56 protein-coding genes (1 of these 56 only partly in view) are annotated in these 54,447 nt (G+C 73.5%); 31 read left to right on the forward strand and 25 right to left on the reverse strand.

All coding sequences use genetic code 11. The features are described 5' to 3' along the window. Positions 1-356: 356 nt before the first annotated feature. The gene (locus tag MKK68_RS29430) at positions 357-479 is read right to left on the reverse strand and encodes a hypothetical protein (RefSeq protein ID WP_279605257.1); all 123 of its coding nucleotides are present in this window, start codon (positions 477-479) and stop codon (positions 357-359) included. A gap of 44 nt (positions 480-523) precedes the next feature. After that, the gene (locus MKK68_RS07865; RefSeq protein WP_244029690.1) at positions 524-844 is read right to left on the reverse strand and encodes a hypothetical protein; all 321 of its coding nucleotides are present in this window, start codon (positions 842-844) and stop codon (positions 524-526) included. 154 nt (positions 845-998) lie between these two features. Between MKK68_RS07865 and MKK68_RS07870 the strand changes: the two genes are divergently transcribed. The 5 genes from MKK68_RS07870 (at position 999) to MKK68_RS07890 (ending at position 7,061) form a co-directional block, all read left to right on the forward strand. Beyond that, positions 999-1,871 (forward strand): DUF6502 family protein, encoded by an 873-nt coding sequence (locus tag MKK68_RS07870; protein WP_147729867.1) that lies wholly within the window; start codon positions 999-1,001, stop codon positions 1,869-1,871. A gap of 160 nt (positions 1,872-2,031) precedes the next feature. Continuing rightward, positions 2,032-3,318: a DUF5666 domain-containing protein gene (locus MKK68_RS07875; RefSeq protein WP_244029692.1), complete on the forward strand. Its 1,287-nt coding sequence runs from the start codon at positions 2,032-2,034 to the stop codon at positions 3,316-3,318. A gap of 112 nt (positions 3,319-3,430) precedes the next feature. After that, positions 3,431-5,473 carry a putative bifunctional diguanylate cyclase/phosphodiesterase gene (locus MKK68_RS07880; RefSeq protein ID WP_409567199.1) on the forward strand — a complete coding sequence of 681 codons (2,043 nt, stop codon included), beginning with the start codon at positions 3,431-3,433 and terminating at the stop codon, positions 5,471-5,473. A gap of 94 nt (positions 5,474-5,567) precedes the next feature. Then, positions 5,568-6,428, forward strand: a complete 861-nt coding sequence (locus MKK68_RS07885) for a class I SAM-dependent methyltransferase (RefSeq protein ID WP_244029694.1) — start codon at positions 5,568-5,570, stop codon at positions 6,426-6,428. A gap of 366 nt (positions 6,429-6,794) precedes the next feature. Beyond that, positions 6,795-7,061 carry a hypothetical protein gene (locus MKK68_RS07890; protein ID WP_147844124.1) on the forward strand — a complete coding sequence of 89 codons (267 nt, stop codon included), beginning with the start codon at positions 6,795-6,797 and terminating at the stop codon, positions 7,059-7,061. Positions 7,062-7,138: 77 nt separating this feature from the next. Here the strand turns inward: MKK68_RS07890 and MKK68_RS07895 are convergent, their stop codons facing one another. Then, the gene (locus MKK68_RS07895) at positions 7,139-7,648 is read right to left on the reverse strand and encodes an OsmC family protein (RefSeq protein ID WP_147729800.1); all 510 of its coding nucleotides are present in this window, start codon (positions 7,646-7,648) and stop codon (positions 7,139-7,141) included. Between the two features lie 76 nt (positions 7,649-7,724). After that, positions 7,725-8,501: an ABC transporter ATP-binding protein gene (locus MKK68_RS07900; RefSeq protein WP_147844123.1), complete on the reverse strand. Its 777-nt coding sequence runs from the start codon at positions 8,499-8,501 to the stop codon at positions 7,725-7,727. Positions 8,502-8,612: 111 nt separating this feature from the next. Here MKK68_RS07900 and MKK68_RS07905 point away from each other — a divergent pair, with 111 nt between their 5' ends. Continuing rightward, the gene (locus MKK68_RS07905; protein ID WP_147860352.1) at positions 8,613-8,870 is read left to right on the forward strand and encodes a hypothetical protein; all 258 of its coding nucleotides are present in this window, start codon (positions 8,613-8,615) and stop codon (positions 8,868-8,870) included. A 121-nt stretch (positions 8,871-8,991) separates the two neighbouring features. Then, positions 8,992-10,524 (forward strand): glucose-6-phosphate dehydrogenase, encoded by a 1,533-nt coding sequence (gene zwf, locus MKK68_RS07910; protein ID WP_147729397.1) that lies wholly within the window; start codon positions 8,992-8,994, stop codon positions 10,522-10,524. A gap of 106 nt (positions 10,525-10,630) precedes the next feature. Here zwf and MKK68_RS07915 read toward each other — a convergent pair whose 3' ends face one another. Then, positions 10,631-10,822 carry a hypothetical protein gene (locus MKK68_RS07915; protein ID WP_244029696.1) on the reverse strand — a complete coding sequence of 64 codons (192 nt, stop codon included), beginning with the start codon at positions 10,820-10,822 and terminating at the stop codon, positions 10,631-10,633. A 152-nt stretch (positions 10,823-10,974) separates the two neighbouring features. Here MKK68_RS07915 and MKK68_RS07920 point away from each other — a divergent pair, with 152 nt between their 5' ends. After that, a complete protein-coding gene (locus tag MKK68_RS07920; RefSeq protein ID WP_147729395.1) occupies positions 10,975-11,229 on the forward strand; it encodes a hypothetical protein in 255 nt (84 codons plus the stop codon). Between the two features lie 34 nt (positions 11,230-11,263). Here the strand turns inward: MKK68_RS07920 and MKK68_RS07925 are convergent, their stop codons facing one another. After that, complete coding sequence (locus MKK68_RS07925; protein ID WP_147860353.1) at positions 11,264-11,914, reverse strand: TetR/AcrR family transcriptional regulator; 651 nt, start codon at positions 11,912-11,914, stop codon at positions 11,264-11,266. 111 nt (positions 11,915-12,025) lie between these two features. Here MKK68_RS07925 and MKK68_RS07930 point away from each other — a divergent pair, with 111 nt between their 5' ends. The 3 genes from MKK68_RS07930 (at position 12,026) to MKK68_RS07940 (ending at position 13,845) form a co-directional block, all read left to right on the forward strand. After that, positions 12,026-12,706: a PspA/IM30 family protein gene (locus MKK68_RS07930; RefSeq protein WP_147862963.1), complete on the forward strand. Its 681-nt coding sequence runs from the start codon at positions 12,026-12,028 to the stop codon at positions 12,704-12,706. Between the two features lie 47 nt (positions 12,707-12,753). Continuing rightward, complete coding sequence (locus MKK68_RS07935; protein WP_147729665.1) at positions 12,754-13,026, forward strand: YiaA/YiaB family inner membrane protein; 273 nt, start codon at positions 12,754-12,756, stop codon at positions 13,024-13,026. Between the two features lie 150 nt (positions 13,027-13,176). Next, complete coding sequence (locus MKK68_RS07940; RefSeq protein ID WP_147860385.1) at positions 13,177-13,845, forward strand: hypothetical protein; 669 nt, start codon at positions 13,177-13,179, stop codon at positions 13,843-13,845. Between the two features lie 133 nt (positions 13,846-13,978). Here the strand turns inward: MKK68_RS07940 and MKK68_RS07945 are convergent, their stop codons facing one another. Continuing rightward, on the reverse strand, positions 13,979-16,336 hold the full coding sequence (locus MKK68_RS07945) for a penicillin acylase family protein (RefSeq protein WP_147860386.1): 2,358 nt from the start codon (positions 16,334-16,336) through the stop codon (positions 13,979-13,981). A 343-nt stretch (positions 16,337-16,679) separates the two neighbouring features. Then, complete coding sequence (locus MKK68_RS07950; protein ID WP_244029729.1) at positions 16,680-18,224, reverse strand: acetolactate synthase large subunit; 1,545 nt, start codon at positions 18,222-18,224, stop codon at positions 16,680-16,682. Positions 18,225-18,488: 264 nt separating this feature from the next. On the opposite strand from MKK68_RS07950, the gene MKK68_RS07955 reads away from it, so the two are divergent. The 5 genes from MKK68_RS07955 (at position 18,489) to holA (ending at position 24,728) form a co-directional block, all read left to right on the forward strand. Beyond that, the gene (locus tag MKK68_RS07955) at positions 18,489-20,087 is read left to right on the forward strand and encodes an ABC transporter substrate-binding protein (RefSeq protein WP_244029698.1); all 1,599 of its coding nucleotides are present in this window, start codon (positions 18,489-18,491) and stop codon (positions 20,085-20,087) included. 108 nt (positions 20,088-20,195) lie between these two features. Next, positions 20,196-21,596, forward strand: a complete 1,401-nt coding sequence (locus MKK68_RS07960; RefSeq protein WP_244029700.1) for an amidase — start codon at positions 20,196-20,198, stop codon at positions 21,594-21,596. Positions 21,597-21,735: 139 nt separating this feature from the next. After that, complete coding sequence (locus MKK68_RS07965) at positions 21,736-22,587, forward strand: acid phosphatase (protein ID WP_147729549.1); 852 nt, start codon at positions 21,736-21,738, stop codon at positions 22,585-22,587. A 526-nt stretch (positions 22,588-23,113) separates the two neighbouring features. Further along, complete coding sequence (gene lptE, locus MKK68_RS07970; protein ID WP_147728217.1) at positions 23,114-23,674, forward strand: LPS assembly lipoprotein LptE; 561 nt, start codon at positions 23,114-23,116, stop codon at positions 23,672-23,674. 22 nt (positions 23,675-23,696) lie between these two features. Continuing rightward, a complete protein-coding gene (gene holA, locus MKK68_RS07975) occupies positions 23,697-24,728 on the forward strand; it encodes a DNA polymerase III subunit delta (protein WP_147844017.1) in 1,032 nt (343 codons plus the stop codon). 110 nt (positions 24,729-24,838) lie between these two features. Here the strand turns inward: holA and arsH are convergent, their stop codons facing one another. Then, positions 24,839-25,576, reverse strand: a complete 738-nt coding sequence (gene arsH / locus MKK68_RS07980) for an arsenical resistance protein ArsH (RefSeq protein WP_313899219.1) — start codon at positions 25,574-25,576, stop codon at positions 24,839-24,841. Between the two features lie 50 nt (positions 25,577-25,626). Between arsH and MKK68_RS07985 the strand changes: the two genes are divergently transcribed. Beyond that, on the forward strand, positions 25,627-25,986 hold the full coding sequence (locus tag MKK68_RS07985; RefSeq protein WP_147728220.1) for an ArsR/SmtB family transcription factor: 360 nt from the start codon (positions 25,627-25,629) through the stop codon (positions 25,984-25,986). A 119-nt stretch (positions 25,987-26,105) separates the two neighbouring features. Here MKK68_RS07985 and MKK68_RS07990 read toward each other — a convergent pair whose 3' ends face one another. The 5 genes from MKK68_RS07990 to mnmG all read right to left on the reverse strand — a co-directional run bounded on the left by MKK68_RS07990 (position 26,106) and on the right by mnmG (position 31,222). After that, positions 26,106-26,372 carry a hypothetical protein gene (locus MKK68_RS07990; RefSeq protein WP_147728221.1) on the reverse strand — a complete coding sequence of 89 codons (267 nt, stop codon included), beginning with the start codon at positions 26,370-26,372 and terminating at the stop codon, positions 26,106-26,108. A 254-nt stretch (positions 26,373-26,626) separates the two neighbouring features. Next, positions 26,627-27,523, reverse strand: coding sequence for a ParB/RepB/Spo0J family partition protein (locus tag MKK68_RS07995; RefSeq protein ID WP_147728224.1), 897 nt, complete (start codon positions 27,521-27,523; stop codon positions 26,627-26,629). Between the two features lie 96 nt (positions 27,524-27,619). Then, positions 27,620-28,468 (reverse strand): ParA family protein, encoded by an 849-nt coding sequence (locus MKK68_RS08000; protein ID WP_147728222.1) that lies wholly within the window; start codon positions 28,466-28,468, stop codon positions 27,620-27,622. Positions 28,469-28,518: 50 nt separating this feature from the next. Then, positions 28,519-29,145: a 16S rRNA (guanine(527)-N(7))-methyltransferase RsmG gene (rsmG, locus tag MKK68_RS08005; RefSeq protein WP_147728223.1), complete on the reverse strand. Its 627-nt coding sequence runs from the start codon at positions 29,143-29,145 to the stop codon at positions 28,519-28,521. 202 nt (positions 29,146-29,347) lie between these two features. Then, complete coding sequence (gene mnmG / locus MKK68_RS08010) at positions 29,348-31,222, reverse strand: tRNA uridine-5-carboxymethylaminomethyl(34) synthesis enzyme MnmG (protein WP_244029702.1); 1,875 nt, start codon at positions 31,220-31,222, stop codon at positions 29,348-29,350. 358 nt (positions 31,223-31,580) lie between these two features. Between mnmG and MKK68_RS08015 the strand changes: the two genes are divergently transcribed. Continuing rightward, positions 31,581-31,733 (forward strand): hypothetical protein, encoded by a 153-nt coding sequence (locus MKK68_RS08015; protein WP_244029704.1) that lies wholly within the window; start codon positions 31,581-31,583, stop codon positions 31,731-31,733. Between the two features lie 188 nt (positions 31,734-31,921). Here MKK68_RS08015 and mnmE read toward each other — a convergent pair whose 3' ends face one another. Further along, positions 31,922-33,226, reverse strand: coding sequence for a tRNA uridine-5-carboxymethylaminomethyl(34) synthesis GTPase MnmE (gene mnmE, locus MKK68_RS08020; RefSeq protein ID WP_244029707.1), 1,305 nt, complete (start codon positions 33,224-33,226; stop codon positions 31,922-31,924). 174 nt (positions 33,227-33,400) lie between these two features. On the opposite strand from mnmE, the gene bla reads away from it, so the two are divergent. The 4 genes from bla (at position 33,401) to panC (ending at position 36,271) form a co-directional block, all read left to right on the forward strand. Further along, positions 33,401-34,282: a class A beta-lactamase gene (gene bla / locus MKK68_RS08025; protein ID WP_244029709.1), complete on the forward strand. Its 882-nt coding sequence runs from the start codon at positions 33,401-33,403 to the stop codon at positions 34,280-34,282. Further along, positions 34,282-34,773 (forward strand): aminoacyl-tRNA deacylase, encoded by a 492-nt coding sequence (locus MKK68_RS08030; protein ID WP_147729711.1) that lies wholly within the window; start codon positions 34,282-34,284, stop codon positions 34,771-34,773. Before bla ends, MKK68_RS08030 begins: the two co-directional genes overlap by 1 nt. A 72-nt stretch (positions 34,774-34,845) precedes the next feature. Then, positions 34,846-35,202, forward strand: coding sequence for a hypothetical protein (locus MKK68_RS08035; RefSeq protein WP_409567197.1), 357 nt, complete (start codon positions 34,846-34,848; stop codon positions 35,200-35,202). 211 nt (positions 35,203-35,413) lie between these two features. After that, positions 35,414-36,271, forward strand: a complete 858-nt coding sequence (gene panC, locus MKK68_RS08040; protein ID WP_147844367.1) for a pantoate--beta-alanine ligase — start codon at positions 35,414-35,416, stop codon at positions 36,269-36,271. A 19-nt stretch (positions 36,272-36,290) separates the two neighbouring features. Here the strand turns inward: panC and MKK68_RS08045 are convergent, their stop codons facing one another. From MKK68_RS08045 to MKK68_RS08075, 7 genes are all read right to left on the reverse strand, one after another. After that, on the reverse strand, positions 36,291-37,169 hold the full coding sequence (locus MKK68_RS08045) for a transporter (RefSeq protein WP_409567198.1): 879 nt from the start codon (positions 37,167-37,169) through the stop codon (positions 36,291-36,293). A 196-nt stretch (positions 37,170-37,365) separates the two neighbouring features. After that, the gene (locus MKK68_RS08050) at positions 37,366-38,682 is read right to left on the reverse strand and encodes an alpha/beta hydrolase family esterase (RefSeq protein WP_409567200.1); all 1,317 of its coding nucleotides are present in this window, start codon (positions 38,680-38,682) and stop codon (positions 37,366-37,368) included. A 106-nt stretch (positions 38,683-38,788) separates the two neighbouring features. Next, on the reverse strand, positions 38,789-39,223 hold the full coding sequence (locus MKK68_RS08055) for a CopG family transcriptional regulator (protein ID WP_244029734.1): 435 nt from the start codon (positions 39,221-39,223) through the stop codon (positions 38,789-38,791). A gap of 105 nt (positions 39,224-39,328) precedes the next feature. Continuing rightward, the gene (dnaQ, locus tag MKK68_RS08060) at positions 39,329-40,057 is read right to left on the reverse strand and encodes a DNA polymerase III subunit epsilon (RefSeq protein ID WP_244029713.1); all 729 of its coding nucleotides are present in this window, start codon (positions 40,055-40,057) and stop codon (positions 39,329-39,331) included. Between the two features lie 67 nt (positions 40,058-40,124). Further along, on the reverse strand, positions 40,125-40,826 hold the full coding sequence (locus MKK68_RS08065; RefSeq protein WP_244029715.1) for a Smr/MutS family protein: 702 nt from the start codon (positions 40,824-40,826) through the stop codon (positions 40,125-40,127). 190 nt (positions 40,827-41,016) lie between these two features. After that, positions 41,017-42,225, reverse strand: a complete 1,209-nt coding sequence (locus MKK68_RS08070) for a murein transglycosylase A (protein WP_243947993.1) — start codon at positions 42,223-42,225, stop codon at positions 41,017-41,019. A gap of 31 nt (positions 42,226-42,256) precedes the next feature. Continuing rightward, positions 42,257-42,973 (reverse strand): Tim44/TimA family putative adaptor protein, encoded by a 717-nt coding sequence (locus MKK68_RS08075; protein WP_244029717.1) that lies wholly within the window; start codon positions 42,971-42,973, stop codon positions 42,257-42,259. A 465-nt stretch (positions 42,974-43,438) separates the two neighbouring features. On the opposite strand from MKK68_RS08075, the gene secB reads away from it, so the two are divergent. Next, positions 43,439-43,939 carry a protein-export chaperone SecB gene (gene secB, locus MKK68_RS08080; protein ID WP_147729755.1) on the forward strand — a complete coding sequence of 167 codons (501 nt, stop codon included), beginning with the start codon at positions 43,439-43,441 and terminating at the stop codon, positions 43,937-43,939. Positions 43,940-44,083: 144 nt separating this feature from the next. Here secB and MKK68_RS08085 read toward each other — a convergent pair whose 3' ends face one another. The 3 genes from MKK68_RS08085 to MKK68_RS08095 form a co-directional block, all read right to left on the reverse strand. Further along, positions 44,084-44,410, reverse strand: a complete 327-nt coding sequence (locus MKK68_RS08085) for a helix-turn-helix domain-containing protein (RefSeq protein WP_147844690.1) — start codon at positions 44,408-44,410, stop codon at positions 44,084-44,086. Then, positions 44,385-44,747: a type II toxin-antitoxin system RelE/ParE family toxin gene (locus MKK68_RS08090; RefSeq protein WP_187275658.1), complete on the reverse strand. Its 363-nt coding sequence runs from the start codon at positions 44,745-44,747 to the stop codon at positions 44,385-44,387. The genes MKK68_RS08085 and MKK68_RS08090 overlap by 26 nt, the downstream gene beginning before the upstream one ends. Positions 44,748-44,918: 171 nt before the next feature. Continuing rightward, positions 44,919-45,776: a LysR family transcriptional regulator gene (locus tag MKK68_RS08095; RefSeq protein ID WP_244029719.1), complete on the reverse strand. Its 858-nt coding sequence runs from the start codon at positions 45,774-45,776 to the stop codon at positions 44,919-44,921. A gap of 100 nt (positions 45,777-45,876) precedes the next feature. Between MKK68_RS08095 and MKK68_RS08100 the strand changes: the two genes are divergently transcribed. The 8 genes from MKK68_RS08100 to MKK68_RS08140 all read left to right on the forward strand — a co-directional run. Beyond that, entirely contained in the window at positions 45,877-46,266 is a 390-nt protein-coding gene (locus MKK68_RS08100) for a tautomerase family protein (protein WP_244029720.1), read from the forward strand. Positions 46,267-46,359: 93 nt separating this feature from the next. Continuing rightward, positions 46,360-47,229: an SDR family oxidoreductase gene (locus tag MKK68_RS08105; RefSeq protein WP_244029722.1), complete on the forward strand. Its 870-nt coding sequence runs from the start codon at positions 46,360-46,362 to the stop codon at positions 47,227-47,229. 177 nt (positions 47,230-47,406) lie between these two features. Then, on the forward strand, positions 47,407-48,264 hold the full coding sequence (gene motA, locus MKK68_RS08110; RefSeq protein ID WP_147727230.1) for a flagellar motor stator protein MotA: 858 nt from the start codon (positions 47,407-47,409) through the stop codon (positions 48,262-48,264). Between the two features lie 34 nt (positions 48,265-48,298). Further along, a complete protein-coding gene (locus MKK68_RS08115) occupies positions 48,299-49,165 on the forward strand; it encodes a flagellar motor protein MotB (protein WP_147727231.1) in 867 nt (288 codons plus the stop codon). Between the two features lie 177 nt (positions 49,166-49,342). Next, positions 49,343-50,587 (forward strand): MFS transporter, encoded by a 1,245-nt coding sequence (locus MKK68_RS08120; protein WP_244029723.1) that lies wholly within the window; start codon positions 49,343-49,345, stop codon positions 50,585-50,587. A gap of 185 nt (positions 50,588-50,772) precedes the next feature. Then, positions 50,773-51,276 (forward strand): DUF3429 domain-containing protein, encoded by a 504-nt coding sequence (locus MKK68_RS08125; protein WP_243932974.1) that lies wholly within the window; start codon positions 50,773-50,775, stop codon positions 51,274-51,276. Between the two features lie 385 nt (positions 51,277-51,661). Beyond that, on the forward strand, positions 51,662-53,188 hold the full coding sequence (hisS, locus tag MKK68_RS08130; protein WP_244029725.1) for a histidine--tRNA ligase: 1,527 nt from the start codon (positions 51,662-51,664) through the stop codon (positions 53,186-53,188). Between the two features lie 744 nt (positions 53,189-53,932). Continuing rightward, a protein-coding gene (locus tag MKK68_RS08140) for an ATP phosphoribosyltransferase regulatory subunit (RefSeq protein WP_243932809.1) crosses the window boundary here: on the forward strand, positions 53,933-54,447 show its start. Its footprint extends 670 nt past the window's final position; the window shows 515 of its 1,185 coding nt (coding positions 1-515); the start codon lies at positions 53,933-53,935; its stop codon lies beyond the right edge, outside the window.

Raw genomic sequence — 54,447 nt, forward strand, 5'->3', positions numbered from 1 at the left:
GGGGGTTCACCCGGGGGTGAAACCCGGCCCAGGGGAGGGGGGGGGGAACGGGGGGGGGGGGGGGGCCCGCCGCGGCAGGGCCGCGGGCTTGGGGGGGGGGGGCCCCGGCCTCCAGGCGGGGGGCGGGCAGAGGGGGGGAAACGGGCCCGGAAAGGGATTCGGCCAGGGGGGTTCTCGTTTTGGGTGGGGGGGTTTGGCGGGGGGGGTCCCGGGGGCCCCCCCGGGCCCCCCCCTAGGGGGGGGGGGGGGGGGGCTGCGAAGCGGGCCGGGAGCGGGGAGCGCGTTGTCCGGAAAGGTCGCGCCCCTCCGCAGCGGGGGGAAGGCGCGGCTGCGGAAGACGCCCTCCGACGGGCCGGTCAGAGCGCCAGCAGCAGCAGGCCGACGATGGTGACGGCCAGGATCATGCAGATCGCGAGGTCGAGGACGCGGGCGCCGCCGCACGGGGGTCTCGGGTCGGTCCGCATCGGGTCGGTCCGCATCGGGTCGGTCCCTATGGCGGGCGGCCTTCGGGCGGCGGCGGCGATCATCGGCGCGGATCCCGGTCGGGGGTGAGGAGGAGCGCCTCCCGGACCGGGCTGCCGACCCGGGAGGCGCCGTCGATCACCGCAGCATCCCGGGAGGGGGATCCTGGTGCTGCGGCCTGCAGCGCCCCTGGGGTCGCGACGCGGTGGACCGTGTCCGCGGCGGCGATCCCGAGAGCGGGCAGCGCGAGGGCGACGAGGCAGGCGGCGAGCCGGCCCAGTCGCGAAAGGGTGGTCCCGCCCGGCGGCCTGCGATCGCGGCGCAGGGTCGCGTTCAGGGGCGGCATCGGGCGGCAGACGAGGGCGGGTTTCGGTTCGGGCATCGGTCTCGTCCGGATCGCGTTGATGTGGGAAATTTGACCACGCCCAAACCGTATGTGTGCAGATTTCCCACGTCAACGCGAAATCGGTGGGCCGAGGTGCGCCGGCGCACGATGTGGGATTGTGTCCCACGTCGCCCGCCTCCATGCTGCGCCGATGTCCGAGACCGTCAACGACACCGCCGAGGGGGCTGCCCTGCACGCGCCGGTGGCGCGCCTGCTGCGCCCGCTGGTCCGGCTGTTCGTGGCCCGCGGCATCACCTTCCCGGCGCTGACGAACCTGCTGCGCGAGCTCTACGTCAACGTCGCCGAGCACGACTTCGCGCTGCAGGGCAAGGAGCAGACCGACAGCCGGGTCTCGCTGCTCACCGGCATCCACCGCAAGGAGGTGCGGCGCCTGCGCGGGGCCGGGGCGCCGGTGAGCGCGGTGCCGGCGGTGGTTTCGCGCACCAGCCGGATCATCGCCCGGTGGCTCGCGGACCCCGCCTTCACCGACCCGGACGGGCGCCCGCTGGCGCTGCGGCGCGCGGGCGAGGACGGCCCCTCCTTCGAGGCCCTGGTCGCCGGCGTGACCCGCGACCTGCGGCCCCGCGCCGTGCTCGACGAATGGCTCGACCGCGGGCTCGCCACCCTCGACGGCCAGGACCGGATCGTCCTGGCCGAGGCCGCCTACGTGCCGCGCGGCGGCGGCGAGCCGCAGCTCTACTATTTCGGGCGCAACCTCCACGACCACATCGCGGCCTCGGTCGCCAACATCCTCGGCGAGGCGCCGCGCTTCCTCGAGCGCGCGGTGCATTACGACGGGCTGTCGGAGGATCTGGCGCGGCGGCTGGAGGCGCGCGCCAAGGAGATCGCGATGGAGGCGCTGACCCAGGCCAACCGCGAGGCCCACGCCGCCTGCGCCACCGATCCCGGCGGCCCCCACCGCTGGAACTTCGGCCTCTACGTCTACGCCGAAGCCGTGCCGCCGCGCGCGGGCGTCCCCCCTGCCGAGGAGGCGTCGCCGGCCACGCCGGAGGCCGGGGCGTGAACCTGTCGGTCGGAAACCTGTCGGTCGCACGATCGCGCGCGGATCGGGGCGGTGTTCGGTCGTCGAGCGACCGGCTCGGACGAGGTGCCCTTCCTCCCCCCTCTGCGGGGGAGCGTGGCCCGCGAGGTTCTTCGCATTCAGACGCCCCGGGACCGCGCGCATGAGCGCTCCGACCCGCCGCCTCGTCCTGCGCCTGCTCGCCGGCGCCGCCCTGGTTCCGGGGCGCGCGCTGCCGCAGGAGGCGCCGCGCGACCAGGGCATCGGCGGCACCGGGGCGCGGCCGACGGACACGCCGGGGGACGGCGACCGCGGCATCGGCGGCACGGGGGTGATCGGCACGATCCGCCGCTTCGGCTCGATCGTCGTCAACGACCTGCGCATCGCCTATCCCGAGGACGTGAGCGTGCGCATCGACGGGGTTGCGGCGCGCGCCGCCGACATGCGGATCGGCCACGTGGTCCACGTCGTCGCCCATGCCGAGGCGGGCGGCCTCGCGACCCGGCGGATCGACGTGACGAGCGAGGTGGTCGGGCCGGTGGAGAGGGTGGCCGAGGGCGCCCTCGTCGTCCTCGGCCAGAGCGTCGCCACGGTCGGCGTCGCCGGGCGCTGGGCGGTCGGCGACCGGGTCGCGGTGTCGGGCCTGCGCCGGCCGGACGGCGTCGTCGTCGCCAGCCTGATCGAGCCCCGGGCCGAGGGCCCCGCCCGCGTCGCGGGCCCGGTCCGGCACGACCGCGACGGCCGCCCGGTGATCGGGCGCCTGCGGCTGGAGGGCGCCGACGCGCTGCCCGCCGGCCGGCGCGCCGCGGTCGCCGGCGAGGCAGCGGGCGGCGTGCTCAAGGTGGCCCGCGCGAGCGAGGCGCTGCCATTCCCGCCGGGGCTGAGCCGGGTCTCGGTGGAGGCCTATATCGGCCGCAGCGGCGGCCGGATGAACCTCGGCTCCGGCCTCGACGTCGCCGGGCCGGCCGGTGCGGCGATCCCGCGCCGCGGCAGCGTCCGCGCCGTGCTGACGACGCGGCCGGCCGCCGACGGGCGCCTCACCGTCGAGGCCCTGCGCCTCGACGAACGCGGCACCGCGCCGGACCGCAACCCGCTGTTCGAGCGCGCGCCGGACCGGATCGACGGCCGCGGCCTGCCCGGAGGCGGCCCGGACGGACGCTTCGAGCGCGGCGGCCGTGGGTCCGGCGGCGGCGGGCCGGGGGGCGGTGGACCGGGCGGCGGATCTGCGGGCGGCGGGCTCGGCGGCAGCGCCCCAGGCGGCAACGGACCGGGCGGCGGGTTCGGCATCGACACCCGCACGGCCCCGAACGGGTTCGGCGGCGGGCACGGCGGCCCCGGCGGGTTCGGTGGCGCGGGCGGGCTCGGCGGCCCGGGCGGTCCCGGCGGCTTCGGCGGGCCGGGGGCCGGCCCCGGCGGGTTCGGCGGGCCGGGCGGCGGCCCCCGGCGCTGATGTCGCACGCGCGCCGTCCGGCGCTCGCCGGGCCGCGTGCTTAAGCGATCCTTCACCGCTCCGGCGTCAGTCGAAGAAACGCCTGCAGGTTGGATGCGACGTGCCTGACCCCTTGAACGACCGGCCCCGTTCGGTTCCGAGCCCGTCGGACCTCGACCGCCTGATCCGGCGGGATCAGCTCGCGGCCCTGCGCCTGAGCATGTCGACCGCCATCCCGATCAACATGGCCCTCGGCCTGGTCGGCATGATCGTGGCGATCCATGCCGGGCAGGGCGCCGTCGGCGCGACCTGGTTCGCGGCCTCGACGGCGGCCAACCTGCTGCGCCTCGCCCTGTGCCGCGTACCCTGCGCCGCGCTGTCGCCGCGGACGGCGCTGTCGGCGGAGGCCGCCGCCCGCTCGGTCGACCGGCACCTGCGCCTGGTCTGGATGGCGGCCTGGCTGTCGGGCCTGGTCTGGGCGTTCCTTCCGGCGCTGTGCGCCGGCTGCACCGCGGCGCAGACGGTGTTCTACCTGACGTTGACATGCGGCACGACCGCCGGCGCGGTCACCTACGGCACCGCCTTCGCCCGCATGCCGATCGGCTTCTTCACCCCGCCGCTGCTCTCGTTTGCCGGATGCCTGCTCGTGGCCGGCGGCTTCGACCGGATCTGCCTCGCCGCGACGGTGCTGCTCTACCTCGCCGCGATGATCCGCGGCGCGTTCCTGTGCGAGTCGGGTTTTCGCGAGGCGAGCCGGCTGAAGAACGAGGCCAGCGCCCTCGCGCAGTCGCGCATGGAGGCCCATGCCAGCGCCAGCGCGCTCGCCCTCGAGATGGCGCGGCGGGCGACCCACGACGACCTCACCGGCCTCCTGAACCGCGCCGGCTTCCAGCAGGATGCCGACGCCGCCTTGCGCGGTGATGGAGCCTTGCGCGGTGAGGCGGCCTTGCGCGACGACGCGGCGGTCGAGCCCGTCGCGCATTGCCTGATGCTGCTCGACCTCGACGGCTTCAAATCCGTCAACGACGTCCACGGCCACACCATGGGCGACCGGGTCCTGGCCGAGGTGGCGCGAAGGATGGCCGCCGCCCTGCCGCCGGGCAGCCTCGCCGCCCGGCTCGGCGGCGACGAGTTCGCCGTGCTCTACGCGCCGGCGCCGGCGGGGATCGCGCAGGACGTGCTCGCCGCCCGCCTGATCGGCGCGGTCGCCGAGCCGTTCGAATCCCTCGACGCCGGCCGGCTCGGCATCAGCATCGGCATCCACCAGGGCGACGCCGGCAGCCTGACGCATCGCCTGAGCTGCGCCGACGAGGCGCTCTACGCGGCCAAGGGCGCCGGCCGGAACCGCGCCCGCCTGTTCGACGAATGCCTGCGCGACCGGATGGAGACGCGGCGCGACAGCGAGCGCGACCTGTCGCAGGCGCTCGCCGAGGGCGTGGTGACGGTGTGCTTCCAGCCGATCTTCGGGCGGGACGGGCGCAACCTGGTGAGCCTGGAGGCGCTGGTGCGCTGGAACCACCCGCGCCACGGCTGGATCCCGCCGGCCGACGTCGTGGCGGCGGCGGCGACGGCCGGCCTCACCGAGTCGCTGCTGCGCGCCATCCTCGAGCAGGCCTGCGCGATGGTGGCGACACTGTGCCGGCACGGGCTGGAGACGGTCCAGGTCGCGCTCAACGTCTCGCCCCGCGAGATGGCGCAGATCGCCGTCGACGAGATCGTGCTCGGCCGTCTGGCCGCCCTCGGCCTGCCGCCGCGGATGCTGGAGATCGAGATCACCGAGGAGACCGCCCTCGACATCGGCGCGGTGCAGGCCAAGCTCACGGCGCTGGCCGAGGCCGGCATCCGCGTGACGCTGGACGATTTCGGGATCGGCTACTCCTCCCTCGCCTCCCTGCGCCAGCTCCAGGCCCACCGCATCAAGATCGACCGCAGCTTCGTCACCGGGCTGACCGGCTCGGACGACAAGTGCGGGCTGGTCCAGGCCGTGCTCGCGCTCGGGCGCTGGCTCGACATCGAGGTGGTCGCCGAGGGCGTCGAGACCGCCGACGACCTCGCCACGCTGCAGGCGTTCGGCTGCACCCTGTTCCAGGGCTACCATCTCGGCCGGCCGATGTCGGCCGAGGCCGTGGCGGACCTGCTGGCGTCGCAGGCGGGGGCGCGGATGGCCGCGGCCTGAAACCGGCCAAACGCGCCGGCGTCGCCGCGCCCCGCTGACGGCGGCCGCCCGGCATGCAAGATGCCGCCCGGATCGCCGAGCGACGGAGCAGGCCATGACAGCGACGATGACCCAGGCCGAATACTGGAACGGCGCGGTCGGCCAGCGCTGGGCGCGCAGCCAGGGCGTGCTCGACGCGGTGTTCGCGCCGCTGACCGAGGCGCTGCTCGCCGCCGCCGACCTGCGGCCGGGCGACGGGGTGCTCGACGTCGGCTGCGGCTCCGGCGCGACGGCGCTGAGCGCGGCCGAGGCGGTGGGCGCGGCCGGCCGGGTCGTCGCCGCCGACCTGTCGGAGCCGCTGCTCGCGGTGGCGCGGGCGCGGCCGGTGGCGGCCGGCGCCGCGCCGATCGACTGGATCGTCGCCGACGCCGAGACGCAGGCGTTCGCGGGGCCGCCCTTCGCGCGGGCGATCTCGCGCTTCGGCGTGATGTTCTTCTCGGATTCGCGCGCCGCCTTCGCCAACCTCCGCCGGGCGCTGGCGCCGCACGGGCGCCTGACCTTCCTGTGCTGGCAGGCGATGGCCGACAACCCGTGGGTCACCGTGCCCCGCGCGGCCGTGCTGCCGCTGGTGCCCGATGCGGGGCCGCCGGACTTCGCCGGCCCCGGGCCGTTCCGCTTCGCCGACGCGGACGCCCTGCGCCGCCTGCTGGCGGAGGCCGGCTTCGGCGCCGTCTCGGTCGCGCCGGTGGTGCGCGACCTCGTGCTCGGGCGCGCCGCGGACGGCTCGGCCCGCGCCGCCGCGGAGGCGGCCGCCGCCGTCGCGGTCGAGCTCGGCCCGGTCTCGCGCCTGCTGCGCGACGCCGAGCCGCCCCTGCGCCGGGCGGCCCTCGCCGCCGTCGCCGAGGCGGTGCTGCCCCATGCGGACGACGGCGCCGTGCGGCTCGCGGCCGGGTGCTGGCTCGTCTCGGCCGGGTGAGGCGCTTTTTCCCATCGGCGAAAGCGCGACGCGCCCCTTCCCTCCCCCCGACGGATCTTGGGCTTGCCCGAGATCCGCACCCCGTGTGCCCAAGTCGGGCAGGCCCGACTTGGGTGCGGGGGAGGGAGCGCGCGGGGCTTCGAATGGACTGTCGAGCAACGGCACCGGGAGATATCCCTGGCGGCGCGCGCGGTAGAATAGTTCTACTATCTCATTGAAATAGAACTATAATTTTACTTTCTCGCACGTGCGAAAGCGCACGTGGTACCGTTCCGCAGCGCACCATCTCCTGGTCATGGCAGTGACGGCCACGGGGTGCGCGCAGCGACGCGAGACCGGGTCGTCCATCACGACAAGGAACCGACCATGACCAAGCGTCTCGCCTCCCTCGCCTTCGTCCTCGCGCTCGCCGCCCCGGCCTCCGCCTTCGCCCAGGGCTTCGGTTCGCAGGGCTTCGACGCCCCCCGCGTCGACCGCACCGACTCGCGCAGCTTCTTCGGCATGCCGGCCTGGGTCGACTCCGCCCGCGAGGGCGATGCCCTGACCACCGGCTCGATCGGCCCGCGCCTTGGCGACGAGGCCCCGGTGCGCACCGGCCGCGCCCTGTCGCGGACCGGCAGCCTGGCCCGGTAAGCCGCGCTCCGATCGCAGGATCGAACGAACGGGCGGCGGAGCCTCGGCTCCGCCGCCCTTTTTCGTGGGCGCTCCCCTCAGCTGCGGGCGGCGGTGACGGCGAGCTCCGGCTTGTGGTTCAGGGTCTGGAACACGACGCAGTAGCGCTCGGTCAGCTTGAGCAGCTGGTCGAGCTTGTCCTGCGGCGCGTCGGTGTCCAGCGCGAAGGCGAGCCGGATCGCACGGAAGCCCACCGGTGCCGCCTTGTCGACGCCGAGCGTCCCACGGAAGTCGAGGTCGCCCTCCGCGCTCACCGTGCCGGCGCGCAGCGGGATCTCGAGGGCGGTGGCCACCGCCTTCAGCGTCACGCCGGCGCAGGCGACCAGCGCCTCGAGCAGCATGTCGCCCGAGCACAGCTCGGCGCCCGAGCCGCCGGTCGCCGGGTGCAGGCCGGCCACCGCCAGCGCGCGGCCGGTCTCGACCTTGCAGGCGATCGCCGTGTCGTCGAGCGAGCCCTTGGCCCGCAGGGTGATCACCGCGTCGTCGGGGGTGTTGCGGTACTGGTCCTTCAGCGGGGCCTGAAGCGCGCGAAGCGTGGTGGCGTCCATCGTCGTCTCCTCCATCGTGGGTCTTGATCGGTCGCCGTTAGCGGGAACCGCACCGCGGCTCAACCGGCGCCGCCCGCTACCACCAGTTCCCGGCGGGCGCCGCGGCGGCCTGGGCCTCGGCCGGGCGCAGCGAGCGGTCCAGGGCCGCCAGGATCGCGCGGGTCGAGGCCTCGCTCTGCGGCGAGGCGGGATCGCGCGGGCGGGCGATGCCGAGCCGCACCGTCTCGTCGAGGCGGCCGGGCTTCGGCCGCATCACCACGGCGCGGTCGGCGAGCGCCACCGCCTCGCCGACGTCGTGGGTGACGATGAGGATCGTCGGGCGGGTCTCGGCCCAGAGCGCGAGCAGGTGCCCGTGCAGGTCCTTGCGAGTGAAGGCGTCGAGCGCCGAGAACGGCTCGTCGAGGAGCAGCACCCGCGGGCGCGCCACGAAGGCGCGGGCGATCGAGACCCGCTGCTGCTGCCCGCCCGACAGGTCGCGCGGCCAGCGCGCGGCGTGCTCGGACAGCCCGACCCGCTCCAGCGCGTGGGCGACGCGGGCGCGGCGCTCGGGCCTGCGGACGCCGTCGAGGCCGAAGCCGACATTGTCGGCCACCGTGAGCCAGGGCAGCAGGCGCGGCTCCTGGAACACCAGGCCCACGCCGGGATGCGGCGCGGCGATGGCCTCGCCGTCGAGCGTGATCGTGCCGGCGCTGCCGCGGTCGAGGCCGGCGATCAGCCGGAGCAGGGTGGTCTTGCCGCAGCCCGAGCCGCCGATCAGCGCGACGATCTCGCCGGCCGCCACCGACAGGTCGATGCCCGCGAGCGCCTGCGTGCCGTCGGCATAGGTCTTGGAGAGGCCTTGGATGTCGAGCACGGTGTCCGCCGAGGTCCTCTTGTCGCCTGTCGTGTGCATGCCATAGGGCGCGAGGCGCCGCCATGCTACGTCGGCGCCTCGCGCGGCCGCGCGAGGCGATGGGGTGGACCCGTGATCAGGCTCGTTCTTCCGGTGCTCCTCGCCCTCGCGGCCCCGGCCGCCGCCGCCGACCTGCGCGAGCGGCCGGACGCCGGCCGCTTCCGCGCGACCTGCGAGGATCTCGGGCGGTTCTGCACCGCGACGGCCTGCGGCCGCGACCAGATCGAGGCGGCGCAGGGCTGCCGCGCCCTGTGCCCGGGCGCGGCGGTGCTCACCGTCGCCCCCGCCGCCTGCCCGCTGCCGGGCGTGGTGCTGCGCCGGAGGGGGTGAGGAGCCGGCCCTTCCCGCCCTCACACGATCGCGTCACGCCGGGAACGGCCGTGGCGGTCGCCGGTTGACGTGCGATCGAATGCCGCGACGCACCATCGCGTCGCAGAACCGGACGACGCCGATGCCCGAATCGAGCCATGACGCGCCCCTCAAGGACGAGGCCGCCTGCGGCACCAAGCCGGCGCCGCCCTGCACGCTGGTGATCTTCGGCGCCGCCGGCGACCTGACCAAGCGCCTGCTGATGCCCTCGCTCTACAACCTCGCCGGCGCCGGCCTGCTCGATCCCGGCTTCGCCATCCTCGGCGTCGACCACAACGACGGCAGCGACGAGGGCCTGCGCACCGAGCTCACCACCTCGATGGAGACCCTGAGCAAGGACCCCGGCTCCGAGTTCCACGCCGACCGGATCGACCCGAAGAGCTGGGGCTTCATCCGCGACCGCATCCACTTCCTCAAGGGGGACTTCGAGGATGCCAAGACCTTCGAGGCCCTGAAGGGCAAGGTCTCGGGCAACGTGGTGTTCTACCTCGCGGTGGCGCCGCGCTTCTTCGGCACCCTGGTCGACGGGCTGGGCCAGGCCGGGCTGCTGAAGCAGGCGGACGACGCCTTCCGCCGGGTGGTGATCGAGAAGCCGTTCGGCTCCGACCTCGCCTCGGCGCAGGCGCTCAACGCGCGGATCCTGAAGCAGGGCGACGAGAGCCAGTTCTACCGGATCGACCACTTCCTGGGGAAGGAGACGGTGCAGTCGATCATGGCTCTGCGCTTCGCCAACGGCATGCTGGAGCCGGTCTGGCGGCGCGAATACGTCGACAGCATCCAGATCACCGCCGGCGAGACCGTCGGCGTCGAGGAGCGCGGCGGGTTCTACGAGCCCACCGGCGCGCTGCGGGACATGGTGCCCAACCACATGTTCCAGCTGCTCTGCATGGTGGCGATGGAGCCGCCGAACTCGTTCAAGGCCGAGGACGTGCGCGGCGAGAAGGCCAAGCTCGCGCAGGCCGTGAAGCCGATCCAGCCCGACCACGCCGTGCGCGGCCAGTACACGGCCGGCACGCTCGAAGGGAAGCCGGTCGTCGGCTACCGGGAAGAGCCGCACGTGGCCGAGGATTCGACCACCGAGACCTACGTCGCCCTGAAGCTCGAGATCGACAACTGGCGCTGGGCCGGGGTGCCGTTCTACGTCCGCACCGGCAAGCGCATGACCGGGCGCCGCACCGAGATCGCGATCCTGTTCAAGCCGGCGCCGTTTCAGCTGTTCTCCGACACGCCGGTGGCCGAGCTCAGCCCCAACGTGATGCGGATCACCATCGACCCCGACCACGGCGCCGGGACCGAGCTGAACGTCAAGGTGCCCGGGCCGCAGATGCAGATCGGCCGGGTGACGATGGGGTTCAAGTACGCCGACTTCTTCCAGAACCAGCCCAACGTCGGCTACGAGACCCTGCTCTACGATTGCATGACCGGCGACGCGACGCTGTTCCAGCGCGCCGACAACATCGAGGCCGGCTGGGCCGCGGTCGAGCCGCTGCTGCAGGCCTGGAAGACCGCCCCGGTGGAGGACTACGCCGCCGGCACCCCCGGCCCGAAGGCCGCCGACGACCTCCTGGCCCGCGACGGCCGCCACTGGCTCGGCCTCGACGGCAAGACCGACTGAGGCAAGACCGACTGAGGCAAGACCGACCGAGCCTCGAGACAGGCCCGTCGGGCCGGACGCATCGCGGGAACGGAGCGGGGACCGGGCCCCGGCCTTTCCCACGCCGTCAATGTTCGTCGCGTCTTGCGCCGTCCTTCTCGGCCTTGACCTCGTCCGCAATCTGCAATCCGAATTGATAGAGCAGCAGACGGCACGTCATGACCATCTCGGGTGTTCCGACCTCGCGGACGATTTCGTAGAGCCGCAGGCAAGCGTCGACCATGGCCCCGGCGGAGAACCTTTCGTCTGTCGCCATCATGCTGTCTTCAAAGCGATGTTCTCATCTGCCAACTCAGACTTAAGCCGACAACGCCGCCTTACGACCAGAGGTTGCGTATTGCCGTAAAAGCGTTCTGAATGCAGAATACGAGGACGCGTGCGGTCGCATGGCTATTTAAGAGGCGACCGTCGATGTGTGTTGAGCCCGGCCCGGATCGCGGAAAGACCCCCGGTCGCGACGATGTCGGGGAGGGGAACGACAGTCTTCGCCGTCTCGCCGAAGCGCTCGGGGGCACGGTCGCGTCGCGGTTCGGCGAGGCCGCCACGCCGAGCGATCTGGCCGGGTTGCGGGAGCTTCTCGGCCTGTGGAGCGGGCTTGCGAGCGACGCGAGCCGGGCGGACGCGCTGAGGGCGGTCCGCGCCATCGCGAAGGCCGAGGCGCCCTGAGCGTCGGTTCGCAGCGTCGGCGCGGCCGAGCGCGTCACGCGGCGCCCGCCCCGTCCGCGTTCGCCAATCCCGTCGCCATGGCGCGGATCAGCAGATCGAGCTGGTCCCGCACCACCGCGACCGGCAGCACCATCAGGCGCGCGTCGAGGCCGAGCATGACGATGCCGTGCGTCGCCGAGAACAGGCTGCGGGCGAGCAGGACACGCTCGAGGGCCGGGAGGTCCGGGCGCAGCGCCTGCAACGGCGCCTCGATCCGGCGGAACAGGCGGGCCTGCTCGGCGACGTACCCGTCCGGCGGGCGCCGCCCGTCGGCGAGCTGGTGCTGGAACAGGGCGCGCCAGCGCCTGGCGTGGCCTTGCGCGAAGGCGAGATAGGCCTGGCCCAGCCGGACGAGCTCGTCGGCCGCGCCCGCCGCGTCGAACCCGTCGGCCTCCGGCCCGAGCGCCGCCTCGAACAGGCCGAGCGTGCGCAGGTTCACCGCGAGGATCAGCGCGTCGAGATCCGGGAACGCGGTGTAGATCGCGCCGAGCGCGCAGCCGGCATCCGCGGCGAGGTCGCGGGCGCGCAGGGCGCCGAGCCCGTCCGCCGCGATCCGGCGCTCCGCCGCGGCAACGAGCGCGGTGCGAAGCGCTTCCCGGCGTGCCTCCGCCTTCGTCGGCTTGCCGCCGTCTGCCGGCCCGGTCACGCGTCGCCTCGCGGCCCCATTTTGCACGACGTGCAATCGCGCACTTGAACGCTGTTCATGCCCGTGAGAGGTTTCGGTTGTGAACGATGTTCATAACGCGGGAGCCCCACCATGCTCAAGTTGCTCAACCTCCTCGCCCGGGGGAAAGTCGCCCGGGCCACCGAAGACCTCCACGACCGCAACGCCCTGCTGATCCTCGACCAGCAGATCCGCGAGACCCGCGCCGCGCTGGAGCGCAGCCGCCGGGCGCTGGCCGTGGCGATCGCCGGCGACCAGGCCGAGGCCCGCCGCGGCGCCGAGATCGACGCCCGGGCGGCCGACCTCGAAGGCCGCGCCGTCGCGGCGCTCGCCGCCGGGCGCGACGACCTCGCGGCGGAGGCGGCGGACGCGATCGCCGAGCTCGAGGCCGAGCGCCGGGCGATCGACGAGGCCCGCACGCGGTTCGCCGCCGAGGTCGCCCGCATCCGCGCCACCGTCGCCGACGCCACCCGCCGGCAGGCGGAGCTGGAACGCGGCCGGCGGGTCGCCGGCGCGACGGAAGCCGTGCGGCGGCTCTCGGCCCAGACCGGCCGCGGCGACACGGCCACCCTGCGCGAGGCCGAGGCGACCCTGGCGCGCCTGCGCGCGCTCCAGGCCGAGGCGACCGACACCGAGGCGGCGCTTGCCGAGGCCGACGGCGCCGACATCGCCGAGCGCCTGGCGCGCGAGGGCTTCGGCCCGCGCACCCGCCCGACCGGCGGCGACGTGCTGGAGGGCCTGCGCCGCAAGGCCGGGCTCGCCCCGGCCGCCTGACTCACCGAGCATCCCATCCCTTTCCCGTCCCACATCAGGAGCGTGTCATGAACAACGAGACCACCCAGCATTCCGGCGCCTGGGTCACCTTCACCTACGCCGCCTTCCTCGGCTCGGCCGCGATGGTGGCCTGCGGGATCCTGTTCCTGCCGGTGGACATCTGGATCAAGGGCTACCTCGCCATGGGCGTGGTGATGCTGGTCCAATCCTGCATCACCGCGACCAAGACGGTGCGCGACGTGCATGAGGGCCGCCGCATGGTGAACCGCATCGAGGACGCCAAGACCGAGCGCCTGCTGATGTCGGTCGGCAAGGACTGATCCGGGCAGGGTCCGATCCGGGCAAGGACCGATCCGGGCAAAAATTGACCCGAGACAGGACCGACGCCCCCTCGCGAGGCCCTGCCGAAATCCCGGCCGGGCCTCGCCGGACCCGAATTTCCCCGTCCCTTCGCCAGCCGAGACGATCCGATGCCCGAATTCCCGGCGCTCGCCCCCGCTTCGCGCGGGCGCATCCCGATGCCCGTCAAGCTCGCCTACACCGCCTTCGTCGCGGTCCTGGTCCCGACCTACCTGTCCGCTTACGGCCCGACGAACTTCCTGTACTTCTGCGACCAGTCGCTGCTGCTGACCCTGGTCGGGATCTGGCTGGAGAGCCCGCTGCTCGTCGCGATGTGCGCGGTCGGCCTCGTCGCGCCGCAACTGCTGTGGGTGCTCGACTTCCTCGGCACCGCCCTCGGCTGCCCGATCACCGGGATGACCGCCTACATGTTCGATCGGAGCACCGCGCCGTTCCTGCGCGGCCTGTCGGGCTTCCACGGCTGGCTGCCGTTCCTGCTGATCTACCTGGTCGGCCGCCTCGGCTACGATTGCCGCGCCCTGCCGACCTGGACCGCGCTCGCGATCGTCACCCTGCTGGCGTGCTTCTTCCTGATGCCGCCGCCGACGCCGGAGCCGGGCCTGACCCCGGTCAACATCAACTACGTCTGGGGCATGAGCGACCGGGCGGCGCAGACCTGGGTTCCGGCCTGGGCCTGGCTCGCGGGCCTGATCGTCGGCCTGCCGACCCTGCTGTTCCTCCCGACCCACCTCGCCCTGCGCCGCTGGGCGCCGGCGCGATCGCGACCCGCTGCGGGATGACGGAACGCGCGGAGCCTCTTCCCTCCCCCGCAGAGGGGGGAGGGACGGTGGGGGGCCTGTCTTCGTTCGAGGCCCGGGAACGAGGTCGGCGTCCGCTCGGTCGAAGGCGGGGCCTTCGTCCAGAGCGATCCCGTCAGGCGCCGTCGCCGCCCGGCACCAGCGTGATCACCGTCTCCGTCGCGGCGTCGACCGCCGCGCGGGAGTACAGCAGCGGACGGTAGGCGCGCCGGGCCCAGGGCTCGGCATGGTCGGCGTAGTGCGGGCTCGCCGGGTGGCCGGATTGGCCCGGGGCGTTGACGAAGACGCCGGCATCCCAGTCGCCGACGTCGAGCACCATCCGGAACGAGGCGCCGTGCGTCATCCGGAACGTCGCGGGGTCGTACTCGGCGTGCATCACGCAGGGCCCCGCCCCCGGCATCGGCAGGGGGCCGACATCGTGGCCGGTGAAGCCGCGCGGGCCGAGCGGGTGCGCGAACAGCGCGTGGTGCAGGCGGCCCCAGGCCCAGGCCGCGGGATCGGGGCCGAGGCGGGCCGCGCAGTCCCGCCAGGCCGCCGCCAGGGTGCGTTCGACCAGCGCGTCGCGGGCGGCGCGGTCGAGCGGCGGGCGCGGCGTCTCCAGGCGGTCGAGCAGGGCCTGCAGGTCGCCCGGCGGCAGCAGGCGCCGGGTCTCTAAATCGGGCACGAGGGCGTGCAGCAGGGCCGGGCGCAGGTGGTGCACCCAGAACACCTCCACCAGCGCGGCCGAGGCCGAGCCCTCGTGCAGGTGCCCGTCGAAGGTCTCGAGCAGGGCGATCGCCCGGCGGGCCTCCGCGTCGGCGGGCGCGGCCAGCGTCGCGGCGAGGTGCGCCAGCCGCAGCGCCGGCTCGGAGACGTCGTCGCCCTGGAGCCGCTGCGAGTCGGCCGGCGCGTGCTGCGGCTGGTGCGCCAGCACCGTGCGGATGCGCCGGGCGCGCCACGGCTCGTGCCACTCGAAGCCGAGCTTCCGCGCCTCAGCCGGGTACTCCTCCGGCAGGTTCATCTCGTTGGCCGAGTAGACGAAGCCGGCGCCCGGATCGATCCGGCTCGGCAGGTCTCCCCCGTCGTGGAACCCGGCCCAGGCGTATCGGCCGTCGCCCGGCACCGGCAGCAGGCCGTCCCAGTTCGGGCGGATCGGCGCCTTGCCCGCCGTGAACCACGCGACCCGCCCGGTCACGTCGGCGTAGACCTGGTTGACGGAGGGCGCCGACCAGTGCCGCAGCGCCGCGCCGAAGGCCTCCGGCGTCGCGGCGTCGAGATAGGCCAGGCTGCCGAGATAGGCGCCGGCGCCGGGCTCGGACCACACCGTGCGGACGGCGAAGGCCTTGGCGGTGGCGCGGTCCTCGCAGATCACCGGGCCGTGGCGGGTGAAGCCGAGCGTGACCGGCTCGTCGGCCTCGCCGCGGACGGGGATGCGCTCGTGCACCCGCTCGATCGGCGCCCAGCCGCCGTCGAACCGGAACCGGTCCGGGTCGCCGGGGTCGACGTCGAGGACGAACAGGTCCTCCTGGTCGAAGGGGGCGATGGTCAGGCCGAAGGCGGCCTTGCCGTTGTGGCCGATGCTGATGCCGGGGAGCGCCGGCTCGCCGGCGCCGATCACGTCGAGCCCGGGCGCGGTGAGGTGGACGACGTAGCGCAGCGCCGGCAGGGCGTAGGCGCGGTGCGGGTCGCTCGCCAGGATCGGCCGCCCGGTGGCGCTGCGCGACGGCGCGACCGCCCAGGCGTTCGAGCCGTCGCCGGCCGGCTCGGGGTTTTCGGCGATCGTCTCGCGCCCGACGTTCCCGTGCGCGTCGACCCGGGTCCAGGCCCAGGCCGCGTCGCGGGTGGCGGCGAGCCGCGCCGGATCGAACCCGACCGGCGCGGTGGCGAGGCGGACCACGTCGAGCAGGTCGTCCGGCCAGTGCGCCGGCTCGAGATCGCCGAGCGGCATCGTCGCGTGCGGCGGGCTCAGGCCCTTGCGCAGGGCGTCGGTCTCGGCGTCGGCGCGCGCCAGCACTTGCGCGCGGGCGACCTCGGAGGCCACGTTGCGCACCAGCGCATGGCTGCGGATGCGGACCACGTCCTCGGGCGCCCACGCCGCCGGGCGCGTCCCGAGGGCGGCGAATTCCGGCGGCAGCAGGTCGGGACGCTCGAGGGTCAGGGCGACGTAGACGTTCAGCCCGGCGACGAAGGCCTCGACGATGTTCCGAGTGCGCGGATGCCCGTAGGCCGCCCACTCGGCCTCCATGTCGCCACGGTACAGGAACAGCCGCGCCGCCCGGTCCTGCGCGAGGTAGCCCGGCCCGAAATCGGCGGCGAGCAGCCCGAGGCCGCGCTTGCGCCACAGGTCGAGCTGCCACAGCCGGTCGCGGGCGGCGTTGAACCCCTGCACGCGAAAGACGTCGTCCTGCGACGCGGCGCGGAGATGCGGCACGCCGTGGCGGTCGACGCGGATCTCGGCGGGCGCGGACAGGCCCGGGAGGGTGAAGGTGGTCACGCCCGCGTCCCCTGCCCTGATGCCGCAAGCCGGGACGTCGACGGCAAGGCATCACGCCGAGATCCGCGCGCATCCCCTCGCCCCGCCTGCGGGGAGAGGGCCGCGACGACCTCGTCGTCGTCGCGGCGAGGCGGCAGCCGACGGTGAGGGGGTCTCGACGAAGGAGCCTCGTCCGTCCGCGCCCCCTCACCGCCGCTTCGGCTTCGCCGCCGCTTCCCACAGGCACGACGAGGTGCCTGCGGGCCTCTCCCCGCGTGCGGGGAGAGGGGAAGGGAGGGCCTTTCGGGCATCGGCACGCCGGCTGAAGGAGACGAAACGGACGCGGCGGCTGTCTGTCCGGTCCTCACAGAGCCACCTCGATCAGGAACGGCCCGCGCCGGGCCAGCGCCCCGCGGAACACGTCGATGAAGCTGGCTAAATTCTCCACGCGGCGCGCCTCGACGCCGAAGCCTTTGGCGAGGCTGACCCAGTCGATCGCCGGGTCGTCCAGCGTCAGCATGCCGATCGCCTTCGGGCCGGGATTGGCGGCGCCGACGTTGGCGAGCTCGTGGCGCAGGATGGCGTAGGAGCGGTTCGACCAGATCAGCGTCACCACGTCGAGGCGCTCGCGGGCCTGGGTCCACAGCGCCTGGGCGGTGTAGAGCGCGCTGCCGTCGGCCTGCAGCGCGATCACCTTGCGGCCGGGGCAGGCGATGGCGGCGCCCGTCGCCATCGGGATGCCGAGGCCGATCGCGCCGCCGCCGAGCTGGAGCCAGCTGTGGGGCGCGGCCGCATGGGTCTGCCCGAAGAAGTTGCGGCCGGTGGTGATCGACTCGTCGCAGACGATCGCGCCCTCGGGGATCAGCGCGCCGAGCACCCGGCCGATGGCGGCGTCGGCGAGCGCGCCGGCGGTCGGCAGCTCCGGGCGCGCGCCGGCGGCCGACGACTCGTCCGCCGGCGCGCCGACGGCCTCGGCCAGCCGCTCCAGCGCCTCGATCTGGTCCTCCTCCGGCGTCGCCAGCACGATCGTCTCGGCATCCGGCGCGCTGAGCACGCTCGGCTTGCCGGGATAGGCGAAGAACCCGACCGGCGGCGTCGCGCCGACGAGGATGACGTGGCGGAAGGGCGCCAGGGTCTCGATCGCGGCGTCGATCGGGTAGGGCAGGCGCTCGATCGGCACCGTGCCGGCGCCGCGGTCGATCCGCGCGTTGGCGGCCATGGCCAGCAGCTTGGCGCCGGTCTTCCGCGCGATGCGGGCGGCGATGCGGCGGCCCTCGCCGCGCACCGCCCGGTCGGACAGGTGCAGCACCGCCGGCTCGCCCGAGGCCAGGGCCGCGACGGCGCGCCCCAGCGCATCCGCGCCCGCCCGCGCGCGCTCGGGGATCGCGGGGACGGGCGCGATGCCGGTGCCCGGGTTCCAGGCGGTGTCGGCGGGCAGGATCAGGGTCGCGATCCGCCCCGGGGCGGTCCGCGCCGCGGCGATCGCGTCGGCGCCGTCCGCGGCGATGGCCTCGGCGGTGGTGCCCATGCGCAGCCAGGCCGAGACCGGCCGGGCGAAGCCGGCGATGTCCGAGGTCAGCGGCGCGTCGTGGATGCGGTGGTAGGTGGCGTGCTCGCCGACGATGTTGACGATCGGCGAGCGGGCGCGGCGCGCGTTGTGGAGGTTGGCCAGGCCGTTGGCGAGGCCGGGGCCGAGATGGAGCAGGGTCGAGGCCGGCTTGTCGGCCATGCGGGCGTAGCCGTCGGCGGCCCCCGTCGCGCCGCCCTCGAACAGGAACAGCACGCAGGCCATGCCCTCGACCCGGTCGAGCGCCGCCACGAAATGCATCTCGGAGGTGCCGGGATTGGTGAAGCACACCTCGACGCCGCCCGCGACCAGGGTGCGGACCAGGCTCTCGGCGCCGTTCATCGTCTCTGCCAACGCGCTCATCCCTCATCTGGCGGTCCGGAACCGCAGGCCCCGCCGGGAGCGAAACCTCCGAAGGCGCCATCGTGGTGCCGCGGGATAGGGCGGCGCAAGGCCCGGGCGCAACGCCCAAGACGCCATTGTCCTGCGGCACAACCCAAGATCGTTGGCGCAGGTCTTGCCCGGAGGGACTGTCCCCCTCGCCCGCAGGGGCCTCCCCCCTCGCCCGCAGGGGCTTTCCCGGACCCACGCATGAGAAGCCGCACGATGCTCGGCCGTACTCTGGCTGCCCTCGCCGTCACCACCGCGCTGGCCGCGCCGCCGGCGCTCGCCGAGAGCGTCCTGCGCATCGCGATGACCGCGACCGACATTCCCACCGCCACCGGCATGCCCAACAACGGCTTCGAGGGCATGCGCTTCCTCGGCTACCCGATCTTCGAGGGGCTGGTGCAGTGGGACCTCACCCGCACCGACCGGCCGGCCGGGCTGATGCCGGCGCTCGCCACCGCCTGGGAGCAGTCGGCCGAGGACAAGCGGGTCTGGACCTTCCACCTGCGCGACGGCGTGCGCTTCCACGACGGCGAAGCGTTCGATGCCGACGCGGTGATCTGGAACCTCGACCGCTACTTCAAGAACGACAGCCCGCAATTCGAGGCGCAGGGCGCCGGCATCTCCCGCGCCCGGGTGCCAATCATGGGCAGCTACAAGAAGCTCGACGACAGGACGGTGCAGATCACCACCACGCAGGTGGCCTCGTACTTCCCCTACATGGCGGTGTACCTGCTGTTCACCTCCCCGAAATCGTTCGAGAAGGCCGGGCGCGACTGGGCCAAGGTGCAGGCGGTGCCGGCCGCCGGCACCGGGCCGTTCAAGCTGACCAAGGTGACGCCGCGGGAATCGGCGGATCTCGCCCGCAACGACGGCTACTGGGACAGGTCCCGCCTCGCCAAGGTCGACCGGGTCCGCCTGATGCCGATCCCCGAGGCCAACGCCCGGATCGCCGCGTTGCGGGCCGGCCAGGTCGACTGGATCGAGGTGCCGGCGCCCGACGCGATCCCGTCGCTGAAGGCCGCGGGCTTCGCCGTCACCACCGGCACCTACCCCCATGTCTGGCCGTGGATCTTCAACATCGGCGCGACCAACAGCCCGGTGAAGGACGTGCGCGTGCGCCAGGCCCTGAACTACTGCGTCGACCGCGCGGCGGTGGTCAGCTTCCTCAACGGCACCGCGGAGGCCGCCAGCGGCTGGTTCAACGACGGCAACCCGGATTTCGGCACCCCCAAGAACCGCTACGGCTTCGATCCGAAGCGGGGCAAGGCGCTGCTGGCCGAGGCCGGCTTCACCGCCAGGAACCCGCTCGCGCTGAAGATCATGATCTCGGCCTCGGGCTCGGGGCAGATGTCGCCGATGCCGATGAACGAGTTCCTGCAGGAGAACCTCAAGCAGGCCTGCGACGTCGACGTATCGTTCAACGTCGTCGAGTGGCAGATCCTGCTGAACTCGAGCCGGGCGCTGCCCGACGCGGCCAGCCTGCAGGGCTCGAACGCCCTCAACGTCTCCTCGCCCACATCCGATGCGGGCGTGATGGTGCGCTACTTCGCGGCCGACCGGTTTCCGCCCAACGGCTTCAACTTCCCGAACTGGACCGACGCGCCCTTCGACAAGGCCCTGAAAACGCTCGCCGAATCGAGCGATCCGGCCGAGATCTCGGCCGCCACCAAGGCCGCGCACGAGCGCCTCGTCGACGACCCGCCCTGGCTCTACGTCGTCCACGACCTCAACCCCCGCGGCATGAGCCCGAGGGTGAAGGGGTTCGTCTCGCCGCAGAGCTGGTTCGTCGACCTGACGCTGGTGAGCCTGCCGTAGCCGCGTCCGACGCTCGACGCCCCGTCGTTCCGGGGCCGCGTGAGCGGCGCCCCGGGACGACGGGATGGCCCCCGACCACGACGACCGGACATTAAAGGGTCCTTCCGGATGACCGACACGACGAACGCCATCGCCGACCTCTCCGCGACCGAGCTCGCAAACAGAATTGCCGGCAAAACGCTGTCGCCGGTCGAGGCCGTGGCGGCGATGCTCGACCGCATCGCCGCCCGCGAGCCGAAGCTCCAGGCCTTCACCGAGGTGTTCGCCGACGATGCGCGGCTGGCGGCCGAGGGCGCGGACCGGGCGATCCGCTCCGGCCACGCGGTCGGGCCGCTGCACGGGGTGCCGATCGCGCTGAAGGACCTGATCGACCTCGAGGGCCGCATCACCCTGGGCGGCTCGGCCGCCCACCGGGCGCGGCGCGCCGCCCGCACCGCCACCATCGCCCGGCGCCTGATCGCGCAGGGGATGATCGTGCTCGGCAAGACCCACACGGTGGAGTTCGCCTATGGCGGCTGGGGCACCAACCCGCATCTCGGCACCCCGTGGAACCCGTGGGACCTCGCGGTCGCCCGCACGCCCGGCGGATCGAGCAGCGGCACCGGCGTCGCGGTGGCGGCGCGGATGGCGCCCTGGGGCATCGGCACCGATACCGGCGGCTCGGTGCGCCTGCCCGCGGCCTTCTGCGGGCTGACCGGGCTGAAGGTCACCGTCGGCCGGGTCTCGACCCACGGCATCGTCCCGCTCAGCGCGACCCTCGACACCCCCGGCCCGCTCGCCCGCAGCGTCGCCGACGCCGCGCTGCTCTACGCGGCGATCTCCGGCCCCGATCCGCTCGACCCGGCGACCCGCGGCATCCTGCCCGTCGACCCGTTCCCGACCCTGAACCGCGGCGTGCGCGGCCTGCGGCTCGCGCGGATGCCGGAGGCCGAGCGGGACGGCTGCTCGGCCGAGATACTGGCCGCCTACGACGCCTCCCTCGACGTGCTGTCCGGGCTCGGCGCGGAGATCGTCGACGTCGCGCTGCCGTTCCGCTTCGCCGACCTCGTGGCGATGAGCGGGATCACCAACGCCGAGGCCTACTTCGTCAATGGCGCGCTCGCCGAGGACGCGGCCGCGCCGCTCGGCGACGCGGTGCGCGCGCGCATCCTCGGCGGGCGCACCCTGTCGGCGCAGGAGTACCTCGCGACGCTCGAGCGCCGCGACGCGCTCAAGCGCGACCTCGCGCGCGCCTGGGACGGGATCGACGCGATCCTGACGCCCACCACCGAGACCGCGGCCGTGCCCCTGGCGGAGGTCGACGAGCTGCACCTGCCCTCCCGCTTCACGCGCTTCGCCAACCTGCTCGACCTGTGCGGCCTCAGCCTGCCGAACGGCGTCTCGCGCGGCGGCCTGCCGCTCTCGCTGCAGATCGTCGGCCGCGGCTACGACGAGGCGCTGGCCCTGCGCATCGGGCAGGCGTTCCAGGGCGCGACCGACTGGCACCTGCGGGCGCCGTCCGGGTTCTGAGGGGGCGGCTCTTCCCTCCCCCCTCAAGCGGGAGAGGGAAGAGGTGAGGTCGCGATCGGAAAAGTCGCGGTGCCGTCGTATCCCGTTCAACGTCCGGGCGTTATGGCTTGGGCCTCGCCCGCCCCGGAGGACGGACCCGATGCCGCGTTTCCCGATCGCCCTGGCGCTCCTCGCGCTCCTCGCTCCCGCCGTGCATGCCGAGACCCCGGCCACGGCCGAGCCGTCGGCGCCCTCCGTCGCCGCCGACCCGGTCCGCCCGGACAAGCCGGCGCACAAGCCGTACCTGACCGGCACGGGCGTGCCCGACACCGTCCAGATCCTGCCGGCGCCGCCGGCGAGCCACTCGACCCTGGAGGCGGCCGACCGCGCCGCCTTCAACGCCACGCGGGCGATGAAGGGCACGCCGCGCTGGGAGATGGCCGCCACCGACGTGGCCGAGGGCGCGGCCGCGATCCTCGAGACCTTCGCCTGCGTGCTCGGCACCCGCATCGACCAGGCCCGCGTGCCGGCGGTGATCACCCTGTTCGAGCGCGCGCGCCTCGACATCGCCGCCGGCACCCGCGGTCCGAAGGTGCATTACCGGCGCCTGCGCCCCTTCGTCGGCAACGAGGCGCCGATCTGCGTGCAACGGACCCAGGCGCTCGCCGACAGCTTCAGCTATCCGTCGGGCCACGCCACCCAGGGCTGGGCCTACGCCCTGATCATGGCCGCGCTGGTGCCCGAGAAGGCCACCGCCATCCTCGCCCGCGGCCGGGCCTACGGCGAGAGCCGCGTGGTCTGCGGCGTGCACTGGCTGAGCGACGTCGCCGCCGGGCGCACCAACGGCTCGGTGATCTTCGCGGCGCTCGTCGGCGACGCCGCGTTCCGGGCCGATCTCGACCGGGCGCGGGCCGAGCTCGCCAAGGTGCTGGCGGGCGAGCGCAAGCCCCCGGATCAGGCCTTCTGCAGCCGCGAGGCCGACGCCCTGAAAAGCCCCGGCCTCGAGTTCTAGACGGCCGCGATCCGTGGGAAATCCCGGATCCGTACCCGTCTCGGCACGCGATTGCGACGATGCCGTCGTGACGATCGCGCGTGCGTGACCGGGAAGCATGCCCGCGCGCGCCGCGACCACCCGTCGTCAGGTTTCGCGCGTGCTGCCCGGTCAGCGTCACCCCACGCGTCAACGCTCCGGCGGCGGCTGCACCGCCTGCGTCGGCCCGGCACGGCCCGAGACCGGCACGATCCTGGTTCGAGACGCCGCAGGCGGTCTCGATGGCGGCTCGCGCGCAGCAGGACGGCCGCGCCCGCAGGCGCCGAAGCGGCCGGTCGACGCCCCCCGGGGAGCGTTCCCGCCGACGTCTTCGGCTTCGCCGCGGCGCGACGCGTCCGGCCTCCGCGGCCCGCGGTCACCGACCTCGGCGACCCAACTCCCGCCGCAGACGAATCGTAAGGGATCGCGCGTAGGGTCGTGGCGCCGGGCCGTTCGCTCGCGCTAAAGAACCCTGGACGAGACGGATTGCGGCGGGCGGATGAGGCGGATGGCGGACACAACGATCGGGACCGCGACGGCTCGCGCCGCGGCGCGGGCGGCCCGTCTCGCCTGCGTCGCAGGCCTCGCGCTCAACCTCTCGGCCTGCTTCCGCCCGCTCTACGGGCCGACGGCGTCCGGCGAGTCGCTGCCCGCGCTGCTCGCCGGCATCCAGGTCGACGACATCGCGATGGCACGCGACCAGGAGCGCATCGGGCACTACCTGCGCAGCGAGCTGATCTTCGCCCTCGACGGCTCCGGCCAGCCCGGGCCGAAGCGCTACCGGCTGAAGCTGCAGGGCAGCGAGTCGGTGCAGACGCCGATCGTCTCGACCACCACGGGCCGCGCCGAGGCCGGCACCATCGTCGGCGTGGTCAAGTACAGCCTGGAAAACCTCGACGGCACCAAGATCGTCACCGAGGGCGTGGCGACCTCGACCGCGACCTACGACCGCTCGGTGCAGCGCTTCGCATCCCTGCGCGCCGCCCGCGACGCCGAGATCCGCCTCGCCTCGGTGCTGGCCGACCAGATCAAGACCCGCCTCGCCTCGGTGCTCTCGGCCAAGCCTTGAGGATCGGGCGGGGAGCCCGGGCGTGACCGCGGTCAAGGCCGGCGAGATCGAGGGGTTGCTGCGGCGCGGGCCGGACCCGCGCATGCCGGTGATCCTGCTGTTCGGCCCCGATACCGGGCTGGTGGCCGAGCGCGCCAAGCAGCTCGCCGAGGGCTTCGTCACCGATCCGGGCGACCCGTTCGCCCTGGTGCGGATCGACGGCGACGCGCTCGCCGGCGATCCCGGCCGGCTCGTCGACGAGGCCGGCACCGTCGGGCTGTTCGGCGACAAGCGCGCGATCTGGGTGCGCCCGACGAGCCGGCCGATCGCGCCCGCCGTCGAGGCGCTGCTCAAGGGCGAGATCCAGGGCACGCGCATCGTGATCGAGGCCGGCGATCTGGCCAAGACCGCGCCGCTGCGCACGCTGTGCGAGAAGTCGGCCAAGGCGCTGGCGATCCCGTGCTACGCCGACGACGCCCGCGCGATCGCCGACCTGATCGACCGGACGCTGGAGGCGCGCGGCCTGCGCATCGACCGCGACGCCCGCACCCTGCTGGCCGAGAGCCTGGGCGGCGACCGCCGGGCGAGCCTCGCCGAGATCGAGAAGCTCGCGCTCTACGCGGCCGGCACCGGAACCGTCGGGCTCGACGACGTCGAGGCGGTGGTGAGCGACGTCGCCGGCAGCCAGCTCAACACCCTGATCGACGCCGCCTTCGCGGGCCAAGGCGACGTGGTGGAGCGCGACATCCGCCGCTTCCGCCACGAGGGCCTCGACCCCTCGGCGATGCTGGGCTCCGGCCTGCGCCATGCGCTGCAGCTGCTCGCCGTGCGGATCGAGGGCGGCGACAAGGCGCCGAGCCTGATGGTCGCGAGCTGGCGCGGCCTGCACTTCAAGCGCAAGGGCAGCATCGAGACGCAGCTCGCCCGCTGGAGCCCCAACACCCTGCGCCAGGCGGTGCAGATCCTCCAGGACGCGATCCTGGCCTGCCGCCGCTCCGATCCGGTCCTGGCCCACGCCCACGCCTCCTCCGCCCTGCTGCGGATCGCGACGCAGGCGGCGCGGCGACGGGGCTGAGGCCCGGATCGCGCAACCAAAGCCCGCCGATCGGCGCCGATCCGGCTTGACGAGCGACCGCCGCGCCGGATCACGCTGCGTGATCCGGCCGAAGCCGGCCGGGCCGCCGCCTACGGCTTGGCGAACCCGATGTCGGCGGCCACCGCATCGAGGCGCGCGGGCGCCCGCTCCTTCCGCTCGGAATAGCGGTCGACCAGAAGGTCGGCCCGCTCGCGGGTGAGCAGCGTGAACTTGTAGAGCTCCTCGCAGACGTCGACGACGCGGTCGTAGAGCGGCCCCGGCTTCATCCGGCCGGCCTCGTCGAACTGCGTGTAGGCGGCGGGCACCGAGGACTGGTTGGGGATGGTGATCATCCGCATCCAGCGCCCGAGCACGCGCAGGGCGTTGACGGCGTTGAACGATTGCGAGCCGCCCGAGACCTGCATCACCGCGAGCGTGCGCCCCTGCGTCGGGCGCACCGAGCCCTCCGAGAGCGGCAGCCAGTCGATCTGGCTCTTCATCACGCCGGTGAGCGTGCCGTGGCGCTCCGGGCTGACCCAGACCTGCCCCTCCGACCACAGCGAGGCGGCGCGCAGCTCCCGGACCTTCGGATGGTCGGCGGTGGCGTCGTCCGGCAGCGGCAGGCCGTCAGCGTGATAGATCCGCACCTCGCCACCCATCGCCGCGAGCAGGCGGGCCGCCTCCTCGGCCAGGAACCGGCTGAAGGCGCGCGCGCGCAGCGATCCGTACAGGATGAGGAATCGCGGCGGGTGGGCGAAGCCGGTCTTCGGCGCGAGGGTGCCCGGCGTCGGCACGGCGAAGTGCTCGGCGGCGATGTTGGGCAGATCGGCGAAGGGCAGCTTGTCCACGCGTCGGGCGTCCGTTATGTTTCAAGATTCATTGAAATATTGGACCGACGATGGACGAAGCGCAAGCTCTAGCCGCCTTCGGCGCGCTCGCCCAGGCGCACCGCCTGCGGATCGTGCGCCATCTCGTGACCGCGGGGCCGGACGGCGTCGCGGCCGGTGCCCTCGCCGGCGCGGTCGGCGTCTCGACCTCGAACCTGTCGTTCCACGTGAAGGAGCTCGAGCATGCCGGGCTGATCGCGTCTCGGCGCGAGGGCCGCTCGATCCTCTACAGCGCGGCCTACCCGGCGCTCGGCGGGTTGATCCAGTTCCTGATGCGCGATTGCTGCCAGGGCCACCCGGACGTCTGCGCGCCGGCCCTGTCCGCCCTCGACGCCTGCCGAATCCTCACCGATGACGAACGCCATCGCTGACGCGACGGCCGCCGGAGCCCCGCCGATCGACGTCGCCTCGGGGGGCGTCCGTCCGTGCCGCCCGCCCGAGGCGGTGCGCGATCTGCTCCCGATCGGCGCGGCTGGCGGCCGGGGCCGGCTCACCGCCCCTCGGAGATCCGCCGGCCCTTGGTCTCGCGCTTGTAGAGGGCGATCGCCGCGGCGCATTCGGGCGACAGCTTGCTCAGGTTGGCCCGGAAGCAGGCCTCCACCGCCGGGCCGCCGGGCGGGTGCTCGCTGCAATGCTCGAGGTAATCGCCGGTGCAGTTCTGCTTCAGCGCCTCGCGGATGGAGCTGGTCTGGGCAAGGCCGAGACCGGGGATCGCGAGAAGGCCTGCGGCCAGGATCATCGTGCGGAGGCGGGGCATGGAGGTGTCCGTGCGAAGGATGGAACGGGCCGCGCGAACGGCCGGAGGCCGGCACCGAGGCCCGAATGCGAGCCTGCAGGCCCCGCCGCGACGCCACGGCGTGGACCGATGGAACGCGCGCCCGGACGGTGGACGCAGCCCGCTTCTAGGCGCGCGCACGCCGCCGCCACAAGGCTCGGCCCCGCATCCGTCCCGGGATCGGACGCGGGGGCAAGAGATCGAGACGCCGCGATGAGGCGTCCGGCGTCGACCGGTCAGCCGGCGTCGGGCACCTGGAAGCGGCGGCAGAGATCCTCGAATTCCTGGGCCGTGCCGTAGCGGATCCGGATCTCGCCGGCCTCGGACGACTTCGCCTTCAGGGTCACGCCGAGGCCGAGCGCCAGGGCGAGGCGGCTTTCCAGCGAGCGCACCTCGGCGGTCTTCTCGGTCAGCCCACGCGGCCGGCCGGGCCGCGGCACGTCGTCGGGTTGCTGCTCGGACGCGGCGATCGCCTCGACGTCGCGCACCGTCAGCCCCTCCTCGACGATGCGCTTGGCCACCAGCTCGGGCGCGCGCACGCCGAGCAGCGCGCGGGCATGGCCGGCGGTGATCTCGGCCGCGACCAGCCGCTCCTGCACCTTCGCCGGCAGGTTGAGCAGGCGCAGGGTGTTGGCGAGGTGGCTGCGGCTCTTGCCCAGGATCTCGGCAAGCTCGCGCTGTGTATAGGAGAACTCGCTCATCAGCCGCTCGTAGCCGGAGGCCTCCTCGATGGCGTTGAGGTCGGCGCGCTGGATGTTCTCCAGGATCGCGAACTCGAGCGAGGCGCGGTCGTCGATCTCGACCACCACCACCGGCACCTCGTCGTGCCCGGCGCGCTGAGCCGCGCGCCAGCGGCGCTCGCCCGCCACGATCTCGAACGTGCCCGGCACCTCGCCGAGCGCCCGCACCACGATCGGCTGGATGATGCCGCGCATGCGGATCGAGGCGGCGAGCTCGTCGAGGTCGGTCTCGCTGAAGCTGCGGCGCGGGTTGCGCGGGTTCGGCCGCAGGAACTCGACCGCGACCTTGCGCTGCGCCTGCACCTTGCCCGCCTCGTTGCCCGCATCCCCGAAATCGCCGATCAGGGCCGCGAGCCCGCGCCCCAGCCGGGGCCGTGCCACCTCGTCCGCCATCCCGCTCACCCACTCACTCCGTTACGCATCGTTACGCCGTACACCCGAACCGTCCCGGGCCGCATCCGCCCGCCGAAACGGGCGGGTCGCGACCGCTCACGCCGCCGCCGGCACCCGGCCCTCGCGCTGGATCACTTCCGAGGCGAGCCGCAGGTAGGCCTGCGAGCCCGCGCATTTCAGGTCGTAGAGCAGCACCGGCTTGCCGTGCGAGGGCGCTTCCGACACGCGGACGTTCCTCGGGATCATGGTCTCGTAGACCTTCTCGCCCATGAAGCCGCGCACGTCCGCCACCACCTGCGTCGACAGGTTGTTGCGCGGATCGAACATCGTCAGCACGATCCCCTGGATCGTCAGCTTCGGGTTCAAGGCGCCGCGCACCTGCTCGACGGTGCGCAGCAGCTGGCTCAGGCCCTCGAGCGCGAAAAACTCGCATTGCAGCGGCACCAGCACCGCATCGGCGGCGGCGAGCGCGTTGATGGTCAGCAGGTTCAGCGAGGGCGGGCAGTCGATCAGCACGTAGCTGACGTCGCGCGTCGCGTTCGCGTCGCGCAGGCCCCGCAGCACGTTGCGCAGGCGGTGCGCCCGGTCGGGCAGCGAGGCCAGCTCCAGCTCCAGGCCGAGCAGGTCCATGGTCGAGGGCGCCACCGACAGGCGCGGAACCGCGGTGGGCACCACGGCCTGGGCCAGCGACGCCTCGCCCGCCATCACCTCGTAGGTCGAGACCCGGCGGGCGCGCCGGTCGATGCCGAGCCCGGTCGATGCGTTGCCCTGCGGGTCGAGGTCGATCACCAGAACCTGCTCGCCGATCGCCGCGAGCGCGGTGCCGAGGTTGATCGCCGTCGTGGTCTTGCCGACGCCGCCCTTCTGGTTGGCCAGCGCCAGCACCCGGAGCGGCCGCGCGGGCGCGGCATCGGCAGCGGGATGGGGAGTCGCGTCGCTTGTCATGGGCGCCTGGGAGACGGGAACGCTTGGGGGGAGTGGCAGGCTCTCGAGAGCTAGGGGCTCTTGGGAGCGAGGGCGGTGACGCGGACGATCCGGGCGGCCGACTCGGTTCGGCTCGGAATGAGATCGTGGCCGACTGTCCACCGCTCCGCGGCATCGGTCAATTCCGCAACCGCTTCCCGTCCCTTCGGAAACAGCCCGGTGGTGCCCGTTTTCAACAGTGGCTCGGTCCAGGCGAGAAGCTGGTCGAGCGGCGCGAGCGCCCGGGCGCAGACCACGTCGACCCCGTGGTGATCGCCGATCACCGCCTCGATCCGCGCGTTGTGGACCGTTACCGGCGCCCCGGTGACCCGGGCCGCCTCGGTCAGGAAGGCGCACTTGCGGGCGTTGCTCTCGACGAGGTCGACGCGGATGCCGGGCGGCCCGGCGATCGCCAGGATCAGCCCGGGGATGCCGGCGCCCGAGCCGAGGTCAAGCCAGCGGCGCGCCTCCGGCATCAGATCGAGCAGCTGCAGCGCATCGGCCACGTGCCGCGTCCAGACCTCAGCCAGGGTCGCCGGCCCGACCAGGTTCTTGATCGTCTGCCAGCGCGCCAGCTGCGCCACGTAGAGATCGAGCCGTTGCGCTGTTTCACGTGAAACATTCGCGGCGGCGAGCACGCGGTCGCGATCGGCGCTCATCGCGAGGCCCCCGGAAGGCTTCGGACGACATCCGCGGGTTCCCCTCCCCCCCGTGCGGGGGAGGGTGGGCCTCGCGTCAGCGAGGGTCGGGAGAGGGGAGCACCTTTTCCGGAAACGGAGCTCCCCTCTCCCCCCCTGCTCCGCAGGGTACCCTCCCCCGCAGAGGGGGGAGGGAAGACGCGTGTTGCGGCTAGGACCATCCTTACGATGCCACTGCCTCGCGACGCCGCGCATGGGCGGCGAGCAGCGTCAGCGCGGCCGGGGTGACGCCCTCGATCCGCGCCGCCTGCCCCAGGGTTCCCGGCCGCACGGTCTCAAGCTTGATCCGCATCTCGTTGGAGAGCCCGGCGATGCGCCCGTAATCCAGCCGAACCGGCAGGCTCACCGCCTCGTCGCGGCGGAAGGCGGCGATGTCGGCATTCTGCCGGTCGAGATAGACCGCGTAAGTCGCATCCGTCCGCAGGCGCTCGGCGATCCGCGGCGAGACCGCGCTCAGCTCGGGCCAGACCGAGGCCAAGCGGCCCCAGTCCAGATCGGGATAGGAGAGAATTTGGAAGGCGGTGCGGCGGATGCCGTCCTGGTTGAGCGCGAGGCCGTGGGCCTGCGCCTGGGTCGGCGTCAGGGTCAGCGCGTCGAGGCGGGCGCGCACCGCCGACAGCTCGGCCTGCGACGCGGCGAAGTGCGCCGCCCGCCGGGTCCCGACGCAGCCGAGCGCGGCCCCGCGCGGGGTCAGGCGCTCGTCGGCGTTGTCGACGCGCAGGCTCAGGCGATACTCCGAGCGCGAGGTGAACATGCGGTAGGGCTCGCTCACCCCATGGGTGACGAGGTCGTCGATCATCACGCCGAGGTAGGATTCCGCCCGGTCGAAGGTCGCCACCGCCGCGCCGCCGGCGATCCGTGCGGCGTTGATGCCGGCGACCAGCCCCTGCCCCGCCGCCTCCTCGTAGCCGGTGGTACCGTTGATCTGCCCGGCGAGCAGCAGGCCCGGCAGGCGCTCGGCCTGGAGCCCGGCATCGAGCTCGCGCGGGTCGACGTAATCGTACTCGATGGCGTAGCCCGGCCGCAGGATCCGCGTCGCCTCCAGGCCCGGGATCAGGGCGACGAGCCGGTGCTGCACCGTCTGCGGCAGCGCGGTGGAGATGCCGTTCGGGTAGATCGTCGGGTCGTCGAGGCCTTCGGGCTCGAGGAAGATCTGGTGGCCCTCGCGGTCGCCGAAGCGCACCACCTTGTCCTCGATCGACGGGCAGTAGCGCGGGCCGCGGCTGCTGATGCCGCCGGAATACATCGGCGACAGGTGCAGGGTCTCGCGAATCAGGTCGTGGACCGCTTGCGTCGTCCGGGTGATGCCGCAGCGGATCTGCGGCGTGGTGATCCGCTCGGTCAGGGTCGAGAACGGCACCGGCTCGGCGTCGGCCTCCTGCATCTCCAATCCCGACCAGTCGATGGTGCGGCCGTCGAGGCGCGGCGGGGTGCCGGTCTTCAGGCGCCCGAGCCGGAAGCCGAGCCGGTCGAGGGTCCGGGCCAGCCCGACCGCCGGCGCCTCGCCGACGCGGCCGGCCGGGATCTGAACCGGGCCGATATGAATCAACCCGCGCAGGAAGGTGCCGGTGGTGAGCACCACCGCGCCGCCGCTGAGCGTACGCCCGTCGCCGAGCACGATCCCGGCGACCCGCCCGTCCCGCACCACCAGATCCTCGCAGGCGCCTGCGACCACGGTCAGGTTCCGGGTCTCGGCCACCGCCGCCTGCATCGCCGCCGCGTAGAGCTTGCGGTCGGCCTGGGTGCGCGGCCCGCGCACCGCCGGGCCCTTGCGCCGGTTGAGCAGCCGGAACTGGATGCCGGCCGCGTCGGCGACCCGGCCCATCAAGCCGTCGAGGGCGTCGACCTCGCGCACGAGATGGCCCTTGCCGAGGCCGCCGATCGCCGGATTGCACGACATCGCGCCGATGGTCGCCGGATCGTGCGTGACGAGGGCGGTGCGTGCGCCGCACCGGGCGGCGGCCGCCGCCGCCTCGACGCCGGCATGGCCGCCGCCGACGACGAGGACTTCGAAGGCCTGTGGAGACGTCTCACGCATCCGCGGGATGTGCCGCCGCGCTGCGGAAAGGTCAATCGCCCGGGATCCGCCGAGCGGGATGGCATCGATCGTGCCCCATCCAGAGGCACGGTGCCGTCGCCTTCGGCAACGAATACTGCATTCGATCAGTCGATCCATCCGGCCCGAGCCTTGCCGCACGATGGTCGACTGCGTTCGGCAGTCGATCATGGCGAATTTCGATGCCGACTCGCGATGAAACCCCTTGCGGGACTCACGATCGCGTGTCATCGACGATCTGTGAACGACTTATGAACGGACAACGGCGTCCGTCCCGGCCACCCGGGATTTCGTGACATCGCAGACCTCGCACGTGCGAGGGCGACCAACGAGGATCAAGATGATGCACATCATCACCATCGGCCTGGGTGCGCTCTGTTGCGCCGGCGGGGCCGTCGCCCACTTCATCGATCCGAGCCAGCGCAAGGAAGGCGTCTTCGGCCTCGCCGGCTTCGGCTTCCTGCTCACCGGCATGTTCCTGACCCGCTCGTGACACGCGATCGGGTTTTCACGTGAAACATCGGGCGTGTTTCGCGTAAGCCGGTGACAGGGTCGACATCGTCGGCGTCGTCTGTCGACATCGCCTTGGGCGACCAGCCCGCGCGACGCACGCGCTGAGTCGGTGCCGCGCGACAGCATCGAGCCGCCACTCTCTCCGCGCACGGAAGGGGGAAAGCCGGGCTACTTGCCGATGCAGAAGCCGGAAAACAGGCGATCGAGCACCGCCTCGATCCCGACATGGCCGCCGACCTCGCCGAGCGCGCGGACGGCCAGGCGCAGATCCTCGGCCACCAGTTCCGGCATCGCGGCGACGGCGGGCAGCCGGTCGAGATGGGCGACGCAGCGCTCCAGGGCGTCGCGGTGGCGCTCGCGGGTGATGAGCGCATCGCCGCCGCCGAGCGCGGCCTCGGCCTCTGCGGCGATGGCATCGAGCAGCGCCGGCATCCCCTGCCCCGTCAGCGCCGACACGGCGAGGCCGCCGCCGGACCCGTCGGCGAGGTCCGCCTTCGTCCGCACGCGCAGCACCCGGCCGGTCGCCGCGGGCTCGGTCGCCTCCGGGCCCGGCGGCACCAGCATCAGGACGAGGTCGGCTTCCGCCATCCGGCGGCGGGTGCGCCGGATGCCCTCGGCCTCGACCGGATCGTGCGTCTCGCGCAGGCCCGCGGTGTCGACCAGCATCACCGGCAGGCCGCCGAGATCGAGCCGCACCTCGATCGCGTCCCGGGTGGTGCCCGGCACCGGCGAGACGATCGCCGCGTCGCGCCGGCTCAACGCGTTGAGCAGCGTCGACTTGCCGGCGTTCGGCGGCCCGGCGAGCACGACCCAGAACCCCTCGCGCACCCGCTCGCCGCGGCGCCCGTCGGCGAGCGCCGCGGCGATGGCGGCACGCAGGCGGGCGGCGCGGTCGAACAGGGCGCGATCCAGGGCCGCGTCGTCGACGTCGCCCTCGTCGGAAAAATCCAGCGCCGCCTCGGCGGCGGCCAGGCAATCGATCGCCTCGTCGCGCCAGGCCGCGACCTGCCGGCCGAGGGCGCCATCGAGCTGGCGCAGGGCCTGACGGCGCTGGGCCTCGGTCTCGGCCTCGATCAGGTCGGCGACGCCCTCGGCCTCGGTCAGGTCCATCCGGCCGTTGAGCACGGCCCGCCGGGTGAAGGCACCGGCTTCAGCCGGGCGGCAGCCGGGAAAGGCGGTGAGCGCGCGGATCACGCCGGCCCGCACCGCGATGCCGCCATGCAGGTGCAGCTCCGCCATGTCCTCGCCGGTGACTGTGCTCGGCCCCGGCATCCAGGCGATCAGCGCCCGGTCGAGGATGGCGCCGTCGGCGGGGTCGCGCAGCGTCCGCAGCGAGAGGCGGCGCGGCGCCGGCAGGGGGCCCGCAAGCGCCGTGAGCACGGCACCGGCGGCCGGGCCGCTGACGCGGATCACCGCGATGGCGGCGCGCCCGAAGCTGGAGGCCGGGGCGAACAGGGTGGGGGGATCGCTCATGGTCGGATCGCTCATGCTCGGATCGCTGATGGGGGCCCGGGGCATCCCGGCATCCGCCCATCCGCGCGGGGGTGGCCGTCATCGATCGGCCGCATCCCGGCGAAAGGGTCTTGCCTCGGCAAACGACGTTGCGCAAACCGCGGCGCCGCGAAACCCGTCCGGAGGGAGCACGCCATGGCCCATACCCGTCGCGCGGTCGTCGCCGGCCTGGCGCTCGCCGGGCCAGCGCTCTCCGCCCGCGCCGCCGATCGGCTCGGCGCCGCCGCCGGGCGCATCGGGGCGGTCGAGGTGCGCCTCGGCGGTCGGGTCGGCGTGGCGTTCCGCGACGCGACGGGCGTGTTCCTCGGCCACCGCGCGGACGAAGCGTTCGCGCTGTGCAGCACCTTCAAGGTGCTGGCGGCGGCGGCGATCCTGGCCCGCGTCGCCGCCGGCCGCGAAACGCTCGATCGGCGCATCGCCTACGGGGCGGACGATCTGCAGAGCTACGCCCCGGTCACGCGCTCGGCCCTGGATGCGGCCGGCGGCGGCCGTGCGGAGATGTCGGTCGATGGGCTCTGCGCGGCGGCGATCGTCCGGAGCGACAACACCGCGGCCAACCTGCTCCTCGACGCGCTGGGCGGACCGGCGGCGCTCACCGCCTGGCTGCGCGGGCAGGGCGACGCGGTCACCCGCCTCGACCGGACCGAGCCGACCCTCAACACCGCCCTGCCCGGCGATCCGCGCGACACCACCAGCCCGGCCGCGATCACCCGGACGCTGGACCGCTGCCTCCTCGGCGACGCGCTGGCCCCGCCGCACCGGGCGCGGCTGGAAGCCTGGATGGTCGCCTGCGAGACCGGCGGGGCCAAGCTCCGTGCCGGCCTGCCGCCCGCCTGGCCGGTCGGCGACAAGACCGGCAGCGGCGACAACGCGACGTCGAACGTCGTGGCGATCCTGCATCCGCCGGGCCGGGCGCCGATCCTCGCGGGCGTGTTCCTGACCGGCTCGGAGGCGCCGCCGGCCGCGCGGGACGCCGCCCATGCCGAGATCGGCCGCATCCTGGCGGAGGCGGTGTGATGGCCAAGGCGACGCCGCGGGCGACCCCCGCCTCGCGGGCGCTGGACAAGGCCGGCATCGCCTACGCGATGGTGGGCTACGCCTACGACCCGGAGGCGCCGCGCATCGGCCTGCAGGCGGCCGAGGCGCTCGGCGTCGAGCCGGGCTGCATCCTCAAGACCCTGATGGCCGCCGTCGACGGCCAGCCGGTCTGCCTGCTCGTCGCCTCCGACCGGGAGGTGGCGATGAAGCGGGTCGCCGCCGCGATGGGCGGCAAGGCGGCGTCGATGCTGAAGCCGCCGGAGGCGGAGCGGATCACCGGCTACCACGTCGGCGGGATCAGCCCGCTCGGAGCCAAACGCCGGGTGCCGGTGCTGATCGATGCGGGATCGCTCGCCGGCCGCACCGAGATCCACGTCAACGGCGGCGGGCGCGGCCTGCAGCTGCGGCTTGCGACCGCCGACCTCGTCACGGTGCTCCAGGCCCGGCTGGTCGCGTTGGCCGATCGGTAACGATCGGTTCACCCTCTGCGCCGACACTGGCACCGCGTGCCCGGTTTCCGCGGGTCGGGGGACGACGTGCGCATGCGCGCGAGAGCGATGATCCGGGCCTGCTTCCTCTGCGGCTTCGCCGTGGGGCCCGCCGGCGCGGCCGACCTATTCGCCCCCGAGCCGGGGCCGGCCTATGGCGGCCCCGTCGTGAGCGCGCCGCGCTACTTCCCGCGCGGCGACGGCAGCGACGGCGTCCTGCTTCACGCCGCCCCGCCCCCGCGCCGGGTCGCCTGCCTGCCGCGCCGCGCGCCGGTGCCGACCAACGCGCCCGACGATCCGAGCTACGTCGGCTCGTCCTACGGCCTGTCGAAGCCGAGCTATTACGGCCTCACGCCCCCGCCGGGCGTCGACGACCCGTTCGGCCGGCCCCTGCTGCCGTATTGCCGATGAGCGCGGCGAGTTTGTTCCACCAGAAGCGGGGACCTGAGGTCGCCGCGAATCCGCGCCGCTTCACCGCGTCTGCAGACGTGCATTCTTGGACGCAAGGCACGGCCCGGATGCATCATCGTTTCGGCAGGGTCGGCGCAGATCGCAGGCGCATGCTGGCATGCGGCGAAGAGGGCGCTTAAGGCAGCGCTCGACGCCGCCGCCGGAGCCCGCCATGCCAGCCCATCCCACCCCCGAGACGCAGGCCATCGCCGATCTCGCCCGCTTGCGCGAGACGGTCGCCGCGTGGCGCGCGGCCGGCGACCGCGTCGTGCTGGTGCCGACCATGGGTGCGCTGCATCGCGGCCACCTCGCGCTGATCGCGCATGCGCGGACCCTGGGCGAGCGCGTGGTGGCGAGCGTCTTCGTCAACCCGACCCAGTTCGGCCCGAGCGAGGATTTCGCCCGCTATCCGCGCGACGCCGCGAGCGACCTCGCCCTGCTGGCGCAGGCCGGGACGGACGCGGCCTGGATGCCGGAGGCGGCCGCCATGTACCCGCCGGGGTTTTCGAGCCGCATCGAGGTGGGCGGCCTCACCGAGGGGCTGTGCGGCGCCTTCCGCCCCGGCCACTTCTCGGGCGTGGCCACCGTGGTGACGAAACTGCTCAACCAGGTCCGGCCGGATGCCGCCCTGTTCGGCGAGAAGGATTTCCAGCAGCTGCAGGTGATCCGCCGCGCGGTCGCCGACCTCGACCTCGACGTCGCGATCCACGGCATGCCGACGATCCGCGAGGCCGACGGCCTCGCCCTGTCCTCGCGCAACCGCTACCTCGCGCCGGCCGAGCGGGCGACCGCGCCGAAGCTCCACGCGGTCCTGTCCGACATCGCGGCGCAGGCGCGGGACGGCGGCGAGACGGCACCCGCCATCGCGCGCGGGATCGCCGCGCTGGAGGCCGCGGGATTCGCCGTGCAGTACCTCGCCGTCTGCGATGCGGCGACGCTGGCCCCGCTCGCCCGCGTCGACGGCCCGGCTCGCGTGCTCGCCGCCGCCTATCTCGGCAAGACCCGTCTGATCGACAACGTCGCGGTGTGAGCTCCCGGCCGCGCCGGCGTCAGCGCTTGGCGAGCAGCGGCTCGGGCTGCGGCCCGTCCGTCTTGTCGCCCGGCTGATCGTCGAGCTTGCCCAGCGGCACGATCGCCCGCAGCCAGCCGCGGGTGTCGAAGCCGCCGTAATTGCGCTCGGCGACGTCCCGGGTGACGTAGGCCTGCAGGTTCACCGGCCCGAAATTGTAGCCGACGAGGGCGCCGACGGCGAACTGGCCCTGACGCTGGTAGCTCGCCCGGCCGGTCGGCAGGTCGGTGGAGCCGAAGGCGACGGCACCGACCTCGAGCTTGCCGAACTTCTTCGTCGCGGTCAGGTCGAGGTTGAGGAAGTCCGGGTAGTACGTGCCGGTGGGCGAGGTGGTGTCGAAGAAGATCCCGTAGAGGAAATGCGCCGTCAGGTTCCAGCCGTCGCCGTTGTAGGTCGCGGCGAAGCGCTGGTGCAGCACCGGGTTCCGGATCACCACCTTGGTGTCGCTCGGCAGGTAGGCGCCGAGCAGGTAGCTGACGCCGACATGCTGGCCGAGATCCCAGGCGAGCTGGGCCGCGAGCAGGGTCTGGCCGAACCCGCTCTGGTAGCGCGCGCCGTTCGGCGCCGTCGCGGTCACCGGCTGCAGCACCGTGAACTGGAGCCGGGCATCCAGCACCCGCCACGGCGTCGCCCAGATGATGGACGGCAGGTTGACGTTGAGTTCCGAGTCGCGGGGTCGCGTGTCGCGCACGCCGAAGCTCGACGTGTCGATGAGGTACAGCCCCTCCGCCAGCGGAAACCCGGCCGGCAGGCCGACGGTCTGGCCCGGCTGCGCGGCCGAGCCCGCCCGGGCGGCTCCGTGCGCGGCGCACGCCACCGCTGCGCCCACGAGCGCCACCTTCCAACCCGACACCGGCACGCAACCCTCCTCCGCCGACGCGGTTCGCCGGCAAACGGACCATGCACGGATCGCGGCCGATCCGCCGCCTCCGATCGCGGGCACCGCACGATCGCAGGTTCGGCGTTGCAACCGGGCCACGCCGTCGCCGGGACGGCGCCCGGCCACTCGAGCATTTTCCAGCGAGGTGGATCCCGGCTCGCGTGAAGAAAATGCTCTAGACCCCCTTGGGATGCGCGGCGAAGAAGTCGAGCATCGCGCGCGAGGCGTCGGGCCCGTGCGGATCGGTGAAGCTGCCGGCCCGGTCGCCGCCGGACCAGGCGTGGCCGGCGCCGCGCACCCGCCAATCCTCCAGCATCACCCGGCCCGCCGCGTCGGCGTAGCGGGTGCGGGTGTAGGGATGGCCGTCGCCGTCGAATTGCTCGCGCGAGGGCGTCAGCGCCGCGGCGCCCGCCTGTGCCAGCACCTGGTCGGCGTTGCGGATGCTCACCGTGGTGTCGTCCTCGCCGTGGAAGACGATCGTCGGCACGCGGGTGCCGCCGGGGCCGGCCGCGCCCATCTGCATCGCCATCATCGCCGAGCCGACGTCGCGGGCGCACGACGCGGCGAGGCCGGAATGCACGCCCACCGCCGCGTAGAGATCGGGAAAGGCGCGGGCGATGTTGGCCGCCGCCGCCCCGCCGGCCGAGAGCCCGGCGATGAAGACGCGGTCCGGGTCGATCGCGTGCTCGGCCATCACCGCGCGGGTGAGCCCGGCGATGATCGCGGCCTCGCCGGTCTCGCGGCCCTGGTCGCGCGGCTCGAACCAGTTCCAGCAGCGTTGCGCGTTGGCGCGGCCGGTCTGGACCGGGTAGGCGACGAGCACGCCGTCGCGCTCCGCCAGCCGGTTCATGCCGGTGCCGACGGCGAAGTCGTCCGCGGTCTGGTTGCAGCCGTGCAGCATCACCACGAGCGCGGCCGGATTCTGCGGCCGGCTCGGGACGAACAGGCGATACTCGCGCGCACCCGCCGGCCCGGCGAAGCTTTTGGTGACGAGCGATCCCTCGCCCTCGGCGGGCTCGGCCGAGCGGCCCGGCATCGGCGGCTTGGCGAAGCCGAAGCCGGGCGCCAGCCCCTTCGTGTTGAGGCCTTTGGTGTTCAAGCCCTTGGCGCTCAGGCCCTTCAGCACCGGCGCCAGCCCGCGCACGACGCCTTCGACCGCCGCACGCAGCTTCTCCGGGATCGGGCCGGCCGACGCGGTTTCGGCTCGGGGCGAAGCGCTCCTCGGCGCGGCCTCGGGCCTGGGCGCGGCCGCGGGCTTGGGCGCGGCCTCGACCTTCGCCTCGGCCCGGGGCGCGGATCGCGGGGCGTCGTCGATGCGCTCGGCGGTCAGGTCGAGGGTCGGCGGCTCGATCGCCTTCGGCGTGTCCTGCGGCGTGTCCCGCGGCGTCGCGTGGCCGCCGAGGCTGCGCTGGATCAGGTCGGTCGCCTCCGCGAGGCGGCCGGCACCGGTCAGCCGGGTCGCCTCCATCATGTCGGCGAAGCGGTCGCGCATCGAGTCGGAATGGTCGGTCATGGGAAGTCCTGGGGATCGCCGGGGGCGGATCGGAATGGGGCAGGAGGCTCGGAGCGGAGGCTCGGAGCAGAGGCGCGGCAGCGCCTCAGCGCAGCCGGTCGGCCAGCGCGGCGCGGACGGCGGGGCTGGCCTGGAGGCTGCCGAGCACGTCGAGGGAGGCGATCGCCGCACGGGCGAGGTCGGGGGTCACGTCGTCGGCGATGGTGGCGAGGCCGAGCACGCGGATGTCCAGCATCCGTCCCTCGGCCCGGGCCGCCTCGAGGCTGGCGCGGTCGATGTGGCGCAGGCCGAGCTCGACGCTGCGCCGCGCCATCGACTGGCGCGTCACGTCGGCATGCCGCTCGATCTGGTTGCGGATCGCGGTGCGGATGAAGTCGCTGCGGTTCGAGAACACCCCTTCGGCCACGAGCAGGTCGACGTGCCCGAGGTCGACATGCCCGAGGTTGATCGTGATCTTCTCGCTCTCGGGCTGCCGCGCCGCCGCCCGCGTGGGCTTCGGCCGTACCATCACATCCATCATCGCGACCATCCCGTCACCATCCGTGTGGATGGCATATGGGGGCGCCATATTGCATTGCAATATGGGCTTCGTGCGATGCACCAACCCGTGAGGGCGGCTCTGCCGTCAGACGGCGGTGTCCTCGCCGATGTACTCGGCCCAGATCGCGCTGGCGCCGAGGCCGGCGCGGAATGCGGCGTGGCGCTCGCGCTCGGCGTCGGTCAGGCGGGCGCGGGCGGTGCGGACCGTGCGCACGACGCTCTCGGCGCTGCGGTCGACCACCGCGTCGGCGACCGTGGTCGCGCCGAGATCGAACCCGGTCTGCTTGCCGCCCAGCAGCTCGATGTAGACCTCGGCCAGGATCTGCGCGTCGAGCAGGGCCCCGTGCTTGGTGCGGCGGCTGGTGTCGATGCCGTAGCGGCTGCACAGGGCGTCGAGGTTGGCCGGCGCGCCGGGGTGCTTGCGCCGGGCCATCGGCAGGGTGTCGACCACGCTCTCGAGGACGATCGGCGGCGGCGCCTTGGCCCCGAGCCGGGCGTATTCCATGTTGAGGAAGCCGACGTCGAACGGCGCGTTGTGGATCACCAGCCGGGCGTCGCCGCAGAACTCGATCAGCGCGCCGGCGATCTCCGAAAACAGCGGCTTGTCGGACAGGAACGTGTCGGACAGCCCGTGCACCTTGAAGGCGCCCTCCGAGACCGTCCGCTGCGGGTTGCAGTACTTGTGGAACGTCCGGCCCGTGGGGATGTGGTTCAGGAGCTCGACCGCGCCGACCTCGATCAGCCGGTCGCCGGTCTTGGGGTCGATGCCGGTGGTCTCGGTGTCGAGAACGATCTCGCGTACGACGTCGTGCATGATGTCCGGTCCCGAACGCTTCCGCGCGTCGCCTACCCGATTAGCCCGCTCGGGTTAACCCGCGCCTTCAGCGCCGCCGCAGGCGGACGTAGAGCGCGCCGGCGCCGCCGTGGTGGCGGGCGGCCTCCTCGAAGCCGAGCACGATCGGGCGCAGCTCCGCGCCGCGCAGCCAGTGCGGCACCGAGCGGCGCAGCACGCCGCGCTCGGCATAGGCGTCCTCGCCGCCCTTGCCGGTCACGACCAGCACCCGCGCATGCCCGGCGGCGCGCGCCCGCATCAGGAAGCCGACCAAGGCCGCGTGCGCCTCGGCCTGATAGAGCCCGTGCAGGTCGATCCGGCCCTCGATCGCCAGCACGCCGCGGCTGAGCCGCTGGCGCTCGCGCCGCTCCAGCCCGGGCGGGGCGGGGCCCGGGACGAAGGCCGGCCGCACCGGCGTCGGCGGCGGCGGGGCCGGTGTCCCCGCGCCGAGCCGGACCACGCGCCTGGGCTTCTTCGCCGGCGCGACGACGGCGACCGGGCCGGGCACGACGCTCGGCATCGCCGGCACGGGCTCGGGGAGCGGCACCGCCTTCTTGGCAGGGCTTTTGGCCGGCGCAGGTTTCGGCGTCGGCTTCGCCGCGGCCGGCGCCGCGGGCCCTGGGGCGTCGGCAGCCGGCTTGGCCTTCCGCAACGTCGCGCGGGCGCGCAGCGGCGTGATCAGCTTGGCGATCTCGCCCCAGAGATGGGCATCCTCGCGGGACAGCGCCCGCGGCCGGCGCGGCGGCCTCATGCCGGACGCTCGGATCGCGTGAGGTGAAGCGCGGGTCTCTTCTCCCATGGGAGAGGGAGCCGCGCCGTGACGCCCAGGATCCTTCCGGCTTCCACACTCCGACATGCGGACATTCGTTCGTCCGTTCCGGTTCCAGCGAGTCGCGGAAAGCGATGGCATTGGAGCCATGGCGTCGGAGACCAGAACCCCCTCATGGCGCGGCCGGCTTCGGCAGGAGCACGACGAAGCCGGGCTTGGTGTGCAGGTCTCCGGCCGCGACGCCGGCCGCCGCGCCGGTGCCGACGTAGAGGTCGCCGCGGGCCGGGCCGAGGATGGCCGAGCCGGTATCGGCCGCGACCACGAGGTGCCCGCTGCCGGGCTGGCCGGGCAGCCTGCCCTCCAGCCAGAACGGCAGGCCGTAGCGCCAGAGGGTGCCGTCCACCGCCAGGCTGCGGCCGGGGCTGAGGGGCGCGCCGGCTGCGCCCGGCGGCCCCAGGGCGGGATCGGTGACCGGCTCGGTGCGGAAGAAGATGTAGGACGCGTTCATCCGCATCAGCCGGCGGGCGTGGTCCGGGTGCGCGCGCAGCCAGGCGGTCCAGCGGGCGAGGCTGAGGTCGTTCAGGGCGAGGTGCCCCTCCGCCACCAGCAGCTTGCCGATCGAGGTGTAGGGCCGGCCGTTCTTGCCGTCGTAGAGCACGCGGATCGCCGACCCGTCGGGCAGGCGGACGCGGCCGGAGCCCTGCACCTGCAGCACGAACAGGTCGACGGCGTCGCGCAGCCACAGCAGCGGGCGGGTGCGGCCGGCGATCGCCCCGTCCTCGATCGCGGCCCGGTCGGGATAGGCCTCGAACCCGGCCGCCGCCGCGCGCCCGGCGCGCAACGCCGGATCGAGGCCGGGGCGGGTCTCGCCGGGGGCGAGCGTCACGAGGTCGTCGGGCCGGGCGAGCACGGCGGCGGCGAAGCCGGGGCCGGGCGCCAGCGATCCCTCGAGCTGCGGCTCGAAGTAGCCGGTGAGGAACCCGGTCTTCCGCTCGGGCTCGGTGCCGTCGGCCGGGCGCACGACGCGGTAGGCCGAGAACCGCTCCTGGAAGAACCGCCGCGCCCGCTCGGGCCAGCCGGCCCCGGTGCGATCGAGCGCGGCGGCGGCGGTGCAGGCGGCGGCGAGGTCGGCCGGCGACCCGGCGACGCCGGCGGCCTGCGCCGGATCGGGGCCGGGCGCGGCGCAGGTCCGGCGGAAGGCCTCGAAGGCCGCCGCCGTCTCGTCCGCCTGCCAGCCGGGCAGGGCCGCGATCGCGACCGGCTCCAGCACGGCGTTGCCGACGCGCAGCGGCTCGGCGGCGCTCGCCGCGGCGGCCCCCGAAACGAGAGCGACCGCAGCGCGGAACGCTGCGGTCGGACGGGGCGGGTGTCGGGGTGGCATGGCTCTCGGGACGATGGCTGCGCGGGCGCCCTCAGGCCCCGGCTTCGGTCGCGACCAGCTGCCAGTTCGGGTCGCGGGTGCCCAGGGTGCGGGCGAAGGTCCAGACGTCGGGCACCTCGACCACGGCCTCGGCGCTGCCGTCCACCACGACGCCGTCGGCGTTGCGGGTGGCGGTGATGAGGTTGGAGAGGAACCGCACCGTGACCTGCGCGACGCGGTTCCGCACGTCGACGGCGACGATCTCGGCCTTGTCGATCGAGACGAAGGTGGTCTCCACCGTCTGGCGGTTCTTCTCGCGCTCGGCGATGGCGCGCTCGAACGCGTCGCCGACCTCGCGGGAGAGCAGGGATTTCAGGGTCTTCCGGTCGCCCTTGGCGAAGGCGATCATGATCGCCTCGTAGGCGCCCTTGGCGCACTCGATGAAGGCGCGCGGCTCGAAGCCGGGCTCGGCCTGGACGATCGCCTCGAGGCCGCGGGCGACCGCCGAGCCGGGCTCGGCGATGCCGCGCCAGTCGCGCGCCTGGGCCTCGGCGGCGCGCTCGGGCTGGACCCGGTCGGCGCCGGGCAGGCGCACGACGTTGTCGCCGTCGCCGCGGCCGGGCTGGGGCTCGGTGCGGCTGCGGTCGACCGGCTTGAACGGGGCGCGCTCGGCGCCGGTCTTCTGCCCGAGGACCGAGCGCAGCCGCCAGATTACGAAGACGGCGAGCGCCAGGAAGATGATCGTCGTCACGTCGAAGCTGTCCTGCATCACCGATCCGATGGTGGCCGCCGTGGAGCGCGGGTCCCGGCCGCAGCCTTGGCCCGTGCGCGCGGCTCCGGGAAATCCGAGAGGGGTCGCACGATGGTCATGTCACGCCGCACGCATCCTCGAGCGGACGCGGCCGGGCTCTCGAGGAAACGCGCCGCGTCCCCCTTTGCATAGGGGGCAATGGGCATATGGGGCAATGCACCGGCCGGTTCCAGGCGACATCGCGGAGGATCGCCCCGGCCGCGTCGTCGCGACACGCGCCGCCGGGACCGGCCGCGGCCCGACGCCGGCACCCGGTCGGACGGGCGGCGGCGCAGGGTCCGCGCGCCGTCCGGCGCCTCGCTTGTCCGCATCGAACGGGCATGTTAGCGGCCTCGCCTCTGCCCACGACCGCACAGGCATGGCGGTCACCCGTAGCCATCGGCCCGCGGCCGGTGTTCGATCTTTCGAGAAGGATGACCCGCCATGGCCGATTCCCCCGCACCGAACGGCAACGGGCAGGCCGACGAGGCCCCCGCGATCAACGCGCTCGCGCAGTACACCAAGGACCTGTCCTTCGAGAACCCGAACGCGCCGCGCTCGCTCCAGCCCCAGGAGGGCCAGGGCCCGCAGATCAACATCCAGGTCAACGTCAACGCGCAGCAGCTCGCCGAGGCCGACTTCGAGGTCGAGCTGACGCTGGAGGGCGACGCCAAGATCAACGGCGACGTGCTGTTCGCCTTCGACCTGAAGTATGCCGGCGTGTTCCGCATGCGCAACATCCCGCAGGACCAGGTCCACCCGGCGGTGATGATCGAGTGCCCGCGCCTGCTGTTCCCGTTCGCCCGCCAGATCGTGGCCGAGGCCGTGCGCAACGGCGGCTTCCCGCCGCTCTACATCGACCCGATCGACTTCGTCGGCCTCTACCGCCAGAAGGCGATGGAAGCCCAGGGCGCCGGCGAGGCGACCGGCCCCCTCGCCTCCTGAGTTCCGCGGCCTCCCGCGTCTCGACGACAGCCCGGCCGCCCGCGCGGCCGGGCTGTTTCGTTTTCACGGGAAACACCGCATCCGGGCGGCTCGCTGAAAGCGATCCGCCGGCGCGGACAGCCCGGCCGGCACACCCGGGGCGCGTTACAGGATCGCTTCGATGCCCTTGTGGCTCACCAGCGAGAGCAGCTTGAGCGAGGGACCGCCAGGCTTGGCGTCTCCCCGCTCCCACTTGCTCACCAGCGAGGTCGTCACGTTGAGAGCCTTGGCGAAGATCGCCTGGCTCATGTTGGCCTGTTCGCGGATCCGCCGGATGCTCTCGGGCGGCAGCGGCTCGATGGGCGTGAGGCACGAAACATCGAACCGGCGCAGCGTCGCCTTGTCGATCGCCCCGATGGCGTGAAGGTCGCTCGTGGCCTCGTGGATCGATCGAAGCAGATCGCTCCTATAGGTCCGTTTCGGGCTTCTCATCGGAGAGGTCCTTCCACCCCTGGGTTTCGGCAAGCGTCTCGAATCCGGCGTCGCCGACATCTGCGAGGATCTTCGCGAACGCGCGAAGGGTCGTCAGTTCGGCACCCTTGATGTTGGGTTGGACGTTCTTGGGAAAGATGTGCAGGACGACGCATCGCCGGTCCGTGACCAGGAAGAGGACGGCACGGAAATCGCCCTTTCGGCCGACGTGCTGCTTGTACAGGTGAGCGCCGATCTCGGCGTCCACCAGCCCGAGATTGGCCTTCTCGGCGGCCTTGGCGAGCGTGCCCGCGGCGATCTTGCCCTTGCAGGCCTGCTTCCATGCCGAGCGGGTCACGAAAAGTATCATGACACCCCCGACATGGACCGAACCTCGATCCGTTCGGCGGCCTCTCAAGACCGGGTACGCAAGCGCTCGGTACCGACGCCCAAAGTATAGGAACAAATCCTACGGTTCAAGCCTCTCCCCGACCCCGGGGCAGCGCCGCCCTCGGTGCCGTGGAGACCCTCACCGCGCCACGCCGCGATAGGCGGCCGCCAGCGTGCGCAGCGCCGCGGCGGCGCGCGGGTCCGGCGCCTGCGCGTGCAGCACGATCCGGGTGAGCGGCAGGGCCGGCAGCCCGAACGCGGCGCCGACGTCCCGCGCGCCGGCGGGCGCGACGCTGGGGGCGAGCGCCGACACCGCGAGCCCGGCCGTCACCGCGGCGCCGACGGCGAGCACGCCGCCGCCGACGAAGATCTCGCTCCAGGGCAGGCCGGCCGCGTCGAGCGCGCGCAACGCCGCCGCCCGGACGTTGCAGGGGCCGGCGAGCGTCGCCATCGGCAGGGGCGCGCCGGGCTCGAACCGGAAGCCGGGGGCGGCGAACCACGCCAGCCGCTCCTCGGCCAGCACCGTGCCGCCCGCCTCGGCCGGGTCCTCGCTCCGGACGATCGCCGCGTCGACCTCGCCCGCATCGAACAGGCGCATCACGTCGCGCGACGGGGCGATCCGCACCTCGACGACGAGGCCGGACCCGGCGAGCCCGAGCCGGTGCAGCAGCGCCGGCAGGTCCGGGCCGGCGACGTGGTCGCTGATCCCGAGGACGAGCCGGGCGGGCGGCGCGGCGGCGAGGTCGGCCATCGCCCGCGCATGGGCCGCCAGCAGGTCGCGGGCGGCGGGCAGGAAGCGCTCGCCCCGCGCCGAGGCCCGGACGCTGCGCGGGGTGCGGTCGACGAGGCGGCAGCCGAGCCGGTCCTCGAGCCGCTTCAGCCGCAGGCTGATCCCGGCCTGCGAGGTCTCCAGCGCCGCGGCGGCGCGGGTGAAGCTCGCCAGGTCGACGGTGAGCACGAAGGCCTGGACGCTTTCGATGTCGAGCGGGCGGGTCATCAGCACAACGATCCGTTATGGCAGATATAGCGCCCGATATCTTGCCGTTATCATCGCGGACGGCAAGGGTGTCCCTCGACCGGACCCGAGGACCCCCGCCATGCCCCTGACCCGCATCTCGCTCCGCACCGGCAAGAGCCCGGCCTACCACGCGGCCCTCGTCGCCGGCCTCTACGCGGCGATGCGCGAGGCCTTCGCGGTGCCCGAGAACGACCTGTTCACGGTGATCCACGAGCACGGCTCCTCCGCCTTCGCCTACGATCCCGGCTATCTCGGCATCGCGCGGGACGACGACCTCGTGATGATCCAGATCACCGCCAACGACACCCGCGACACCGCGCAGAAGCGGGCGCTCTACGCGGCGATCGCCCGCAACCTCGGGCGGGATCCGGGCGTGAAGCCGGGCAACGTGCTCGTGAACCTGGTGGAGGTCGCGCGCGAGAACTGGTCGTTCGGCGACGGGCTGATGCAGTACGGCCCGCCGGCGTGACGATCCGGCGCGGCAGGCCGCTTTGAGCCGGTCCGCCTCCCGGCGTGTTCCCGAGGAGGCGCCGCATGCCGCGGCCTCACCGATGGGAACGTCATGTCCGACACCGCCTCCCCGCGCCCCGAGCCGCCCTTCGCGGCCCGGCCGATCCCCTATCCCGGCCGCTCGTCCGAGATGCAGCCGCCGCCCGATCACGGCGAGCACAGCTACGTCGGCTCCGGCCAGCTCACCGGCAAGGTCGCGCTGATCACCGGGGGCGATTCCGGCATCGGCCGGGCGGTGGCGATCGCCTATGCCCGCGAGGGCGCCGACGTGGCGCTCGCCTATCTCGACGAGCACGACGACGCCAAGGACACCGCCGCCTGGATCGAGAAGGCCGGCCGACGCGCGCTGCTCTTGCCGGGCGACGTCTCGGAGGCCGGCCATTGCGCCGCGCTGGTCGAGACGACGATCGCGGAGTTCGGCCGGCTCGACGTGTTCGTCAACAACGCCGCCGTGCAGGTGCTGGCCGACGACCTCGAGGGCATCGCGATCGCCGACTGGGACCGGCAATACGCGGTCAACGTCCACGCGATGTTCTACATCCTCAAGGCCGCCTCGCCGCACCTGAAGCCCGGCGCCTCGATCATCGCCACCTCCTCGGTCAACGCCAAGAACCCGGTCGAGCAGCAGCTCGCCTATTCCTCGACGAAGGCGGCGCTGTGCAACATGGTGGCGAACCTCGCCAAGATCCTGGGCAAGCGCGGCATCCGCGCCAACGCGGTGCTGCCGGGCCCGATCTGGACGCCGCTGATCCCGTCGACGATGTACACCAGCCAGGTCGAGAGCTTCGGCTCGATGACGCCGGCCGGGCGCCCCGGCCAGCCGGCCGAGCTCGCGCCCGCCTACGTGATGCTGGCCTCCGACGCGGCGAGCTACATCAACGGCGCGATGATCGCGGTGACGGGCGGCATGGTCACGATCTGAGGGCGGGTCTCGGCGCGCGGTCCGGGCGCCGTCGCCGGGCGCCCGGACCGCGCGCCGAGGGAGCCGGACGGCATCCGAGCCACGGCCTAAACCCGCCGTTAACCGAGATCGGCAATTTGTCGGATCGCTAGTGGCGTCGCTCGGGCTGTCCCTGCCGCCGCGCAAGGGTGGCAAATCATGCGGCTGATCATCGGCACACTGGTCGTCTTCGCCTGCGTCTTCGGCAGCTACGCGGCGATGGGCGGCCACCTGGAAGTGCTGTGGCAGCCGTTCGAGTTCGTCATCATCCTCGGCGCGGCGATCGGCGCCTTCATCATCGGCAACACCGGGCCGGTGCTCAAGGCCGTGCCCGCCATGCTGGCCACGCTCGTGAAGGGACCGAAATACAATCAGCAAGCCTATGTCGAGCTGCTGGGCATGCAGTATTCGCTGTATCGGCTCGCGAAGCAGAAGGGCCTGATGGCGCTCGAGCCGCACATCGAGGAGCCGAGCGAGTCGGCGCTGTTCAACAGCTTCCCGACCTTCGCGGCGAACCACCACGCGGTCGAGTTCGTCTGCGACTACATGCGCATGGTGACGCTGGGCGCCAACAACGTCCACGAGATCGACGCCCTGATGGACGAGGAGCTGGAGACGCACCACCAGGAGCAGGAGCGGATCATCTCGGCGATGCAGTCGCTCGCCGACGGAACGCCGGCGCTCGGCATCGTCGCCGCCGTGCTCGGCGTGATCAAGACCATGGGGGCGATCAAGGAGCCGCCGGAGGTGCTGGGGCATCTGATCGGCGGCGCGCTCGTCGGCACCTTCTTCGGCGTGTTCGTCGCCTACGGCTTCTTCGGGCCGATGGCGCAGTCGCTCAAGAGCCTCTTCGAGGCCGAATCCAAGTACTACGTCTCGCTCAAAGCGGGCCTCCTCGCCCACATCGCCGGCCAGCCGCCGGTGATGGCGGTCGAGTTCGCCCGCAAGGCCCTGATGAGCGACGTCCGCCCGACCTTCAACGAAGTGGAAGCGGCGACCGCCGCCCTGCCCGCCTAGTTCCAACCCCACCTCGCGCAGGGACTCGACGGCCATGGCCCTCCAGCCGATCATCATCAAGAAGGTCAAGAAGGCCGCGCATGCCCACCACGGCGGGGCCTGGAAGATCGCCTATGCGGACTTCGTCACCGCCATGATGGCGTTCTTCCTGCTGATGTGGCTGATCAGCATGACGACGCAGGAGCAGAAGATCGGCCTGGCGGAATACTTCGCGCCGGCGGCTTCGAGCCCTGCGACCAGCGGCGCCGGCGGCTTGCTGTACGGCACCTCCCTCGACACCTCGGGCAACAAGCCGTCCAAGCCCCGCGAGGCGGCGACGGGCTCCGCCCAGCAGGAGGATGCGGTGCGCGCGAGCAGCCCGGGCAGCGCCAGCGATCTCGAGGCGAGCCGGCGGGCCGCCAGCGTTCCGGCCAACTACAGCGCCATCGCCAGCCTCCGGCAGGCGCTCCAGAAGCTGCCCGAGATCGCCGAATTGTCGCGCAACATCGTGTTCGAGACGACCAAGGAGGGCGTGAACGTCTCCCTCGTGGACGACGACGGCCGCTCGATGTTCCGCGAGGGCTCCGTCGAGCCCTACGAGCGCACCCGCCGCGTGCTGGAGGCGCTCGCGCCCGCCCTGCGCAAGCTGCCCAACCGCCTGTCCATCACCGGCCACACGGCCGCCGCGCGCCCGGGCTCGACGCGGGCCGGCGAGCCCTGGACCCTCACCGCCGGGCGGGCGCTCGCCGTGCGCGAGGTCCTGGCCGGTGCCGGGGTGCCCAACGACAACTTCGCGTCCGTGGTGGGACGCGCCGACACCGAGCCGGTCTTCCCCGACAATCCCTACATCGCGCCGAACCGGCGGGTGACGATCACCCTGCTCAACGGGAGCCCGCCGGTGCCCCCGAACGTTCTCCGCTGACGACGGGGCGCCCGGCGCCCTCCGAGGCCGCAGCGTCTTCCCGCGCGCCGCTTTCCGCCCCGAGCGGACCGCTTGCGCCGCCTGAGCACCGCGACTCCGCCCGATCCGATCGTACCTTGACCGCGGGACCGGACCGGGCCACGCCCTGCGCCGCTCCCGCGTGCACCCAAGGACGGCATGGCCCCGACCACCCACCTCGCCCTGATCAACGTCTTCATCGGCGACATCCAGGGCGGCTTGGGACCGTTCCTCGGCACGTGGCTGGCCGAGGCCGGATCGTGGAGCCCGGCCCGCGTCGGCCTCGTCACCACCCTGGTCGGGTTCGGCACGCTGCTGCTCTCCGGCCCGTTCGGCGCGCTGGTCGACCGGGTCGGGCGGCCGCGGCTGCTGATCGCCGCGGCCTGCACCGCAATCCTCGCCGGCACGCTGCTGCTGCTGCCGGCCCGCGCCTTCGCCTTCGTGTTCACGGCGCAGCTGCTGGCGGCGGCCGGCGGCACGCTGCTGCTGCCGGCGGTGACCGCGCTGACCCTCGGGATCGTCGGCAAGGACCGGTTCCCGGGCCAGCAGGGGCGCAATCAGGCCTTCAACCACGTCGGCATCCTGATCGCCGCCGGCGCCATCACGCTGGGCACCGCCCGGTTCGGGTCGGCGATCGCCTTCTGGGTGCTCGGCCTGATGGCGGTGCTGGCGATCGCCGCTGCGCTGACCACCCCGGCCTCGGCCTGGAGCCAGCGCCGCGCGGTCGGCTGGACGGAGCCCGGTGGGGAAGACGGAGCGGAGGAGGCGCCGCAGCGGGCCGGCATCCGCGCCGTGCTCGGCGACCGCCGGCTGCTGGTGCTCGCCTGCGCGCTGACGCTGTTCAACCTCGGCAGCGGCGGCATGCTCTCGCTGCTCGGCCAGAAGCTCGTCGCCACCGCCGTCAGCGCGACGCACTGGACCGCGATCTACGTGATGGTGGCCCAGCTCACGATGGTGCCGGTGGCGCTGTTTTCCGGCTCGCTCGCCGACCGGCGCGGCCGGCGCAAGCTGCTGCTGGCGGCCTTCGCGGTGCTGCCGGTGCGCGCCGCGCTCTCGGCCTTCGTCGACGACCCGACCTGGCTGATCGCGGCCGAGATCCTCGACGGCGTCGCCTCCGGCATCGTCGGCGTGGCGGTGCCGGTGGTGGTCGCCGACCTGACCTGGGGCTCGGGCCGGACGCAGACGGCGCTCGGCACCGTCAACGCGGTGCAGGGCATCGGCGGCGCGCTCTCGGCCTGGTACGGCGGCCTCGCCTTCGGCCTGCTCGGCTGGACCGGCGCGTTCCTGGCGCTCGGCGCGCCGGCGCTGGCTGCGCTCGCCCTGGTGATCTGGTTCGACGCGACGCCCGAGCCCGGCCGGCGCTCGCTGCGGCGCCAGGCCCGCACCCTGCACCCCGCGACGTGATCCCGGAACTGCGGGATCGCGCGCGGGTTCACGCTCGCGCATCGGGTGGCACGAAACGTGACGCGTCGGGGCGCGACAGGCCCCGTGTCGGCCGGTCGCATCGTCCCGACGCGCGGCCGCCCGCACCTTACCCCCTCCCCCTCGCCCGCCCCTTGCCCGAGACAACACGGAAACGGCCCCCTCCCATGCGCGACGACGCCACCGGACGCACCCTCACCGCCCACGAATCGCGCGAGACGCCCTGGCTCAGCGTGGTGCTGGGCTACGGGCCGATGCTGCCGCTGGCGGCCGGCGCCGCCGCCGCCTGGTGGATGCGCGGCCAGCCGCTCGACTACCTCGTCGCCCTGATGACGATCCTCTACGGCGCCGCGATCCTGCTGTTCCTGGCGGGCGTCCGCCGCGGCGTCAGCTTCCGCACCGAGGGCGGGCCGACGGTGATGCAGATCGCGACGATGCTCGGGCTGTTCGTGCTCGGGCTCTCCGCCCTCGTCACCGTGGTGATGGGCAAGGCGATCCCGGCGCTCGGCCTCCTGATCGTCGGCTACGCCGCCATCGCCGTGCTCGACCCGATCGCCGCGCGCGCCGGCGAGGCGCCGCTGTTCTTCGCCCGCCTGCGCCCGCTGCAGATGCCGATCGCGGTGATCAGCCTCGCGGCCCTGCTCTGGCTGAAGTGGATCTCGCCGTACTAGGTCGCCGCGTCGACCCACCGGGCGCGTCGCCAACCGTGCATCCCCTCGCCCCGCACGCGGGGAGAGGGCCGTGTCTCCCCCTTGTCGGGGAGCACGGCGAGGCGGCAGCCGACGGTGAGGGGGCTTCGACCGAGGAGCCTCCTCCGATCGCACCCCCTCACCCTCGCTTCGGCTTCGCCGCCGCTGCTCAGCGGCACGACGAGGTGCCGCTGAGCCTCTCCCCGCGTGCGGGGAGAGGGGCTCCCCGCGATCCATCTGCGGGCGTCGTGCCATGCCGTCGGGATCTGGTCGCGCGACGCCGTCGCCAAGCCGCCGGCTTGCCGCTGCCCCCGCCGCCGCGATACAGCCCAGCGACCCCCGAAGCGCGCGATCGAAACGAACCGTCATGTCCAAGGCCGATTCCAACACCGGCGAGAAGCCCGGCCTGAAGGCCCGCCTGCCGCGCGGCTTCGTCGATCGCCGCGCCGCCGAGATCGCGGCGCAGGGGCGGATGCTGGAGACGATCCGGGCGACGTTCGAGCTCTACGGCTTCGAGGCGCTGGAGACCCCGTTCGTCGAGTACACCGAGGCGCTGGGCAAGTTCCTGCCCGACCTCGACCGCCCGAACGAGGGCGTGTTCTCGTTCCAGGACGACGACGAGGCCTGGCTCTCGCTCCGCTACGACCTGACCGCGCCGCTCGCCCGCCACGTGGCCGAGAACTTCGACGCGATCCCCAAGCCCTATCGCAGCTTCCGCAACGGGTTCGTCTTCCGCAACGAGAAGCCGGGGCCGGGCCGCTTCCGCCAGTTCATGCAGTTCGACGCCGACATCGTCGGCGCGCCGTCGGTCGCCGCCGATGCCGAGGCCTGCATGCTGATGGCCGACACGCTGGACCGGCTCGGGCTCGCCGGCCGGTACGTGATCAAGGTCAACAACCGGAAGGTGCTGGACGGCGTGCTCGCGACGATCGGGCTCGCCGGCGACGCCCAGGCCGGGCAGCGCCTGACCGTGCTGCGCGCGATGGACAAGTTCGACAAGTTCGGCACCGAGGGCGTGCGCCTGCTGCTCGGCCCCGGCCGCAAGGACGAATCGGGCGACTTCACCAAGGGCGCCGGGCTCGATTCCGGCCAGGCCGACAAGGTGATCGCGCTGCTGCTCGGCGGCGGCTCGGAGACGGCGCCCGAGCGATTCGCCTTCGTCGACGCGCTGCTCTCGGCCTTCGGCGAGAACGAGACCGCGCGGGCCGGCATCGAGGAGCTTCGGACGATCGCCACGCTCGTCGACGCGGCCGGCTACGGCGTCGACCGCATCCGCATCGACCCCTCCGTGGTGCGCGGGCTCGAATACTACACCGGCCCGGTCTACGAGGCCGAGCTGACCTTCCCCGTCGTCAACGAGGACGGGCAGACCGTGCGCTTCGGCTCGGTCGCCGGCGGCGGGCGCTACGACGGGCTCGTCGGGCGGTTCCGCAGTGAGCCAATGCCGGCCACCGGCTTCTCCATCGGCGTGTCGCGGCTGTTCTCGGCGCTGCAGCTCACCGGCAGCCCGCTCGTCGAGGCGGCGGCGAAGCCCGGCCCGGTGGTGGTGCTGGTGCTCGACCGCGACGAGATCGCCGCCTACCAGCGGCTCGTCGCCACCCTGCGGCAGGCCGGCATCCGGGCCGAGCTCTACCTCGGCGGGGCCGGGATGAAGGCGCAGATGAAGTATGCCGACCGCCGCGGCAGCCCGGTGGCGATCATCCAGGGCTCGAACGAGCGCGCGGCCGGCGAGGTCCAGGTCAAGGACCTCATCGCCGGCGCCGAGGCCGCCCGCAACATCGCCAGCAACGCCGAGTGGAAGGCCGCCCGGCCGGCGCAGTTCTCCTGCCCGGAGGCCGAGATGGTCGCCCGCGTGAGCGAGGTGCTGGCCCAGCACTTTTCGGACGAGGCCTGAAGGCAAGCGCCAACGGTCAGACTCTCCCTCCCCCCACTGCGGGGAGGGGGGGCCTCGGCTCACGCGAGGGTCGGGAGAGGGGAGCGACCTCTCCGGATACGGCGCTCCCTCTCCCGACCCGCTTCGCGGGCCACCCTGTCCCGCACCCCAGTCGGGCCTGCCCGACTGGGGCACACGGGGTGCGGATCTCGGGCGAGCCCGAGATCCGTCGGGGGAGGGAAGAGCGGCGGCCCCCTCAGCGCGGGCAGCCGGCGGCGCGCTCCCGGCGCTGGATCTCGGCGACCTTGGCGCGGTTTCGCGCCGGGAGCGGCACGTCGGCGATGTCGCCGTAGCGGCAGCCGGCCTTGCCGAAGGCGCGGAGCCCGCGCGGCGTGCGGCAAGCAGCAGCCGGCCTCGGCGTAGACCGCGTTGCGCTCGCCCCGGAGCGCGTCGCGAGGGACTTCCGCCCGCGCCGGCGCGGCGAGGAGCGGCCAAGTCTTCAGGGCCAACGTCGCCAGGGCCAAGGTCGCCAGGGCCCAGATCGCCAGGGCCAAGGTCGCCGGGAGGAAGGCGAGGGGGGCGCGCATCGGAGCCGGTTCCCATCGGGTTGGGGACCCATCAGAGCCGGTGCGCCGGGCGCCGCACGGCCGCCGCGTCCCACAGGTTCGCCCCTGCGTGTTCATTCGCGCCCGTGCGCGGCGGCGGGGCGGTCGCCAAGCCCGGTTCCGGTTGCTACAGAACCGCTCGACGACGACGGGCAGGATCATGACGCGACCGCAGGCAGGAGAGATGGGGGCGGACGGGCTCGCGCAGGCGCGGCTCTCGGCGCATCTCGCGCAGGGCGGCTACCGCTTCGTGACGCCGCCGGTGCTGCAGCCGGTGGAGCCGTTCCTCGAACTGTCCGGCGAGGACATCCGCCGGCGCATCTTCGTGACGCAGGGCTCGGACGGGGCCGAGCTGTGCCTGCGGCCGGAGCTGACGATCCCCGTCTGCCGCCTGCATCGCGCGCAGGCCGAGGGGCAGGCGGCCGATTACAGCTATTGCGGCCCGGTCTTCCGGCTGGCGGCCGACGAGCCCGACGAGTTCCTGCAGGCCGGCATCGAATCGATCGGCCGCACCGACACGCCGGCCGCCGATGCCGAGGTGCTCGGCATCGCGCTGGAAGGCCTCGCCCTGTTCGGGCACGCGGCGCCGGGCGTGCGCCTCGGCGACATGGGGCTCACGGTGGCGCTGCTCGAGGCCCTGAGCGTGCCGCCGGCCGCCAAGCGCCGGACGCTGCG

The sequence above is a fragment of the Methylobacterium sp. E-016 genome (assembly GCF_022829745.1).
Taxonomy (GTDB): domain Bacteria; phylum Pseudomonadota; class Alphaproteobacteria; order Rhizobiales; family Beijerinckiaceae; genus Methylobacterium.

Coding starts and splice junctions, on each gene's coding strand:
- MKK68_RS07890 (WP_147844124.1), top strand. CDS start 6,795: ATGACCAAGCGTCTCGCCTCCCTCGCCTTCGTCCTCGCGCTCGCCGCC.
- MKK68_RS07995 (WP_147728224.1), bottom strand. CDS start 27,523: ATGGCGGACGAGGTGGCACGGCCCCGGCTGGGGCGCGGGCTCGCGGCC.
- mnmG (WP_244029702.1), bottom strand. CDS start 31,222: ATGCGTGAGACGTCTCCACAGGCCTTCGAAGTCCTCGTCGTCGGCGGC.
- MKK68_RS08050 (WP_409567200.1), bottom strand. CDS start 38,682: ATGCGCGACCGCTTCGCCGACATGATGGAGGCGACCCGGCTGACCGGT.
- MKK68_RS08105 (WP_244029722.1), top strand. CDS start 46,360: ATGTCCGACACCGCCTCCCCGCGCCCCGAGCCGCCCTTCGCGGCCCGG.
- mnmE (WP_244029707.1), bottom strand. CDS start 33,226: ATGAGCGATCCCCCCACCCTGTTCGCCCCGGCCTCCAGCTTCGGGCGC.
- MKK68_RS08115 (WP_147727231.1), top strand. CDS start 48,299: ATGGCCCTCCAGCCGATCATCATCAAGAAGGTCAAGAAGGCCGCGCAT.
- MKK68_RS07920 (WP_147729395.1), top strand. CDS start 10,975: ATGTGTGTTGAGCCCGGCCCGGATCGCGGAAAGACCCCCGGTCGCGAC.
- MKK68_RS07935 (WP_147729665.1), top strand. CDS start 12,754: ATGAACAACGAGACCACCCAGCATTCCGGCGCCTGGGTCACCTTCACC.
- MKK68_RS07940 (WP_147860385.1), top strand. CDS start 13,177: ATGCCCGAATTCCCGGCGCTCGCCCCCGCTTCGCGCGGGCGCATCCCG.
- rsmG (WP_147728223.1), bottom strand. CDS start 29,145: ATGAGCGCCGATCGCGACCGCGTGCTCGCCGCCGCGAATGTTTCACGT.
- MKK68_RS08125 (WP_243932974.1), top strand. CDS start 50,773: ATGCGCGACGACGCCACCGGACGCACCCTCACCGCCCACGAATCGCGC.
- MKK68_RS07955 (WP_244029698.1), top strand. CDS start 18,489: ATGCTCGGCCGTACTCTGGCTGCCCTCGCCGTCACCACCGCGCTGGCC.
- MKK68_RS07960 (WP_244029700.1), top strand. CDS start 20,196: ATGACCGACACGACGAACGCCATCGCCGACCTCTCCGCGACCGAGCTC.
- MKK68_RS07985 (WP_147728220.1), top strand. CDS start 25,627: ATGGACGAAGCGCAAGCTCTAGCCGCCTTCGGCGCGCTCGCCCAGGCG.
- MKK68_RS08035 (WP_409567197.1), top strand. CDS start 34,846: ATGCGCGCGAGAGCGATGATCCGGGCCTGCTTCCTCTGCGGCTTCGCC.
- MKK68_RS07965 (WP_147729549.1), top strand. CDS start 21,736: ATGCCGCGTTTCCCGATCGCCCTGGCGCTCCTCGCGCTCCTCGCTCCC.
- MKK68_RS08085 (WP_147844690.1), bottom strand. CDS start 44,410: ATGAGAAGCCCGAAACGGACCTATAGGAGCGATCTGCTTCGATCGATC.
- motA (WP_147727230.1), top strand. CDS start 47,407: ATGCGGCTGATCATCGGCACACTGGTCGTCTTCGCCTGCGTCTTCGGC.
- MKK68_RS07990 (WP_147728221.1), bottom strand. CDS start 26,372: ATGCCCCGCCTCCGCACGATGATCCTGGCCGCAGGCCTTCTCGCGATC.
- MKK68_RS07870 (WP_147729867.1), top strand. CDS start 999: ATGTCCGAGACCGTCAACGACACCGCCGAGGGGGCTGCCCTGCACGCG.
- MKK68_RS29430 (WP_279605257.1), bottom strand. CDS start 479: ATGCGGACCGACCCGATGCGGACCGACCCGAGACCCCCGTGCGGCGGC.
- MKK68_RS08065 (WP_244029715.1), bottom strand. CDS start 40,826: ATGAGGCCGCCGCGCCGGCCGCGGGCGCTGTCCCGCGAGGATGCCCAT.
- MKK68_RS08075 (WP_244029717.1), bottom strand. CDS start 42,973: ATGCAGGACAGCTTCGACGTGACGACGATCATCTTCCTGGCGCTCGCC.
- MKK68_RS08095 (WP_244029719.1), bottom strand. CDS start 45,776: ATGACCCGCCCGCTCGACATCGAAAGCGTCCAGGCCTTCGTGCTCACC.
- MKK68_RS08070 (WP_243947993.1), bottom strand. CDS start 42,225: ATGCCACCCCGACACCCGCCCCGTCCGACCGCAGCGTTCCGCGCTGCG.
- MKK68_RS08030 (WP_147729711.1), top strand. CDS start 34,282: ATGGCCAAGGCGACGCCGCGGGCGACCCCCGCCTCGCGGGCGCTGGAC.
- MKK68_RS08100 (WP_244029720.1), top strand. CDS start 45,877: ATGCCCCTGACCCGCATCTCGCTCCGCACCGGCAAGAGCCCGGCCTAC.
- zwf (WP_147729397.1), top strand. CDS start 8,992: ATGCCCGAATCGAGCCATGACGCGCCCCTCAAGGACGAGGCCGCCTGC.
- MKK68_RS07895 (WP_147729800.1), bottom strand. CDS start 7,648: ATGGACGCCACCACGCTTCGCGCGCTTCAGGCCCCGCTGAAGGACCAG.
- bla (WP_244029709.1), top strand. CDS start 33,401: ATGGCCCATACCCGTCGCGCGGTCGTCGCCGGCCTGGCGCTCGCCGGG.
- hisS (WP_244029725.1), top strand. CDS start 51,662: ATGTCCAAGGCCGATTCCAACACCGGCGAGAAGCCCGGCCTGAAGGCC.
- MKK68_RS07950 (WP_244029729.1), bottom strand. CDS start 18,224: ATGAACGGCGCCGAGAGCCTGGTCCGCACCCTGGTCGCGGGCGGCGTC.
- MKK68_RS07875 (WP_244029692.1), top strand. CDS start 2,032: ATGAGCGCTCCGACCCGCCGCCTCGTCCTGCGCCTGCTCGCCGGCGCC.
- MKK68_RS07865 (WP_244029690.1), bottom strand. CDS start 844: ATGCCCGAACCGAAACCCGCCCTCGTCTGCCGCCCGATGCCGCCCCTG.
- dnaQ (WP_244029713.1), bottom strand. CDS start 40,057: ATGCACGACGTCGTACGCGAGATCGTTCTCGACACCGAGACCACCGGC.
- MKK68_RS08120 (WP_244029723.1), top strand. CDS start 49,343: ATGGCCCCGACCACCCACCTCGCCCTGATCAACGTCTTCATCGGCGAC.
- MKK68_RS07885 (WP_244029694.1), top strand. CDS start 5,568: ATGACAGCGACGATGACCCAGGCCGAATACTGGAACGGCGCGGTCGGC.
- MKK68_RS07930 (WP_147862963.1), top strand. CDS start 12,026: ATGCTCAAGTTGCTCAACCTCCTCGCCCGGGGGAAAGTCGCCCGGGCC.
- MKK68_RS08000 (WP_147728222.1), bottom strand. CDS start 28,468: ATGACAAGCGACGCGACTCCCCATCCCGCTGCCGATGCCGCGCCCGCG.
- secB (WP_147729755.1), top strand. CDS start 43,439: ATGGCCGATTCCCCCGCACCGAACGGCAACGGGCAGGCCGACGAGGCC.
- MKK68_RS08015 (WP_244029704.1), top strand. CDS start 31,581: ATGATGCACATCATCACCATCGGCCTGGGTGCGCTCTGTTGCGCCGGC.
- panC (WP_147844367.1), top strand. CDS start 35,414: ATGCCAGCCCATCCCACCCCCGAGACGCAGGCCATCGCCGATCTCGCC.
- lptE (WP_147728217.1), top strand. CDS start 23,114: ATGGCGGACACAACGATCGGGACCGCGACGGCTCGCGCCGCGGCGCGG.
- MKK68_RS07915 (WP_244029696.1), bottom strand. CDS start 10,822: ATGATGGCGACAGACGAAAGGTTCTCCGCCGGGGCCATGGTCGACGCT.
- MKK68_RS08055 (WP_244029734.1), bottom strand. CDS start 39,223: ATGATGGATGTGATGGTACGGCCGAAGCCCACGCGGGCGGCGGCGCGG.